Here is a 54,480-nt window from a genome sequence, read left to right on the forward strand (position 1 = left end):
GTGTGAAAAACGTAGAATTCTTTCTTTTTAGATTAACTACAATTTTTGCATAAACACAACTTTTAGGAATGATCCGTATATATATTGAATATTTTAAATAAACGAATTTTAAAAAAGTGTATACAAAAACAGAAGTATATAAAATCAAAAAAGCCTCAATACTTAAGAGTATCAAGGCTTTGTTTTCCTAAAGTTGTGCGGGCGGGGAGACTCGAACTCCCACACCTCGCGGCACTAGATCCTAAGTCTAGCGTATATTGCACCAAACAAACACAAACACCCTTATTTTCAATAGGTTAAGTGTTTTTCATTTTTTTTAAAGTCATATAAAATCATATGATATCAATATTTGTTGTACCTATGTTGTACCTAAACGCAAATTATATTTTGTATATTTACAATATTACATAATTAAATGATATCCTGATTTGACTTTCGCTAAACAAGTCAACGATGTCAGTAAGTGCAAAAATAGTTTTACGCAAAAAGCCCAATTCTAGAGGGCTATATCCGCTTGCAATTCGAATTACTAAAAATCGACGTTCAACTTATAAACTTATCGGTCATTACATCGATTTAGAATATTGGGATTCAAAAAATTCTGAAGTTAAAAAATCTCATCCAAATTCTCAAAGTCTAAATAATCTACTGACCTCCAAACTATCTGAAATAAGAAAAGGTATTATTGCTCTCCAAACGAACAATAAAGATGCTTCTGCAAATCAAATTAAGAACGAGATTTACAAGCCCACTTCCAACCTTACGTTTTTTGATTACGCGGATGAACACCTTGAGGCGTTAAAATCTGAAGGAAAAATGAATCGACTTTCTACGGATTCAGCATGGCTTAGCTACATAAAGAAATACTACAAAGTAAAACATCTAACTTTTCAAGAAATTGACGAGCGGTTTCTTATGAAATTTAAAATATTTTTAAAAGGCAATTGTTCACTTACCGAAACTACAACTATGAATATAATGGTATTTATTCGACTGTTATACAATAAAGCTATTATGGATAATATTGTTAGCAAGGAACTATATCCCTTTGGCCCAGGAAAATTCAAAATAAAATTTCCAGAAACCATCAAAATTGGATTATCAGAAAAGGAAATAAAAGTTATCGAGAGCTTAGACAATTTATCCGATATAGAGAGTCATTCGTTAAATGTTTGGCTCTATAGTTTTTACTTTGCAGGAATGAGAGTTTCCGATGTTCTGAAAACAAGATGGTCACAAATTTACGATGGTAGACTACATTACAGAATGGGTAAAAACTCCAAATTGCTTTCTCTCAAAATACCTTTAAAAATTGACAAAATCTTACAGGAATATATTTGCAATAGAAACAATGATAATGATTTCATATTTCCAGAACTAAAAAAAGCTAACCTCGACGATCCAAAAGACCTGTACAATAAAATAAAAACTGCTAATAAAAAATTCAATAAAAACCTTAAAACTATTGCTCTAAAAGCTGGAATTAAAAAAAAGTTGACCATGCATATTGCTCGACACACATTTGGTCATATTTCAGAAGATAAAATCCCCCTTAGAGCTCTACAAAAACTATACAGACACTCTTCTATCACTACAACAATAAATTACCAATCAAATTTTATACATAAAGCTGCCGATGATGCTTTAGAAGAGGTCATTAACTTTTAAAAGTAACACTAAATGCTTGACAAGATTGATTTTACACTTTTACAGACAAAGACTCCATAGTAAAAACACCTCTTCACACCTATAGAAATTTGAAATACAAAAAAAATAGATTTTTTTTCCTACAAAACGATTTAAGGCACATTTATTGGTATTAAATTCTTACAAGCCTAGGTGTCCGATAAATTTAGTTTTTCTCTCCAATTTAAGCGCACTTAAGCTTGGTCTTAATTATTTTTAATCCATTTAAGTGCATGAAATTAAATTTTCTATCAGATGAACTCATCATAAAATTAAAGGAACTTGAAAACGATTCCTCAGATATTATTAACACCTCTACCCGCGCATTGGTAATGTGTCGTAGCTTACTGAAAACGTTTAGAAAACACATAATCGAAAACGGATTTGAATCTACTCAAGATGAAATTCAGTTTTTTAAACACACCAAGCAGCCATCCTTAACAAATCTTATTTATTACTGTGAACTGCGTTCTTTTGAAATGAAATTTCCAAAAGCTAACGATGATGCCCAAAAGAAATATATCAAAAAGAAAATCAACAAGCTTAACAAGTTTTTTCTCTATAACATGGAATTTGTGCAGTATATAAAATCTAATAGTATACATTTTGATGAACAATACTTCACCAGAGCGTATTTTGATAGCTGTTTACCTATAACATCCTCAAAACTTTATTTCCAAGATCCCGAGTTCAATACCGCTAGAAGTGTACTTCTAGCTAAATATAGAGCTTACAATAGCTTTACGATATATCTAAAAAACAGGCTTAATGATAAAAACAAGCCTACAACTCTTCATTCAAACCCTATAAATAATAATACGAACTTACAGTGGACTTCGAGCAAAACAGCCCTTACAGAACTTATATATGCCCTTCACCAAAGTAGAGCAATAAATAATGGCAATGTTGATATTAAAGAAATTGCTATGCTCTTTCAAAAGACATTGCATTTTGACATTGGTGATTTTTACAAAACATTTTCTGAAATAAAATCACGAAAAATTAGCCGAACAAAGTTTCTGGATGACCTTTCTACTGGGTTAATTTCTCATATGAATAATTCCGACGAATAACACCCCTTCATACCCGTACTCGGTGCTCCTCCTGTTTTTAATAATTCTTTATTGAAAACAGGATTTTTTTTCGTAAAAAGTATATCTGTGGTGACCAAAACACGCTAAAAACCTTCAAATCTTATACTGTTAAATTTTAACCGTATACGGTCTAACTTGTGAATAAACCTCCTCAATACTATTCAAATTTGTAGAACGAAAGTTAAATCAGAATAAGCACTACCATTCTGTTTGAGAATAAAATGATAGTGCTTTTCAAAAAACAATTTAAGCATGGCAGCATCAATTATTACAACAGAAGATCTTAGAGATTTTAAACTTGAATTAATCGAGGATATTAATAAACTTTTACACAAACAATCTCAAGGTAGGCTCAAGAAATATTTAAAATCCTCAGACCTCATGGACTTACTTCAGATAAGCCCTGGTACACTTCAGAACCTTCGTGTAAACGGTACAATTCCCTATACTAAAGTAGGTGGAATTATATTCTATGAGGCGGATGAAATACATAAAGTTATGGACGCCAATCGTATCCATCATAATTCAAAATAGAGATGTATGAATTATATAAGACATCTTAATGGCGCTTTTGACAAATTCTATGCTGACAAAAGATTAAACACATCTCATATCAGCCTATACATGGCCTTGTTTCAGTTTTGGAATTTGAATCGTTTTCCAGAAGAGTTTTACATAGACAGACAAGAAGTGATGAGGCTCGCAAAAATTGGTTCTTTAACCACCTACCACAATTGCATCAAACATTTGAACAAATGGAAGTATATAAAATATATGCCCTCCCATAATCCATATAAGGGCAGTAAAATTAAGATGTTCAATTTCGGCACAAGCTCTAAACAAGTTGTAAACGAGTATGAGACAAGCAGCAAACAAGCGGCAAACAACTTCAAAACAAGTACTGAACAAGCATTAGTATGTAATACAAACATTAATAAACATATAGAAAACATTAATAAAACTAAGCTACCAAAAAATGAATTTGAAGTTATTGATTTTTTTAAAAAGAAAAAATGGCCTGTTCATGAAGCCAAAAAATTCTACAATCATTATCAAGGGATAGGCTGGAAAATTGGTGGCAAAATAAAAATTGAAGAATGGGAAGCTACAGCGAGCAATTGGATTCTTAAAGCGAAGGAGTTTGAAACAAAAGATGCTGCTTCTCAAAAAAAAGACAACCTGAGAACCACAAAAAACAAAGATTATGGTCAACCCTTGTAAAATAGTTGAAGGCAACATAGAATATGCCATTGGCTCGTTTGATGGCAAAGCGATCATGTACGATTTTGAAAAAATCCTAGACTATCTTGATGCTAAAGGAAAAATACTCTTTGGAACGAGTTTTAGAATCTACAAAGAAGACCATCCCATCATTTTAAAACTCTGCCATTATTTTATAAAAGATAAGGAAAACTGCGATAAAAATGACATTGATCCCGACAAAGGCATTTTACTCTCTGGCCCCGTAGGATGCGGAAAAACAAGTTTGATGTTACTTCTAAAATTTATTGTTCCGCTACAAAAACCATACACCCTCATTCCTTCTAGGAATATTGTGTTTGGTTTTAACCACATTGGCTATAAAACCATCGAGGATTTTGGGAGTAAACAGTTTTTTTGTTTCGATGATTTAGGTGTGGAACCCATTGGAAGGCACTACGGGAAGGATTGTAATGTCATGGGAGAAATTCTACTCTCACGCTACGAGCTTTTTATAAACCACCGCATAAAAACACACGCCACTACCAACCTGAATGCTCAAGAATTAGAAGATTTATATGGTAATAGAGTCCGAAGTCGTATGCGGAAACTATTCAACCTCATAGCATTTGACGCAGATACTGGAGATAAACGAAAATAACAGACCTCATCTTACTAAAACATAATAAAAATCAAACATTATGAAAATAGCAACTTTCAACACCCAGAATTTATTCCATAGAGATAAAAGTCTTTTAGAAAAACCTTTCCGAAAGAATCTCACAGACTGGATCAATGAACTTGATACTTTAATGCTTCAGGCTTCAAAATCGCTAAGTCAACAAGATCGGATCAAAGAATTATCCTTTCTCATTGGTTTTGAAAAACCAAGCCCCCGCCCCTATGCTGTTTTACGCCGGAAAGCTGGATTTCTTTACATGAAAGGGTTAAGTCACTCTCTAGAGAATAAGGCAGGTGATATAACCAACTGGAATGGTTGGATTGAACTTCAAACCGTTCCAATTCATCCTAAATCTACCGATCATAAAGCAAAAGTTATTGCAGATGTAAATCCAGATATCCTACTACTACAAGAGATTGAAGATAGAGCTTCTTTCGAAGATTTCAACCAACTCATACTTCCAAAATACGACTGTAAACCGTACACACAATCCTTTGTAGTTCAAGGTAATGACATGAATAGTCTAGAAATGGGAATAGCTTTTCGACAAGGCTATGATCTAGAAGCCATTAGAACGCATAGCATCAATGAAACCATTAATGATGCTGGCAAAAACTTGATTGAATATGAAATTAGAACGCCTTCAAATGAAAAAATTTGGTTGCTTAATGTGTACTTATGTAAAACTAAAAAGGATCACAATAAATCCCATGAAACTAGAAAGTACCAAGTTCAAAAAATAGCTGAAGTGTACCAGGAACTCATCGCTGAAGGCAAAACGAATATCATTATTGCTGGTACATTTAACACGCCATCCTATTGCGATTCATTAGCTCCATTATTACAAAATACAGACCTTAAGGATATCACAAAACATTTGTCTTTTGAAGTCGATACAGACCAAGGAACTGATGCTTCTTACTTTAGACTAGGCGGTTATCGTATGGGCGTAAATATCAAACAAAAAGATTATATGCTCTTCTCTCCTCCACTTTTCAAAAAAATGAAAGACAGTGGTTTAAATCGTAAAGCCATGTGGCCAGAAAAAAAATCACAATGGTCAATTTATAATTCGGTTTCTAAGAAAAATATGGCTGCCAGTCAGCATCCTTTGATTTGGGGAAAGGTTGAAATATAAAACACAAATTATGGAAAACCTCAGTAAAATATATCGGTATTTTACTACCTTGTAAACTACTAAACCAAACATATATTTTTATAAAAGTTAATGGATTTTCATTAGCTTTTTTTATTAAAAATTTCTTTGTAAAATACCTTTTAGCATGTCAGGAAGACTACAATTAATAGAACAAAAATTATTAGCTATTGATGGCGCAGAATTTCAAAATTTATGTGACACCTATTTGTCTTTAAGAGAAGACGAATACTCTAGCTTTAATAGAAGTGGTAGTCAATTAGGAAAGCAAAAAACCATTGTAGGCACTCCAGATACTTTCCTAAGACTTTCTAATAACAAATTAGCTTATGTCGAATTTACAACACAGGCAACTTCATTAGTTTCAAAAGTCACAGATGATATTGATAAATGTTTGGATGAATCTAAGACAGGAGTTAACCCTAAAATGATTCATAAAATTATTATTTGCTACAATGGTAGGCTTTCTGTTGAGGAAGAAACTAAGATTCAAGAATATGTTCAGAATAAAAGACTTTCGTTAGACCTTATAGGTATAGATACTCTCGCTTTAGAAATAATATCTAAATACTTATTGCTTGCTAGAGAATATCTTGGTATTGCTCTCGACACAGGACAGATTTTACCTTTTGGTAAATTTATTTCAGAGTATAATAATAAGGCGAATCAGCTATCTACTCCAATAGACAATATATTTTTTCATAGAAATACAGAGTTGGAACAAATTAATAGCATTCTATCTTCTAAAGATTTAGTTATTTTATCAGGTGTTCCTGGCGTAGGTAAAACCAAAATTGGATTAGAGACTATTCAAAAATTTAAAAAAGAGAATCCTACTTTTGAATCTTATGTCATTGCAAAAAAAGATATAGATATTTTTGAAGATTTAAAGATTCAATTAAGACCAAACAAAAACTACATATTACTTATTGATGACGCAAATAGGCAACTTCCTAACTTGAGACAAATTTTTGGAATCTTCAAAGAAAATAGAACAGGCAAATTAAAACTGGTTATTACAGTCAGAAACTATGCGTTAGTTGATATCAGAAGTTGCAGTATTGAATTTGTTTCAGAAACAATAGAAATACCAAAATTCACGGATGATGAAATTATTGATATTCTAAAAAGTGATTCATTTGGTATTATAAACCATAAGTATCAAAAGAAAATTGTAGAAATTGCTGATGGAAATCCGAGGTTAGCAATTATGGGTGCTCGTGTAGCTTTAGAAAAACAAACTGATTTTTTATTTGGCGATGTTTCCGATTTATTTGAAACTTATTTCTCAAGTTTCTCAATGGATTTTAATTTATTTGAAAAGCCAGAACTACTGAAAGCTCTAGGCCTAGTTTCTTTTTTCTTTACAATCGAAAGGGAGAATAAAGAATCAGTACAAAAGCTACTTTCAATTTTTGAAATAGATTACTATAACTTCAATGAAGCTATAGAAGAACTTCACAAAAGAGAATTAGTAGACGTCCAGTATAATCATATCCGCATATCTGAACAGGTAATGGCTACTTACTTTTTTTATGTAGTGTTCATAAGAGATAATTATTTGTCTTTCGAAAAGCTTTTATTTAACTATTTTGATAGTCATAAATTTTCGTTCAAAGAGGCTCTATATCCGTCTGGTAATTCTTTTGGATATAAAAACGTATTTACTAAAATCAATCCTGTGTTTGATAAATACACGAGCGCAATTAAAGGTGATGAAAATAAGTTTTTAAACTTTCTAGATTTATTTTGGTTTACGAGACAAGATGAAACACTGACCTACTTCTTATCTCGAATCAATGCTATTCCTGAACCGGAAAACCCAACTTATGACACACATTATGAAATGAATGATTTTGTTTATAGTAAAGAGCAAGTTATTGATTACTTATCAAGATTTTTTAGACAACAAACAGAATCATTTATTCCAGCACTCAAACTTGGTTTTGAGTTTATAAGAAAAAGCCCTAAAAACCTTCCTGAATTTATTCGAAGAATAAGAGAAAGTCTAATATTTGATGAGCCAGATGAGAGGTATGAATACCAAAGACAGGCAGATTTTATACAGTTATTAAAAGACAATATTATAGCGCAAGAAGAACATTACTCTATTGCATTCTTTGCCATAGCAGAGACTTTTTTAAAACATTCAAACCAAATGACAAAAGGAAACAAAAACCATTCCTTTTCAATATATCAATATCCACTTCCAGCGACCAAACACATAAAAGAAATAAGAACAAATATTTGGGAAGTTCTATTTTCTATGATTAATGACTATAGAAGTCACGTAATAACTACAATTCAAAAATTTAAACCTGATTTTAGAGAACGTAACCCAGAACTTTTAGACTTCGACTTAACAATATTAATACCTTTTATAAAAGAGAACTTTTCTCCAAACTCGTTCAAGGAAACTTTCGTGGTAAATAGCTTGATTTCATCTTTACAAAGAGAAAAAGAAATTACTAATAAATCCTATCTAGAGTTAAAACCAATATTTAACACAAAAGAATATCAAGATTATAGAAAACTAGACTGGAATAGATTCCGAGATAAAGAAGAATTTGAATATGACTGGCAAGATTATGAGAAAGTGAAGACTGCAGAACTAAAGAAAAACTTTATGTTTAATTCCGAACAAGAGTTTGATTCTTTCTTAACTACAATAGATAATATCCAAAGTGTCGAAAAAAGCAACCATTCGCAAATTGAAAACTCATTAGAAATTATCTTGCCTGAAAATTTTATTCAAAAAAATAAACTTGGTCTTTCTTTGCTAGAGGCTTACTTAAAAAAGAACTATGATATTAGGGCCTTGCATAAAACAATTTCAACTATTGTAAATCATTCTAAAGCTTCTTCTTTAAAATTATGGAAATTATTAGATTCTTGGGATAATAAAAATTGCATCTTTTGGAAACTCAATTTTTTAGCGAGGTTACCAAATGAATATGTAAATGATGGTTATTATAATAGACTCATTGAAACTATAGAGTCTATAAATAGTTTTGCTTACCTATATCTCGATCAATATGTTAAGTATTCGAATAAACCTAGAAATGCCGTCAAAGAGGTGATGTGCATCGTTCATAATAAGAATAAAACAGAATCAAGTAAAATTAGATTATCTGAATATCCTTTTAAAGATGGGTTAGAATTACTTGAAAATGATTATTTGTTGATAAAAGAGTCTTATTTTCAACAATTTGCATTGAAAAAATCTTCAGCCTCGTTTGATTATCAGCTGAAAGGATTTGCTAATATTTATAAAAAGCATCAAGAATTTTTATTTGACTTTTTCTCATACTTCTTTTCATTTAACAAATTACACGGTGATGATAAAAATATAGATATTTCATTCATTTGGGATTATCCAGATAGAACAAACGAAATCGTAAAAGTAATTGATTATCTAATGGATAACGACTTCTACTTAGGTCTTGGAGGTCACTCTGTATCTATCCTTTTTAATGATTTAGATCAAATACAACTGCAAACAGCTTTTGCATTTATAAAAGAATTAATCAAAAAGAATGTGACTAACAGAAATTACATTGAGGTGATTTTTGATGTAATTCGAACAAATTTGCAAGCAAAACATGATGAATTGTTCTTATATTTTTTAAGTCTTAATAATGATGTTGAATTTTTTAAAACTGTAGATTGGGTTGGTAATCCTGGAGTACTAATGGGTGACGTTATTTGGGGAGAATTACACGCTAAAAGATGGGAAAAAGTATTGGATATATTAAACACATCAAATGAGCAATTAAGATATATTCCAATAAAAAGTTTTCTAAAAAAACGAATTCAGTCCGAGTATAATCGTGCCGATGGAGAAAGAATGAGAAATTTCATTAGACCAGATAGAATGTGATTTTATTTCTACTAAGACTGCTTTAACCAAACTAAAACCATTTCACCAACACCTTTTATCAACTCCAGCAAACACTTCATTATCGAGGTACCTAGCTCTATCATTACTCCAAAATTTAAGATAACTCTAAAAATTTAAAAATAGATTGAAGGATTGCCATGGCTATTGCAATTTGGGCATCTTCCTTGGTTAAATAATTAGCTTCATCGGTCTGAGATAAAAACCCAAGTTCTAGGAGAATACTTGCGCTACTCTGATGGTTATCTCGTAGAACTTGAAAATTACCATATTTTATACCTCGGTTTTTAATTCCAAGTACACCCGACAGCTTCTTTTGAATGGTATACCCCAAATAAGCTGATTTTTTACCGTGGACTTCACTTTTTGGTAGAATATACACTTCAGTTCCTGAAGCGTTATGATTTAAAGCTTGATTACAGTGTATAGAAATAAATATATCTGCTTTGAGTTGTTTTGAGAGTTTCGCTCTATCGCCAAGAGCAATTAAAGTATCAGAATATCGCGTTAGAAATAATTCTAAGGAACTATCGAAAAGCATTTTATTAAGGATTACCATATTTTCTGCGACCCCTAAGGCTATATCTTTTTCCTTAATACCAGTTCTAGTTGTTGCTCCTGGATCCTTTCCTCCGTGTCCTGGGTCTATGACCACAATCGGTCTACGTTTTTGGTCATCACCCATCTGTGCATTAGAAAAATTACAAAAAGCCATACAAAACAGTAGTAGTGTCATTTGATTTAATGTGTTCATAATTATCGTTTTAGAATACACAATATTCAAACAATCCATCACTTCCTTAATAATCTTCAAAAGTTTAACAGCCTTTGTAGTTAAAATTTAGAGATTCCCGGGGTACATCTTCATTTCATAATAAATTCCATAAAAGTCTTAACAGTCGGCGTAGTCATGCCTACTGCATGGCAACTAAACCATTTAAATCTATTCATTATGAAAAAATCAATTTTTGCCTTACCCTTATTCTTGCTAACCACAGCAACGAGCTTTGCTCAAATTGGTGGTATTGAAGATTCTGTAAATGATGTTTCAGATACCATTAGAACCATTTTTCCAATCATTTTAGGTGTTATCTTTCTTATTGGATTCCTCTTTAATGCAGGCCATTTCTTTGGTGAAAACGCAGATCTCAAAAAAGGTATTACCCGTGTATTAGTCTTTGTGCTTATCGCAGGTGCGGTAGTTGGGATATTCACTTACTTAATAAGTATCGTAGTCTAACACCTTCAAAGAATAATTTAATGAGAAAATTTGAAGTCTATAAAAACATCAGGAAACGGGCAGTCATTTTCGGATTGCCTATATCCCTATTTGCATTAATGATGGTTTCTGTTTTGGCTTCATTATTAATTATCATTTTCTCATTCAGTTTTGGAATGATCATTAGCCTACTCGTTTTCAATGCCACATTGTATGTTGTCTTAACCCGGATAAACAATAACCCACAGCTTTTTCAAATAGCAAAAGCATTCCCTAGAATTATTAGTAACAAAAGAAATTCAAGTTTCAATTATGAAGAAGATTAACCTTTCAGCGTATCAACCTATTGTAGATATTCAAGACCACATGGTATTTGCTAATAATGGCAATGTCGTTTTGTGCTATGAAGGGCATCTACCAGAAATCTATTCGTTATCCGAAAAAGATTTTGAAGATATGCATGGAGCCTGGTTTCAAGCTTTAAAATCATTGCCAATTGGAACAGTGGTTCATAAACAAGACATCTACCTTAAGAAATCCTATACCTCTGAAAAGCTTCCGAACACTACTTTTTTAGAAAAAGCCACGCACGAGCATTTTAAAGGACGTGCACATATTGAACATAAATGCTATTTATTCTTTATTCTAACAAAAAACAAAGCGCTCAACAATCCGAAATACGTGAATCCATTCCGTAAAATTTCAAAAGGCATTGTTCAAGAATTAGACGATACTATCAAAAGCTTCGCCAACTCGGTGAGCGACTCCATTTCCTTTATAAACAATAGCCGAAAAATGGCATTTCTTCCCCTGCAATCGGATGCCATTCTAAAACTCACTAGTGCTTATTTCAATGGTTTCAATGAAGGCTTTGACACTGATATTCTATTGGATAAGAAAAATATCAATATCGGCGAAAACCATTTTGATGCCTTAGCGATCAACAGTGAATTATGCTTTGGTGAAAATGTACAAAGTAGCAAAACCAATGAAAAGTTTACTTCAGATGATTTTGTGTTTCACCAGGGTTTTATAGACGGACTAGGACTTACTCTTAATGAGAACCATATTGTGAACCAGATTCTTTATTTAGATGACAAACAAAAGTGGCGTAAGCTACTGGATAAAAAGATTGAGGAACTTAATAAAAGTTCCAATTTTGGTTCTCAGAACAAAGTGGTTCTTGGTAAAATTCAGCACATCCTTGACCAAATCAATGCGGATGATAATTCACGTATTATTCGAGGTCATCTCAATATTGTGTATTGGTCAAAGGAAATCAAAGCCTTAGATAAAATTACCTCTAAGATAAAAACAGAATTCAAGGAATTGGATATCATTCCTTACTATCCACGAGGCGAAGAACGTAAAAACTACATTCTGAACAGTTACTGTTGTTTTGCTTCCAATTTTTCTAATAATGATTTGTACGTCACCGACTTAAAACACGCTCTTTGTCTTTTTATCAATAACACAAATTACCAATCAGACACAACCGGTATCATCTTTAATGATAGAGAACATAACATCCCCGTATTAAAGGATGTGTGGGATAAAAAAAAGAAGCGCATCAAGGCTCGAAACTTTGCCATATTTGCGCCTACGGGAGAAGGGAAATCATTTTTAGCGAACAACATTTTACGTCAATATTTTGAAAGCGGTGTTAGACTCGTCATTATTGATTTGGGAGGTTCTTATACCAAATTCGCCAAGCTCTACCCTGAAAAGTATACCGTACTTCGATACGAAAGCGGAAAAAACTTAGGCATCAATCCTTTTTTCATCAGTAATAAAAAAGATTTAACTCCTGAACGCTTAGAAGATTTATCGGTATTCCTTTTTGAATTATTTGCTTCTGACATGAAAGTCACTAAAGCACAATCGGTATCCATAAAGAAGATACTACGTCATTATTACGAGAACACCCCCGATAAGCATTCTTTAGAAGGCTTTTACAACTATATAGAAAGGCAACAGAAAGATATTCTGAAAACCCTAAAAATCCATCCTGACTACTTTAATGTTACAAGCTTTTTGCATGTCATGTCTGAGTATGTTGGCGATGGTCTATATAGTTTTCTGTTTGAAGTCAGTGAAGATCAAACCTATAAAATTGAAGATAAAAGATTAATTGTTTTTGAACTGGATGAAGTCAAAGACAATAAGGAAATCTTATCAGTCATGCTGAAACTTATAAAATCTGCTATCCAAAGAACCATTTGGAGAAACAGAGCTGAGAAAGGCATCATATTATTCGATGAATTTGCCAAGCAACTCAAATTTGAAAATGTATTAGAAAGTGTAGAATTCTACTATCAAGCCATTAGAAAACAAAATGGGGCTATTGGTATTATTCTGCAATCTATTAACCAGTTACCTAACAATTCAACATCAGCAAGCATCTTAGAAAACACCCAGGTCGTCTATAGTCTAAATAACGAAAAAGGCTATGATGAACTGGTTAAAAGACTCCATCTATCTAGCCATGATTTAAACCAATTAAAATCTATTAAAAACAACCTTTCTGGTGCTCGAAAGTACACCGAGATGTTTATCAAAATTGGAAAAGAAAGCAACATTTTCAGGCTTGAAGTTCCAAAAGAAGTATATGCCGCCTATTTAACGGACGGACAAGAAAACGAGGCCATAATGGCCCTTTATGAAAAAAGCCAAAACATGGAATTGGCTATAAAACAATTCACCTCTAAAACATAATATTATGAAACTTTTAAAAACAATTTACGCCCCCAAAAAGGATACAAATAAAGCGAGTAAAATAAAAATATTAGCGCTAGCCATCGCTTTGTTATTTAGTTTAAACACTAAAGCTCAAGGCATACCCACTTATGACAACACCAATTTTATAAGTTTAATCAAGCAATTGTTTGAATCTGCTAAACAAACATCCCAGCTTGTCAAGTCTGTAAAATTCCTAAAAGATGCTAAAGAAGCTATAGAAAAAGTCTCGAGTGTGGTACGACAACTCAAGGCTGTTGAGGAAATCACAAAGAACAACAAACGCCTAGTTAATGTCATGCAAAATGATTTACAGGAAATTTTAAACTCGCCTTATATAAAACCTGAGGAGGTCACGCAGGTTGCAGAATCCTTTGATGCTATCGTGCAAAATTCGCTAGACACGCTAGAGTATATCGATCAAATCCTCTCGAGTAATAATCTTAAAATGACAGATGGAGAACGCGCTGAAGTTCTAAAAATCAAAGAACAAGAATCTAAAGAAATGGTATCTAACATTACCATTAAAACAAAACGTTACAGAGACATCATTTCATTTAGAAAAATGCAAGACAGAGTTAATAACAGAAAAGCAACCTATTAAAAATGACCGCAATGATCCTTTTAGGCATTGGACTGGAATACATAGACACCGTTTTCCAAACCATTCAGAACAGTAGTTTCTCTCAGTACACCATTGCGGGGATGAAAACGCTTGCCGTTTTGTTCTTTCTTGTCAATATCCTAAAAAAATACAATGAAGGTATCGCTGATAAGGATGGTTATTCATGGGGTTTGAGTCCTGGTGAACTCGCAAAGAATTTTGCTGTAGTACTCTTGGTTATATTTTCAACGCAGGTGTTGGGCTTTTTCGATGGTATTTTAGTAGCTATTGAGGGACAATATCGAAATACAGCACCTGCACTCCTCCCCTTGCAATTACAAGATTTACCTCTGGAAGAGGATGTTGGATTACTAGATGCTGCTACTATGGCCATGACACTACTTTATGAAGCATTGGTTACACCGCTTTACGGATTCAAAATCATAGCCTTTATGGTAAGTACTTTTTTATGGATTCTCGATCTTTTTATCTACCCGTTATTTTTAGCTGAACGGTACTTTCTTTTAGGGATTATGCAAGCTTTCTTTCCTCTAGTCATAAGCCTAGCAGTTTTTGAAAAGTTTCGTTCCATGGCCTACACCTTTTTCAAACTGTATGCAGCGGTCTATATGCTCGTGCCTGCTTTCTTTTTGGTTAATGTATTTGTTAACGCCATTTATACTGAAATAAACACGAATTTTTGGACCAACTTATTTGGTTCAGACTATGGCGAAGGGTTCTTTGCTCCTGTTGTCCAATTGGGCTCAGTTGGTTTTATCGTGTTTCTAAAATTCAAACTATATAAACGTGCCACATCTTTTACGCTCAGATTATTCACAAGCTAATTCAACTCACCATGAAAACACCCTATAAAAACATTTATAATATTTTAAAACTGAATCGATTCATCGTTATAGCTGTCATCGTTTTAGCATTTTTATCTAGCATTTTTTCTCTTTGGATGGCATTTAAAACTAACAAAAAGGCCTTGAATAGTGCTTTTGCTATTAATACGGATGGAAGCATCATTCCATTGAAACTTGTTAGCCAAAAAGAAAATTTTACTGTTGAGGCTTTAGCGCATTTAGACCTATTTCACAATTACTTCTATAACATCGATGCTAGCAATTATGAGAAGAATCTGAAAAAGGCGCTATGGTTAGGGAATAGCTCTATAGATAACTTGTACCGCCAGAAAAAAGCAGATGGGGTATATAACAGGCTCTTGCAATTTTCCTTAGTCCAAAAAGTACTTAGCGTGGACACTAAATTAACTGAGATTAACGGTGCTTATAGTTTCACAACCACAACTGTTTTTGAAATAAACAGAGGTACAATCATAGATACTTATGAATTGGTTTCCACAGGAAACCTTATTCTGGTTGACCGGAACTTCCCTAACAATCCGCATGGACTTTTAATTACAAATTATTTCGAAAACACTTTAAAGAAAATCAATGTTGAAAACTAAAGCACCATAATGAGGATATAAACACGGCTCTTGTAAAATGGAGCTAGCTCTAATGGAAAAACCCCTATAAACTGATGAAAATAGAAAAAAACAAAATCGTATTTGGAGCTGTATTGGCCATCGTAGTCATATTCCTGATTTCATATGCCATGATGATCATGAATGATGATGAAAATGCCGATGCCAATCTAGAACAAACTTTGATTCCTGATTTAGAGGAAAACCAAAAAGAGTATGATTCCAAACTAGATGCTATTAACGATTTAAAAGAAGTGCGTGAAACGAATGCCCCTAGCATCTATGATGAAAAATTAATTGATTCTTTGGGATATTACGATCCAGGCTTACCAGAACGCGAAAAAAAGCGCATCGTAGATAGTATTTATGACTCAAGTAAAATTCAATACTCTGATAAAAAATATCAAAACTTAGGTCAAAGAAAAGCTACCAAACAACCTGTAGAAATTGATTCCGCAGAAATACGCAGGGAACTTAAAATCCAAGCCAAAGCACTAGGGATCGAACATCAGTTATTTTTTGCTGCAGCACCAAAACCAAGTGCCATTTCAGTTACTGGAAATACTGATGCCACGATTCATGTGGTTGTTGATGGCAACCAAATTGTGAGAGCAAACTCGAGACTAAGAATGCGCCTAACTGAAGCTGCGACCATCAACGGCAAACGCATTAAAAAGAATACTCCCGTGTTTGGCTTTATCAGTTTCCAAGCCAATCGTGCATTAATTGAAATTGTAAACATCAACCATCATCCCACTAAACTTAAGGCTTTTGATTTGCAGGATGGTAGTGAAGGGATTTATGTTGAAACTAATATCAGATCGGAAGTTACAACCGAAGTTATAGATGATGTGATTAGCGATATCAATATTCCATCAGTGCCACAAGTTGGTGGTGTTACAAAAGTTTTCAGGAGCAGTAATCGGAATGTAAAAGTGACCATTTTAAACAATTATGAACTTATTTTAAAACCTAAATTATGAAATCAATACTTGCTATATTATTGATGTTTAGCTTCTCTTTAATGAAAGCTCAAACAACAGAGATTCTTGATACTATCTATGCCAACGACACCAAAAATGTTTCGCTGTTTTTTCCGGAACCTATCCGTCAAGGTATCACAGGATCCGAAAATTTTGTATTCACCTACAATCGTGAAAAAGAACAATATTTCGGCTTACTGCAAGCCAAACCAGGAAAAGAAAGCAATCTACTTGTAATCAACAGAAATGGTTCAATTTTCTCATATATCGTGAGATATAAAGCGCAGCTTTCAAAATTCAATTATTTCATCCCCTTGTCTCATAGTATTGGAAATGAAAGACCAAAAGGAACCGAACCTATTCAAAAGGAACTAGCTAAAGACAGTATTGACAATAAGACCTTTTACTATGAAAAGTTCTGCGCCTACCTCCTTAATAAAAGGGAATACCTCGGAAGAAATACAAGTCGGTTTGATGGTGTGATATTAAGACTGGAAAATATCGTTTTTGACAAGCAAGAGCTTTACTTCGTAATTCAAATAAGAAATAACTCTACCTTAGATTACGATTTAAACTTTCTAAAATTTTCTATTGAAACCAGACAAAAAGGAAAGAAAAAGTCTGTACAGCGTTTACCTCTAGATCCTAACTTAATATACAACCTACCATCTAAAGTAGAGAAAAACGGATTCGCTAGATTTATTTACGTGATGCCAAAATTTTCAACATCCAACAACCGTAGGATGATTTTAGAATTGAATGAAAAAGATGGCGAACGCAATATTAAAATGAAAGTATCACATAAATACATCAATAATCCTAATTAGGGAAATAGTCTGACTACTTTAATGCAAAAATAGCCTCTTATAAGAACTAGAGAAGGAAAATTAATTTTTGAAAATGGACTTAACCTCCTTATAAACCCTATCAAAATTAGCTTGTAAATCATCCTCTGAATACTCCTGTGGTTTAATTGGCAATCGTCTTTCAATATTTGGCAGTTTAAATTGCACTTTTCTATCTTTTCCATCTGCAAACGTAATAAACTCACCTTCCTTTAATCTAAAAAACACATCAGCTCTAATTTTAGCTACTTCACGTTCGCCTGTAGTGATGCGTGTATCAAAATTAAGATTATGTCCGCGATTAACACTTGTAGTTTCTTGCTTCACGATTTCAAAAAAACGCTCATAGTACTTGGCTGTATCCGGGTCATTCACCTTACCAAAGAATTGATAAGACAAATTACTCAGAATAGCTTTACTGGCTTTATCTCCATACATCATATCATTCTGAATTTTGTCTTGCATCACATAAATCGTAGCGATATTATAACTGCGTAAAGTCGCCGGTATTCGGTGCATATTTAGAAGTCGAATGGTTGGAGCTTCCTCCATCATTAAAAACGAAGGATTGGCATGTCGTGTGCTCATTTGCTTGGTAATCGTGTGTACTATAGTAGCTATTATTGGTGAATATGCGGTTTCATATTTTGGATTATTTACGACTGAAATCACTGTAGGCTGTTCTTGATGATTTATATCTAATGGCACATCATCTGATGACAAAGCCATAAAAATACGCTGCGTACTTATTTTCTTTAAGGCATTAGCTAACGTACTTTTAACACCTGCAGTTTGTCGATCAGAGTCTTTACCACTAATAAAAGCATCTGCCATGGCTCTAGAGGTTACATTGGAACTTAAAAAAGTTATAAGACTGTCGGTGTCCAAAAACTGATAAATAGCGATCAGATGTGGCAATGTGCAATATTCAGGATAATTGGTTTTAAGTTTCCAGATCAGCCCGCCAATAAGCCCTTCTGCGGCATCATTAAAAAATTTAGTTGTTCCTATACTCCCCGACTCTTTTTGCTCCAACAGGTTTTCAATAAGCACTCGAGCCACCTCGTTTACGCTTTCTTCATTGTGCATATATCGCGGTGCTATCGGGTTTACTTTATCATAGATTGTATCGAATGAAATCACCTTAAAATCCATTTGATTTTTTTCAAATAATGGGAACGCCATTTCTGTCAATTCAAAATTCTTATAATCGTGAATAACACCTGGGAATTTATGTGTGCTGAAATGCTGAAGAAAATTAAATACGACACTTTCAGTTTTTCCGCTACCAGCAGAACCAATTATTGATGCGCCTCTTTTGATGTTATCTATTTTAAAACTACCATGCTTTATCTTAAATGGCACTTGGAATTTATCCTTCGCATTAAAAGTGTCATGCTCGTTATGCTGAAAAACATATAAAACTGTGTTTATTAATAAAAACGGACATCCAACAAACAGTAATGAAACATACCAGTCCCAAATAAACAAACCCATTTTATGAGCCAGAAACAAACCTAAAGAAATGACAATTAAGTTTAATAAAAATGCATAGCGCGTTAATTTATATAGAAGTGCAAAGGTCAAAGCGGTTCCATACAAAAAGATAATTGTAACTATAATGTCTTTAGTGTCCATATTAAATACCTATTGAACTCGATTTAATTGCTGCCTTAACCCCTTGTTTCAAATAGCGCATCGTTTTTAATGCTAACTGCACTTTGCTCGTTGCAATGCTCGCCATCGGAACTCCCGATTTTGCGAGTATTTTAAAAGCTAGCGCTTTCTCATTTGCTGGCAATCCTAATAATGTGCTGAAATACAACTTTGGATCTTTAATAAAATCTTTCTTGGATTTATAGGATTCCGCGTAGTTGCGTTTGTATTCAAATGTTTTATCAAATGTTGCTTCTGCTTTTGTAAAAAATGCATCTCTGTCAAAGCCACGTTTTACCATTTTACCATGCATTTCTACTTCAGAGGCTTTGTGCTTAGATCCAGGTGACAAGCTCACTGCGTTTGAAGCATCCTTCCGACTCACGATAATATGAATATGACATTGATTGCCTTCCTTTTTCATACCTTGAACAATGCGCGTCCCATTTTGTTGATGTGGTGCTTCGGCTTCCAATTTTACTATTTGAGCTCTTATTTTTTTTATATCTCCTTCCAATTGTCCCCTTTCTATTTTTCGAATGTCTTGTTTAAGCTGAAGGATTTTTGAAGCAAACGGTTGGTTTTCTCGCACCTGTTTATCTGTGCCTTTAAATTTGCGTTGGTGTTCTATTTTGGCAAAATATTTTATGTCATCAATGCTAATTGGTTTTCCGTTAATTTCTCTATTGAAGGAGTTTGCATAATCATGCATAAGCGCTCTGGTATATTTTTTTAAATCCTCTGAGCTATTTTGTAATCTCCTTAATTCAGATTGGCTTGGGCTTACGGTTATGGAATAAAATTTAGGTTCTTTCTTTTTGAGCTTTGCTGTATTCCCATCAATTTCTCTCACCACTTCTTTGGCATTAATTTCATCACCATATTGATTAAAAAAATGTTCAAAATCTTCTTGCTCGACACTTTGGTTTTCTTTTTCTAAGTAAGCCACAAAATCAGCTGAACTCTGTGAATAGTCTCCCCCTAATTTTTGAGCAGTGATTGTGATATACATAATTTTACATTTGATTGTTAGTGTCTATTTTTTCAACAAACTGAACTTTCTTTTCTTTAGAGTCTTTCTCAAGAATGAGTTTCTTTTCTTTGGGTTCAAATTCCATAAATAAAGATTGCAGCATGGCCGTTGTAGGTTTATCATGATGCTTTTCTATATCTTTTATGATGGCGATTACCGCGTTAATTCGTTTCTTAATTTCAAGCTCCAGGGTTTGCATATTTGGGCCTATCTTTTCGTGAGGTGAAATACCATTCTCTTCAAAGAAGTCTAACATCATAAGTAAAGTCATGGATTGCGATTTGGACATTTTTTTACAAAACTCCCGAAACCGGTTTGCCACCGAAACTTTAATCCCGAGCTTTTCAAAACGCTCCTTTTCATAACCTTTATCCATTTTTTCTGAAAAAATTTATTGTTTTTATTGGGTTGAGCTCTTTTTTTCTGAATAAATGCTATCCCTTTTTCAAAAACTATAGTTTACAATCGCTGTTAAGTACTGATTTCACAAGGGTTTTGTGAAAACTGAATATTGAAACATCGCGCTAGCGTGTTACCCTCTTGCTATTCCTTTTCGTCCCGATTTATCGGGACAAAAAAATACCATCACATCCAAAAATGTAATGGCTTTTTCTGCAATATGAATTGAAATTGGATTTTTTAAGAGTGTTTAAATTGAAGTTTAAAAGTATCTTTAGTAAACCGCTCTTTTTGTTGCAGAATACAAAATGGTAGGACAAAAAAAGACCTTTAAAAACTTAAAGATCCTGGATTAATAATTAGCTTTTAAATATTAAAAACAAAGTCATAAGAATACAAATTTCTTAGAGCTTCTTCTTCCAAAAGTGTATCATATTCAATATGATGTTCTTCGGCGTATCGCTTCAAATCATATCCAAATTTCTGTTCAACATCTTTTTTGGAAACCGAAACCAAACGTTGTTGAGTTTCGTTATCGAGGTTTGTGTAATTAAGATATACCATGACCAAAAAATTTAATATTCACTGGGAAGCATCAGCGTATTATTTACAAAAAACAATCGCAATTCATCCAAAGGAAAATCGGTTACATTATATCTATGTGTTTCAAAAATTTTATCATTTCCATCACTATAACTAATGATGGCTTCGCATTGCTTTTCAAACTGTTCCTTTTCAGAAAGTCGCTTAAAATCGATGGTAATAAAGGAACTTCTATTTGATAAACTTTTTGCAATTACCGATGCATCTGTAATCAACCAAAAGCATTCCGCTTCGTTGGCTAAATATTTCAATCCATCTGTAAAACGAGTTCCAATTAATGGAATCTTAAAGAACATTTCTGTACCACAAAAATGTTGCAAATTGGCTTTTATTTTGTTAACTTTATCATTCATTGTAATTCTATTTAATAAGATTAATAATGAAAAAGAGAGCGCAACTTTTCGACAGGAACGCTCTCTTTTAATTTTCAATTATTCAGTAGCGTTATCTTCACCTTTAATTCCCAAAAGCAGAATTTCATCTACTACCACTTCGGTAACATATCTCTTTTCTCCCTCTTTGGTTCCATAAGAGCGTGAGGTCAATTTTCCCTCTAGTGCTACCTCTTTTCCTTTCCCTACATATTTCTCTACGATTTCGGCAATCTTTCCCCATGCTATAATATTGTGCCATTGGGTGTTTGTCACTTTTTCGCCCTTAGAATCCTTATAAGAATCATTAGTTGCGATTGAAAATTTTGCAACTTTCTTTCCACTTTCAAGGTTTGTGATTTCTGGTTCGTTTCCTACGTTACCAATTAACTGTACTTTGTTTCTTAGAGTACTCATAATTAAAAAATTTAAAGATTAATATTTACCTATCTGAACTATTCAGAAAGGCTTTGTTATTGATTTACTTATTATATCCAGAGCGTTTTCCTTTTTTGTTTTTTTAACTTTTGTTCCGCTTCCTTTTTATTGATTTTGTAAGATTTCATAAGATTCATTTTAGATTTACTTCCCATAGAGCCGACGCTGTTACCTTCTTTTTGTTGCTTAGTGCTTTCGATATTCAGCTTTGTTTAGACATATAAAAAGTGCGAGGAACGAGCCTGGTTATGCTGTCGTTCAAAGCTGAATGTTGTTATTTTGCTGTCAAAAAAAGGTATGACGGTGTTTGATTACGGAAGTGATTCTAAAGTCGTTGTGAAATACAAAATCATAGGAAGTGGAACAAAATGCAAATACATTTTTCCTTATTTGGCGGACTTGATTCACACTTTTTACTAGGAATGAAGTGTTTCTTTCCAGAGAAGCGGAAAGGATTAACGGAATGGAAAGTCAAAAGTGTGGATTATGTCCAAGACTTTAGTTAATGAAGCTCTTTTCTCGTAATATAGCTTTTTGCGGAATGTAGAGGAATGTGCTGAATGGAATGATAAGATAATCTTCTCCTGTAAGCTGAATATTATTTTAAAGCCGAAGTCTTTTGGTGAGTGGATTTTACGAGTTTAACTTGCGTCACATATTGTATGAATAACTTCCTTTTTCAATGAAACTCTTGTTACCAGAGGAACATGAACAAAGTAAAAATCATAAATGAGATAAAAACTAAAAACCCTCACAATTGTGAGGGTTTCAATATTACCCAAATATACTTCAATAACTTTTTAATCAACCCATTTCATGCGCTGTAACCTAACCGCATTCAATATAGCCAATAAAGCCACACCTACATCAGCAAATACTGCTTCCCACATTGTAGCCAAACCACCTGCTCCCAAAATCAGAACTATTACTTTTACTGCAAATGCTAAACCAATGTTTTGCCAAACTATTTTTCGAGTGGAACGACCTATTTTGATTGCTCTGACCACTTTAGATGGTTGGTCGGTTTGAATAATAACATCTGCTGTTTCAATAGCGACATCACTACCCAATCCACCCATTGCGATTCCTACATCGCTTGCTGCTAAAACTGGTGCGTCATTAATCCCATCTCCAATAAAAGCAATCTTATTATTAGGGTTCTGTTTTAAAATTTCAACTTCATTTAATTTATCTTCTGGTAGCATACCTCCTTTGGCTTTTTCAATCCCTAATTCTCTTGCAACTTGTTGAGTAATGGAATCTTTATCTCCAGAGAGCATCATAATGTTTTTAATACCTACTTTGTGCAATGCTGTGATTGTTTCTGTTGCATCCTCTTTCAATTCGTCTGCTATCACTACATAACCTGCAAATACATTGCCTATAGATACTAGTACTATGGATTCTACAATAGATTCAGTTTCAGTTGGAACATCTATATCATTAGCAAGCATTAAGGCTTTATTTCCTACTAAAACTGTTTTACCGTTTACAACCCCTTTTAAGCCTTTACCTGCAATTTCAGCAACGTCTTTAGCTTCAAAATCTTCTCCCTCTTCCTTATACTCCATTATGGCTTTTGCGATAGGATGTGTGGATTGATCTTCCATAGCCATTAAGTACTTCATGAAATCAGATTCTTTCCAACCAATAGCCTTTACTTCTTTGATTTTAAAAACGCCTTTGGTAGCAGTTCCAGTTTTATCCATTACCAACGTGTTAATTTTGGTCATTACATCTAAAAACGAAGCTCCTTTGAACAAAATTCCATTTTTTGAAGCTGCTCCTAATCCACCGAAGTAACCCAACGGAATGGATATAACCAAAGCACAAGGACAGGATATTACCAAAAATATTAAGGCACGATACAACCAATCTCTAAACACATAATCATCTACAAAAAAGTATGGTAGAAATGTAACAGCAATAGCCAAAAACACTACGATAGGTGTATAAACTCGTGCAAATTTTCTAATGAACAATTCGGTTTTAGATTTTCGCGCTGTGGCATTCTGTACCATATCGAGAATTCGAGCAATTGAACTATCCTTAAATTCTTTTGAGGTTTCAATTTCTATAACAGCTTTCATATTAATACTGCCTGCAAATACTTTTTCACCTTTTGCAATCGTATCAGGTTTGCTTTCGCCAGTCAAAGCCGCTGTGTTAAATGAACCTTTTTCGGAAAGTAGAATACCATCCAAGGGAACTTTTTCTCCCACGCGTACTTGAACTTTTTCTCCAATTTCAACCATTTCTGGACTTACAGAAGTATAATCATCATTGCGATATACTAAAGCCTCATTTGGCCTCACGTCGAGCAATGCCTTAATGTTAGATTTCGCTCTGTTGACTGCTGCGTTTTGAAATAATTCGCCAACTGCATAAAACAACATTACTGCAACTCCTTCAGGATATTCGCCAATAGTAAATGCCCCAATTGTGGCTATCGACATCAAGAAAAACTCTGTGAAAACGTCGCCTTTTTTGATACTCTCCCAACCTTCTTTTATAACAGGGAATCCTACTGGCAAATACGCTAAACCATACCATGAAATTCGTAACCAATCTTTAAAAAACCCAACATCAAAATAATCAAAAGCAATGCCAATAATTAGCATTGAGAAACTAATTATGGCAGATATATATGCTTTAAAACTATTGGGTTGACCACTATGATCGTGACCATCATCGTGACTGTGTACTTTTTCAGTATTTGGTTTTATATTTCTTAAATTCAGTTTCTTTTTTTTCATCTATTTTAATATCCAAGTTTTTGCCTGTTCTTTATCCTTTAAATCAAAGTATTTCACTTCTGAACTTGTAAAAAAGTCAGTAATTTTTGCTGCAAACTCCTGCCATTTTTTTTCACCTACAAAAGCCATCTTCCCATAATCGGAAATGTGTGCGCTATCTACCTTTATATCCTCCCAAAATCCTTTTAAGGTATAACCTGTAAAATCTTCCATTTCAAAATAAAAATCAACTTTTTTACCTTTTTCAATAATGTTATGGATAAGTGGATGTATCTTTTCCACATTACTCTTTGATATTTTACCGCTAATTTTAGCTGATATTAAATTGTCTTTTTCTGAATTAATTAATTGTATCATCGTTTGTGTATTTTAATTTATTTAACCTAAAATACTGACAAATAAAGTGCAATGGAAGTGCATTTTTAACTACTACACTTATCACAAATACCTTTTACAACCAAGTTGACGTTTTCAGACACAAAACCATTTGGTACTTTTATTTGAGGTATTTTATGGTCTGTTAAGCAAATTGTTTCTTTACAATTATTACAATGAAAGTGTAAATGCAAATCAGTTTTTATATCGCAATTACAACCTTGTTCACATAACGCATATTTTGTAATCCCAGTACCATCATCTATTTGATGGACAATCGCTTTATCCTCAAAAGTTTTCATAGTTCTGTATAGTGTAGTTCTATCCGATTTTGCAAACGCATTTTCTATGTCACTTAAAGTAACAGCCACATCTTTTTCTGCAAGAAACTTATAAATTAACATACGCATTGCCGTAACACGTATGTTTTTTGACTCTAATACCTGTTCTATTGTTTCCATAATTAATGCTCGTGTTCTGCTTCGCCCTTTTTCATTTCAGCAATTAAATAATATGCATTATTATAAGCAAATTTCGTGGTTTTATCTTGCTCTTCAGTAAATTGAACAGCAAACCACTCGCCATCTTTTGCCTCTAAAAGCACTTCAATAGGTTTAAAACTCCAATCTTCATTTTCTCTTTCCGCGGAAAAAACATAAAACCTATCGCCCTCTTTTATAATAGCACTTTCTGGTAATGCTTTAGTTTCTGTATTCTCAACTTGAATTTTACCTCTTATATACATTCCTGGAATTAGATTCCCTTTTTTGTTTTCAATTTCAGCGTGTACGTGAAGCGCTTTAGGATTATCTTCAAAAGTTTTGCTTACCGAATAGATTTCTGCCGTAAGATCTTCTTCTGTATTGGACTGTAAATTAAAAATCACCTTTTGACCTTTCTTTACTTTATAGACGTCTTTTTCGAACACCATTAAATCTGCGTGAACGTGATGCGTGTTTACAATTTCAAAAAGCTCGGTTTGTGGTTCTACATATTGTCCTGTTTTAACTTCAACTTTTTGCACAAAACCATCTATTGGACTTCGTAATGATATGCTTTGAGCTATTGTTCCATCTTGTACTGATGACGCATTTATGTTTAATAGTTTTAATTGGGCTTCCAATCCATTTACCATTGCTTTAGCGGCCTCATATTCTGCTTCGGCTTTTTGAAAATTTGCACCAGAACCAACTCCTGCATCATTTAATTTTTGTTGACGCTCGTAGTTCTTCTTTAAAAAATTACTGTTGCTAAAAGCATTCAAATAATCAGTCTGTATTTTTATAATATTAGGATGTGATAGATATGCAACCACTTGACCTTTTTTAACTTTATCGCCTTCAATAACTTTTATAGATACCACATTTGCACCAACTACAGAAGTTATTGCAGCTTCGTTTTGTGGAGGCACTTCCAATGTGCCATTCGCTTCTACATAACCGCTCATATTGCGCAATGCCAAGGTGTCTATTTTCATTTTTAAGGCGTCAAACTGTTGCTGTGAAAGCATCACTTCTTCATCACTATGGGCTTCTTCAGCTTCTGGCTTTGCATCATCATAGTGTTCATGCCCACCGTCTTCTTTGTGACTTTCTTTATTCCCACATGCAACAACTAAAAGTGAAACTGCAATTAATGTTAAGATTATATATCGTGTGTTATTCATTTTCTTATTTATTATAATATTGTAGTTGAAATGTACTTTCTAAATAATTTATTAATGCTTCTTGAGCTTGTAATTCAGATTGGATAGCTTCTTTTATAAGTTGTGTAAATCCAGTATAATCTACCTCGCCTTCTTTATAGGCAAATAAAGCACCCACTTTTTGTTCTTTTACAAGTGGTAAAACCTCATTTTTATAGAAAAGCCAAGACGTCTTCCATTTTTGATAATTCTCTTTTGATTGTAGAAATTTGGATTGTACTTCTTGTTTTTTAAACTGAATGTTCGTTTCGGCGATTTCCTTATCTATTTTTGCAGTTTTAACTTTTGCTTTATTTGTACCTGACAAAAAAGGTATAGAAACACCTGCTTGATACGTATAGAAACCCGAATTTCCATTTACGTTTTGTAAACCACCTTGAAGGTTTAACTTGGGTAAGTTATCTGCTTTGGCAGCTTTATATGTTGCTTCTGCTTCTGACACATGTAATTGTGCTAGACCATATAAGGGATGTTCTTCTATGTTAAAAGTATCAACATCAATTTCATTGGTCATTTCAAAATCATTTGGAACCGTATAGAACGTATCAGAAACTAGCCATAGGTTTAACTGTTGTAATGCAATATTATATTCACTTTTTGATTGCATAAATTTATTTTGAATCTGTAAGGCTTGATTTTTAGCTGCTGAATATTCTAACCTTGAAATAGCTTCAACTTCATAATTTAATGCTACTGCTTTTTCAAAATTGGTATATATAGAATCTAATTCTTTGTATAATTTATAATTCCTTTTGCTCTGCAAGGCATTCGCCCACGCTTTCTTCACTTCCAATTCTAAATCCAATTCTGAAAGTTGAAGCGCCTTTTGAGCTAATTGAATGCGTTGTTCTTGCAATCGTTTTTTTGCAGAAATACCGAACACATCAATGTTACTTTGACCAATTCCAATAGTCGTATAAATACCATTTCCGTTATTAATTTCCTCGCCTCCAGTAAAAATTTGAGATGAACCAAAATCGTAAGCTGTACTTTTTAACTGTTCTTGTTTGCTGATTTCTAATTGCTTTAGTTCTAAAAGTGGAAATTTTTCTTTTGATAATTTAACCGCTTCATTCATTGAAATAATTGGTAACGTTTCATTAACTTCTTGAGCGTTCCCTGTTATTGGCAACAAAAACATAAAAGTTCCCATTGCAGTAACTGTAATTACTTTTTTATTTGCTCTAAACTTAAAAGATTTGTTTTCTACCCAATGATATAATATCGGCAACACGAACAATGTTAACAATGTAGACGTTAGTAAACCACCAATTACAACCGTTGCTAAAGGTCTCTGTACTTCTGCACCAGCTGATGCTGAAATTGCCATAGGTAAAAACCCTAAAACATCTGTAAAAGCCGTAAGCATAATTGGCCTAATTCTTCGTTTTGTACCTTCTATAATTCTATCTTTAAGATTGGTAACACCTTCTTCTTTTAACTCATTCAGTCCGCTTATCATTACCAGACCGTTAAGAACAGCAACGCCAAACAAAACAATAAAACCTACACCTGCCGAAATACTAAAAGGCATATCCCTTAACCATAATGCTACTACACCACCAATGGTTGCCATAGGAATTGCGATATAAATCATTAAGGTTTGTGGCAACGATTTCAAAGCAAAATAAATAAGTACAAAAATGAGTAATAACGCAATTGGAACTACAGTTTGCAATCTGTTACTTGCACGTTCTAAATTTTCAAATGCACCGCCATATCTAATAAAATAGCCTGTTGGTAATTCAAGTTTAGCATCTAACTTTGATTTAATTTCGGTTACTAAAGATTTTACATCACGTCCTCTTACATTAATACCAACATAGGTCCTTCTGTTTGTATTATCCCTGCTTATTTGCATTGGGCCTGCTTTGTAGCTTATATCAGCAACTTCACGAAGTGGAATTTGAGTACCAGACGGTAAATTGATATATAAATTTTGAACATCTGAGATATCCTTTCGGTTTTGAGAATTTAATCTTACCACTAAATCGAATCGCTTTTCGCCTTCAAAAATAATTCCTGCTGTACCACCTGCAAAAGCCGATTGAACGATTTGATTTAAAGTTTTTATTTGTAGCCCGTATTGTGCTAATTTATTTCTATTGTAGGTAATAGTCATTTGTGGTAAGCCTGTTGTGGCTTCGGCTTTCATATCTCCAATACCTTCTGTACCTGCAATAATTTGAGATATTTCTTCTGCTTTTTGAGATAGTACATTTATATCTTCTCCATAAAGTTTTATAGCAATGTCCTCTCTAACACCTTCTAGTAATTCGTTGAAGCGCATTTCGATAGGTTGTGTAAATTCATAGTTAACACCTGGAACGATTTCAACCGCTTCTTTCATCTTCTCTATCAATTCATCTTTTGTAGTAGCTGTTGTCCATTCGCTTTTTGGCTTTAGAATTACAAAAACATCAGCCAAATCCATTGGCATTGGATCTGTTGGAATTTCAGCAACACCAATTCGACTTACAATTTTTTCAACTTCCGGAAACTTTGCCTTTACAATTTGTTCAATTTTTGTAGTCGTTTCAATAGTTTCTGTAAGGGAACTACCTGGTTTTAAAATGGCGTGAAACGCAATATCGCCTTCATCAAGTTGTGGTATAAATTCGCCTCCCATTCTCGTAAACATAAAGACTGCAATACCAAATAAAACAACAGAAACACCAATAATTAGTTTACCTTTCGTTAAAGCTTTTTCTAACAGCGGTTGATATTTACGTTCTACCCAATGTACAAATTTATCGCCATATGATTTTTTGTCGTTATTTGGCGCTCTTAAAATCAAGGCAGACATCATTGGCACATAGGTCAAACAAAGCACCATGGCGCCAATCATTGCGAAAATGAAGGTCAATGCCATTGGTTTAAACATTTTCCCTTCAATACCTTGTAAAGCCAGAATTGGAAGAAAAACAATAAGGATAATAAGCTGACCGAAAAATGCAGCATTCATCATTTTTTTTGAAGCATTTGAAGCCACTTTATCCCTTTCTATTGTTGTAAGGCTCTTCTTTTTTAGTACTTGGGATGTAATGAGAAATACAGTACTTTCAACTATTATTACTGCTCCATCTACAATAATTCCAAAATCAATCGCACCCAAGCTCATTAGGTTTGCCCACACGTCAAATACATTCATTAATATAAAGGCAAACAACAACGATAATGGGATAGTGGATGCTACTATTAAACCACCTCGCCAGTTTCCTAATAAAAAAATGAGTACAAATATTACAATTAATGCGCCTTCAATAAGGTTTGTTGCTACAGTTGATGTAGTTTCTGCTATTAATTTACTTCGGTCTAATAAAGGTTCAATAATTACACCTTCTGGTAATGACTTTTCTATTTGAGCCATGCGCTCTTTTACATTCTCGATAACATCGTTTGAATTAGCCCCTTTAAGCATCATTACCAAGCCACCTACAACTTCGCCTTCGCCGTCTTGTGTTAATGCGCCGTAACGAATGGCAGAGCCAAATTGCACTTTGGCAATGTCTCCAATAGTTATAGGGATATTATTTATATTTTTTACTGTAATTTTTTTAATATCATCCAAATTACGCACTAAGCCTTCTCCACGAATAAAATTGGCTTGATGGTTCTTTTCGATATATGCACCACCTGTATTTTGATTGTTGTTTTCCAACGCTTCAAAGACATCAGTAATTGTTAATCCGATTGCTCGCAACTCATTTGGATCGACAGCGACTTCATATTGCTTAATTTTTCCGCCAATAGCATTAACTTCAACAACACCCTCAACCATTGCCATTTGACGTTGTACTATCCAATCTTGCATGGTGCGCAAATCAGTAACCGAATATTTGTCCTTATATTCTGGTTTGACTTTAAGTGTATATTGATAGATTTCCCCAAGACCAGATGAAATAGGACCCATTGAAGGATCTCCGAATCCCTCGGGAATTTGCCCTTTAATGTCATTGAGTTTTTCAGCGACTAATTGACGCGGCAGATACGTTCCCATATCATCGTCAAAAACAATGGTAACAACTGATAAGCCAAAACGAGAAATGGAACGAATTTCTTGAACATTAGGCAGATTGCTCATTGCAACCTCTACTGGATAAGTAATAATTTGCTCAATATCCTCTGTTCCTAAATTTGGTGCTTGTGTAATGACTTGTACTTGGTTGTTGGTAATATCTGGAACAGCATCGATTGGTACTTGGGTCATACTCCAAATACCTGCTCCAACAATGGTAAGGGTAAGCAAACCAATAATGAATTTGTTATTGATTGAAAAATCAATGATTTTATTAATCATAGAAAATATATTAATTCAGTTAAACTTCACGATATAATTCTAAAATGAAAATTAGAATTACTCGAAATGAAAAGAGCCATAATAGGCTTAAAATTGGATATAGTTATCCTTAAAAAAACTGAATTAAGCCCTAGGTGGCTGTAAAATTGAAGTAGTAAAATCTTTTTCTGTACCGTTTAAGTAAAGAAAATCTTGAGTAGATATATAAATAAAATTAAATTTTAAATCTGCAAATTGAAAATATGTTGCATTTATATGGCAACATTGGCAAATACAAAAAGGCGAACATAAATCTGAATCTTGGTGCTGATGGTCATTGTCCATACCTTGTAAAATCTCAGTTTGCACCTCATTATCAAGCGGAGCATTATCTTCGCAAGGTGCTAAATTAAGCGCGAAAATATAAATTGATAATATGAAGGCTAAAAATTTCATCTTAGCAAAGATATACATTATTTAATGCAATGATGTTGCAAATAACGTGGGCATGGAACTTTTATAATAGGAAGAGCCTTAATTAACAAGGCTCTTCTATAATTATCATTAATGGTCATGGTCTGAATGATCCTCTTGCTTTTTATCTCCTGATTGATTCATTACCATATCATGTTCATATTTACAACATCCTGGCAGATTACTATATGCTTCTTCGCTTCCTGATACTTTTTCAGTATCATAACCTGATGCTGCAATTGCGTTATGGATTGCCATTGCATCTGTTTTAGTATCGTCAAAAGACACGTCAATTTTCTTTTTATCGACATCCCAATTTGCACTAGCAACACCTTCAACTTTTTTTACTGCTTTTTCTATGGTTTTTTTACACATTCCGCAATTACCTCTAACACCAAAAGATAGGTCTGTCATAGCCATGTCTTTAGATACTTCCGTTTTTGTTTCTGCTGATTCTTTTTCTTGCTTGGTTTCATTTTTACAACTTGTTAAACCTATAGCCATTACTATAGCTACACTTAAAATTACTTTTTTCATTGTTTTAAAAATTAATTGTTATTATTCTATTACTTGTTTTACTTCTCCACAGGTTAGCATCGCACCACCAAAATATGGGTTGATTACTTTTTCTTCCCTGCTCAACCAGTATGCACCATTGTTATCGTCTACCATCGGACAAAACTCAACAAAGACTTTTTCATTGATACCAAAAGTTTGAATTGCACTAATTAAATGTGATGAGAGGTGCTTAAAATGATTTCGTTGTGATTCAATATTTGATGTATTTGAAATTGATGTTGCTGATGCTTTTATTTCTTTTTCTAATGACATCCAATGACCATGAGCCTCTTTATCTTTTAATAGCTTCATGTCAACCTTAGATAAATTAACCAATAGTCTTTTTGATTCTGTCATTACGTTATTAACATCATTTTTATCCAAAGCGTCTTTTAATTTGAAATAATCATTAAAAACGACTTTCAATTGATTCTGAAAGTCTTTAGAAACTTTTACCCTCTCATTCATGTTAGAATGGTTCTCAACATTTACGGAAGAATTATTTTCCATTCCAAGATGTCCTTCATGACCAGTCATAACTTTACCACCTTTTTTATTCATCATTGATTTTTTACCTTGTAATTGAGCTGCTGCATCTACGGTAAATGTTCCATTTGTTACTATCTCATCGCCATTGTTTAAACCCTGTTTCACCTCATAATTATTACCAATTTGATTACCTAATGAAATAATGCGCATTTCAAAAACAGGTTGAGTAGGATCTGTTTTTATATAGACAACTGAACGTTCTCCAGTCCATAAAACTGCAGTAGATGGAATCATTAATGCTTGCTCTTTACTTGAAGCCATCCCTTTAATTTCACCTTCAACAAACATTCCTGGCTTAAAAACGTTCTGTTTATTATTAAGTACCGCTCTTAATTTCACAGTTCTTGTTCTTGTATCTAAAACAGGATCTATAAAATCTACTTTAGCTTTAAATGCTGCATTAGAATAGGCATTGGTAGTGACTGAAATTTCTTGTCCTTTTTTAAATAAATCGATTTGATTTTCATACACATCAAAATTTGCCCAAACCGTTTTTAGATTAGCTATTTTGAGCAAAGGCTGACCTTGTTTGATATAATCACCTTGTTCGACTAATTTCTCTGAAACCGTACCTGAAACCGTTGCATATACCGGAAAGTTTTCTTTAACCCTACCAGAAGATTCAATTTGATTAATTTGATTTTCAGAGAGCTTCCATAATTTTAATTTGTTACGAACCGCTTTGTATAATGTAGGTTGTGATTCCTTTAATGAAGATGCTGTGATTAGTTCTTGTTGCGCTGCATATAATTCTGGCGAATAGATAGTTGCTAATAACTGTCCTTTTCTAACTTCTTCGCCTGTAAAGCTCACATTTAGACGTTCTATTCTTCCTGAAAAATAACTGACTTGGACTGCATTAGCTTCTTCATTTTCTACAATTTTTCCAGATATTTTAATGGTATTATCTTCTGAGTTACCATTGCCTACAATTGACGTTTGAATGTTTGCCAATGCCATTGCGTTTTCAGTCAGTTTGAATTGGTCTGCTAATAATCCATCACTTCTACTTGCAGCAGGAATTAAATCCATTCCGCAAATTGGGCAATCGCCAGCTTCCGGTTGCATAATCTGTGGATGCATAGAACAAGTCCACATTTGATTAGTTTCTGCAACCGCATCGTGATTATGGTCTGTTTCTTCCTTTGAAGAACCACCAAAAAGTAACCAACCCAACAACACACCTATTACGAGTAAACCAACGTTTATGATTATCTTATTATTTTTCATTTTCTAATCGTTTTATCATTGCTTTCATCTCTTCTATTTCTTTGCGTTGCGCTTCAATAATATCATCTGCCAGCTTTCTAACTTCTGGGTCTTGAATATCTGCACGTTCACTTGTTAGTATGGCAATAGAATGATGAGGAATCATCCCTTTTAACCAAAGCACATCTCCGACAATTGGCGCTTGTACTCTAACCAATCCTAATGCACTAATAAAAAGCACTAAGCTTCCTATAAGTATTGCTATATTCTTCTTTTTGTTTTTATACATTTTCAGCATGAATAGCAGCATTATAACTGCCATTGTTGAAATCCCTAAACATACCATATAGAAGCGAGTCAAACTGAAATATACATGGTCTATGGTGTAGGTGTTTAAGTACATGGTTATATACATTGCTATAAATGATAACCCTAACATTAAAAAAAATGTTTTATAGTTTCCTTTATTTGAGTGTTGATTTGAATTTCCCATAATTATTTAATTTTATAGTTAAACTTTAATTGTTCTTAATCTTAATGCGTTAGCTATAACTGAAACAGAGCTAAAACTCATTGCTAATGCTGCAATCATAGGCGATAGTAAAATTCCGAAGAATGGGAACAAAACACCTGCTGCAATCGGCACACCTAATGTGTTATAGATAAGTGCAAAAAATAGGTTCTGTTTAATGTTTTTCATTACAGCATCGCTTAAATTTCTGGCTTTTACAATACCGTGCAAATCGCCTTTTACCAAGGTTATCATGGCACTTTCTATAGCTACATCTGTTCCTGTACCCATTGCGACGCCTACATCACTTTTAGCAAGTGCTGGTGCGTCATTAATACCATCGCCTGCCATAGCAACAACTTTTCCTTTTTCTTGTAGTTTCTCTACTTCTTTCAGTTTATCCTCAGGCAACATACTTGCTTTAAAATCTGTAAGATTTAATTCTGTTGCTACTGCTTGTGCTGTGTCGTGATTATCGCCTGTTAACATGATGACTTCAATACCTTTGTCTTGAAGTTCCTTAATGGCTTTCGCGCTAGTTCCCTTTATTTTATCGCCTATTACCACATAACCAGTAACCTTTTTATCTATTGATAAATAAGAAACAGTTTTACCTTGCTTTTGATAGGTTTTAGCTTCTTCTTCCATTTGCGAGGTTATCTCCGCATTGGTATAATCCATCATCTTAGGATTTCCTAATGCCACCTTTTTATTGTTAATAGTAGCTTCTACACCTTTACCTGTAACTGCACTAAATGCTTCAGATTTTAAAATTTCAACATGTTGTTCTTTACCATATTTAACGGTAGCTTCAGCTAATGGATGTTCGCTGTTTGTGTTCAACGAAACAATATATTTCAGAATGTCATTTTCGCTAAAATCAGTATCAAACGAACCTACTGTTTCAACGGTTGGTTTTCCTTCGGTAATTGTTCCTGTCTTATCTACAATTAGTGTCGTAACCTTATCCATTTTTTCAAGTGCTTCAGCATTTTTAATTAATACACCATTTTGTGCACCTTTACCAACACCAACCATTACAGACATAGGTGTTGCTAATCCCAATGCACAAGGACAGGCTATTATCAAAACAGCGATAGCATTTACAAACGCATAAACTGGTTCTGGTCCCCAAATTGCCCAAACCGCAAAAGTTAGGAAAGAGATAATGACCACAACAGGCACGAAATAACCTGATACTTTATCGGCTAAATTTTGAATTGGCGCACGACTTCTACTGGCATTGTTAACCATATGGATGATTTGAGAGAGTAGCGTATCACTCCCCACTTTTTCAGCCTTCATTAAAAAAGTTTGATTACCATTTATTGTTCCGCTACTTACTTTATCATTTACTGTTTTATTGACAGGAATTGGCTCTCCAGTAATCATAGATTCGTCAATGGTTGTATCCCCTTCTTTTATCGAACCATCCACAGGTATCTTATCGCCTGGTTTTACTTTTAGAATATCATTTAATTCAATAGCATCGATGGTTACTTCTATATCTTCGCCATCTACTACTTTTATAGCTTTATTGGGTGCTAACTTTAACAATTCTTTTACTGCTGAATTGGTTTTACTATGCGCACGAGCTTCTAAAAGCTGGCCTAAAAGCACCAATGTTAGAATAACGGTTGCTGCTTCAAAATAAACGTGTACTGCTCCAGATTCTGTTTTGAACTGACTTGGAAAGATATCTGGAAAAAACATGCCAAAAACACTAAATAACCAAGCTACACCTGCACCTATTCCTATAAGTGTAAACATATTAAGATTCCAAGTTTTTATACTTTTATAAGCACGTTCAAAAAACATCCAAGTAGCATAAAATACAACTGGAATGGATAACGGGAACTGAATCCAATTCCAATATTTTTGATCCATGATGTCATACAATGGATTATTGGTTAGCATTTCGCTCATTGCGATTAAGAAAATTGGCAATGTGAATATTACTGCAATCTTAAACTTCTTTAATAATTTTTTATAGGTCTTCTCTTCCGCTGAACTATCTGCTTCCATTGGCACTAAATCCATTCCGCATTTAGGACAAGCACCTGCTTCATCTTTTATTATTTCTGGATGCATAGGACACGTCCATTGTTCTATTGAAGTTGTAGATAGATTTTGTTCTTCGACTAAATCCATTCCGCAGACAGGACAATCGCCTGGTTTGTTATAGGTTTTATCGCCTTCGCAATGCATAGGACAATAGAAAGTACCTGTGCCTTGTCCTTTGGGTTGTTTTTCCTTTTCTACTTTGGTATGATGATGTTCTCCTGATTTGTGAATACTATACTTTCCACCACCCTTTTTTAAAGCTTCTTGAAACTTCTCTATTGGAATATGAGATTCCATTTCGATAGTTGCTTCTGCTTTTTCTAAATCAACAGAAGCCTCTGAAACACCTTTCACTTTTGAAAGTGTTTCTTCTACGTGACTGCGACAACCGTTGCAAGTCATTCCGTGTATGTGATATGTGTGTTTCATTATTGCTTTGTTAAATAGTTAATAATTGTAGTTTTCACATAGTAGGTTTTAACCGACTCTATTTGGTTCATTTGAAACTTCAATTGCAATTCTTGTATGTCCAAAACGTCATTAAAATCAACCGTTCCTGTTTCGTAATTTTTAATAAGAATCTCTTCAGCATCATTAGCTTGCTTTAAGTTCTTAGTTTGGGTTACATAACTTATTCTAGCTGAAACCTTATCGTTTACTGCTTTATCTAATAGTGTTTCTAAAGTATTTGTACGCTCTTGTTTTTGTGCCAAAATCTCTTGCTGTTGCAACTCATTTTGTTTGGTTTTGGATTTGTACTTATTATTGAATATGGGAATAGATAGGGATACCATTGGCATAATTATATCTTTTCCATTGTCACTAAAATCCATGTTAGGACGTTTATCAACATTGATATAATCTAAACCGAAACCAATCATTGGACTGCTTTCTTTTTGGTTTAATAATTCAGATTGCTCTACCGACTGATAGAGTTTATCGAATTTCAGTAATTCAGGATGTAGGTCCAAATTTTCAGAAGTTATTTCAAAATCTTCTGAAGGAATTATTAACTCGTTAACAACAGAAACTTCTAAATCTTTATCACGATTTAAAAGCTTATTAAAAGTAGTTTGTTCTGCTAAAAACTGTTGACTCAAAACATCTTTTAATTGTTGCATTTCGTTTTGACGCATTTGCAATCGCAATACATCCACAGCTGAAGCTTTACCAACTTCAACTGATGTTAAGGCTAATGTTTCGTAAGTTTTAAGTAGTTTAATATTCTCGTTTAAAACGTCTTGTTTTGCTTTATTAGCATACAAATTGTAATAGGATTGCGATACCGAAGCCATCAATTTTCTTTTAGCAATAACAATATCTTCGTATTTAGCATCTGCCAAAGCACTCACGTAGTTCTCTCTTGCTGTTATATTACCAAACCAAGGCAACATTTGTTTAGCGGATACTTTAAAGCGTTGTGCTCCTGTGCGTGTTTCTGGTTCGCTAACAAAGTAGCCAACACCAAATTCTGTGTTAGGAAGTGTGTTAACTTCATTCACTTTTTCGGAAGCAATGCTATACTGTAATTCAAACTTTTGAATTTCAGGATTGTTATTTAATGCTTCATTAATAAGTGTTTCCAATTCTTGTGCATTAGAAGCATTAAAAGCTAATAAACCTATGAGTGTATAAATTATTCTTTTCATTTGTTTGCTCTTTTCAATTTAAACTCTTCTCTCCAGCTGTATAAAACTGGTACAATAAAGTAAGAGGTAATGTCTATAACCATTCCGCCAAATATTGGAATTGCCATAGGTATCATAATATCACTTCCTTTTCCTGTGGATGTCAATACTGGTAACAGCGCCAAAATGGTAGTTACAGTAGTCATTAAACACGGACGAATACGTTTTTCTGCTGCTTGTAAAGCGGAAGTTCTAATACTCTTTTTATCGGCAGGTTTTTCACGCTCAAAAGTTTGCGTGAGGTATGTTGCCATAACAACTCCATCATCTGTAGCAATACCAAATAATGCTATGAAACCAACCCAAACTGCTACACTTAAATTGATGGTTTTCATATTGAAAAGGTCTCGCATATTCTCTCCAAACAAACTGAAATTGAAAAACCAATCTTGACCGTACAGCCATAGCATAATAAAACCACCTGCAAATGCAACTGTTATTCCTGTAAACACCATTAGTGATGTAGTAACAGATTTAAACTGGAAATACAGAATCAAGAAAATAATAGCAAGTGCTAATGGAACGACGACTGAAAGCGTTTTTTCTGCTCGTAACTGATTTTCATAAGTGCCTGTAAATTTATAGCTGATGCCTTTAGGAACAGTTAATTCTCCTGAATCTATTTTTTGCTGAAACAAAGCTTGCGCATTTTCAACAACATCCACCTCTGCAAACCCATCTAATTTATCAAACAACACATAGCCGACTAAAAAGGTGTCTTCACTTTTAATGACTTGCGGGCCTTGTTCATATCTAATAGTTGCTAATTCACTTAATGGAATTGGACTTCCTTTTTCAACAGGAATATAAATTCCTTTTATATCTTCTGGATTACCACGCAGCTCTCTTGGATATCGCACTCTAACAGCATAACGTTCTCTTCCTTCTACAGTTTGAGTTATAGCCATACCACCAATTGCTACTTTCAGTACACTTTGTACATCCTCAATAGACACACCATAACGTGCTATTTTTTCTCTATCAATATCAATAAGTAAATAAGGTTTCCCAACGATTCTATCTGCAAAAACAGCTTGCTCTTTTACACCTTCGGCTTGTTTTAAAAGATTTTCTAATTGTAACCCAAACGCTTCAATTTGTTTTAAATCTTGTCCTTTTACTTTTATTCCCATTGGCGCACGCATTCCTGTTTGAAGCATGACCAATCTGGTTTCTATGGGTTGTAATTTTGGTGCAGAAGTAACCCCTGGTAATTTGGTAACTCTAACTATTTCATTCCAAATATCATCAGGACTATTAATTTCTGGTCGCCAATTGCGATAGAATTCTCCATCATTATCTTCAATTAGTTGAGCATGTCTAACTTTTGTAAAAACAACATTTTCTGAATTATTAGGGTTGGCGATAAATGTTCCATCTTTCAACTCAAAAGCACCATCGTCGTTTACTTTGTAGCGTTGTCTTTTTCCTTTTGAGTTACGCATGTATTCAGACTTATACTGAATCATGTTTTCGTACATAGATAAAGGCGCAGGATCTAATGCAGATTCTGTTCTGCCAGACTTTCCTACTACGGTTTCAATTTCTGGAATGGTGGCTACAGCCATATCCAATTGCTGAAGAACACGTTTATTTTCGGCAACACCTGAATGTGGTAATGAGGTTGGCATTAATAGAAAAGAGCCTTCGTTTAAAGATGGCATAAATTCTTTTCCTGTATTATTCATAATCCATCCTCCAGAAACTAGAACAGTTGCTGGAATAATTAAAAACAATAACTTGTTTGCTAAAGCCCAATTTAAAATTTGACCATAATACCTTCTGAAAATTGAAAATATTCCTAAAATTCCGAAGCAAATAATCGCTACAAAAATTAAGTTTACTAGAATACTTCTGTCAAAGCCTAATGGTCGCCAATATTCGGCAAGTAAAAATATAATGGCAGTACATGAAATAATAATATTTACAAGATTGCTATTTTTCTTATTTAGTTTACCCAAAACCCCAAGTAAACCTGTAATACCAAAAGCAATTAAAATAATCCCTAACCAATATCCAGTAACCATAATTGCGATTCCAGCAAATATTAAAGCACCATTTATGATATGTTTGAATGAGCTTTTAAGTGATGTTTTTCTGAATAAATAAGCTGCGAATGGTGGAATTAAAAACAAAGCAATAACCAAAGATGCTGATAACGCCATCGTTTTGGTAAATGCTAAAGGTCTAAACAATTTCCCTTCTGCACCAATCATTGTAAATACAGGCACAAAGCTGATGATTGTAGTTAACACCGCAGTTAAAATTGCTCCAGAAACTTCGGCTGTCGCATTATAAACTACTTCATTTGTAGTTAACGCTGTACCATCTTCTCGTAGTCGTAATTTTTCATCATCGAGATGGCGAATCATATTTTCTGCGAGAATGACGCCTACATCTACCATAGTTCCAATAGCAATAGCAATACCAGAAAGTGCCACAATATTGGCATCTACGTTAAACAATTTCATAGTAACAAATACCATTAATACTGCGACAGGCAACAATCCCGAAATTAAAATAGAAGCTCTTAAATTAAAAACCATAACAATAATAACCAAAATGGTAATTAATATTTCTAGTGTTAATGCTTCGTTTAGTGTTTCTAACGTTTCTTGAATAAGTTCGGTACGATCATAGAAAGGAACGACTGTTAATTGAGATGTTCTACCGTCTGCCAATACTTTTGAAGGTAATCCACCTTTCAGTTCCTCAATTTGAGCTTTTACATTGTTAATGACTTCCATTGGATTAGCACCATATCGCGCCACTACAACGCCACCAACGACTTCAGCACCTTCTTTGTCTAATAAACCTCTTCGTGTTGCTGGACCTAATGATACTTTACCAATGTCTTTAATCTTAATTGAAGTAAAATCTTCTGAAGTAACTACAGCGTTTTCAATGTCTTCGACAGATTTTACATAACCTAAACCACGTACTAAATATTCGGCTTGATTGATTTCTAAAGTCTGCGCACCAATATCTTGATTACTACTTTTAACCGCTTTTACAATCTGGTTTAAGCCAATGTTATATTGCCGCATTAGCTCTGGATTGACATCAACTTGATACTCCTGAACATAACCACCAATGGAAGCGACTTCAGAAACACCACTTGCAGTAGATAAAGCATATTTTACATAATAATCCTGAATGCTACGTAGTTCGTGTAAATCCCAACCACCAGTAGCATTTCCGTTTTCATCTCGACCCTCAAGAGTGTACCAAAATATTTGTCCTAAACCTGTGGCATCAGGACCCAATACAGGATTAACACCTTCCGGTAATAATCCACTTGGTAGTGAATTGAGTTTTTCGAGGATTCGACTACGACTCCAATAGAATTCTATATCTTCTTCAAAAATGATATAGATACTTGAAAACCCAAACATAGAGGAACTACGAATAGTTTTCACTCCTGGAATGCCAAGTAAAGAAGTAGTTAAAGGATAAGTGATTTGGTCTTCTATATCTTGTGGCGAACGACCTTCCCACTTTGTGAATACAATTTGTTGATTTTCTCCAATATCTGGGATGGCATCTACTGCCACAGGATTACTTGGTAAAAAACCTGTATCCCAATTAAAAGGTGCATTTACAGTTCCCCATCCAACAAAAAGGACGAGTAACAGAACTGCTACGAGTTTGTTATCTATTAAAAATTTGATGCTTTTATTTAGCATTAGCTTTGATTATTAAACAATTAGACATTAGCGTTAAGAAAACACCGAATACAGCAAATTATCCATATGACATTATACAGTCATAGGATAAAACAGTCTATTGTTTAATAATCAAATTAAATAAGTCTCGTCAATCTTGAAGATATCCTTTATGACGAGTGGTGGTTCGTATTCTTCAAAAGAAGATACATTGTTGTCTAAACCTTCAAAAAGGTTAATATAAGTGTAAACAAATGAAGCAATGAATACTTGTTGTTCAAAAGAAATTTTGTCAACTTGTAATTGTAGTTCGTCTTGCCCATCAACTACCAATTGTTCATCATTACAACAATTCATTTTTGCAATAGAACAACCTTCAGCTGAAGGTTTTTCCATTTCCATTCCGCATCCTTCTACTTTACGGAACATAGCAGTTTCAACCAAAGTATCTCCACAATAATGCATATTAAGAGTAAACGACATTGTAGAGAATAACACTACAAAAGCCATTGCCAAAGACATTATTTTATGGGATACTTGCTTCATACTGATTGCAAAGTTACGAAATTTTAACAACTATTGTTTTCATAAAACAAACATTTGTATTGAAGGAATAATCATTTTTTTGATACCAAATATATTTAAAACATACCATTTTAAATTCATCCAACAAAAACATCCAAATGTTGTACCTATGTTGTACCCGAGTAAAAAAGAGAATTTTCTTTTGCATAAAAAAGCCGAAGAAAAACTTCGGCTTTTGTACAGGCGGGGAGACTCGAACTCCCACACATTGCTGCATTAGATCCTAAGTCTAACGTGTCTACCAATTCCACCACGCCTGCATTTTATATATTTTAACACTAATAATTAGGTTAAATCCTAAGTCTAGCGTGTCTACCAATTCCACCACGCCCGCTAAAGGACTGCAAATATAAACAAGATTTTTAAATTGCAAACTTTCTAAGGCTAAAAAATTTCTTTTTTATACTTTTGAATACATCTGAAAAGAAAATAGCATGAAAAATTTACAATCTTATATTACCGAAAACAAAGAACGCTTCTTGAACGAGCTCATCGAACTCCTTAAAATTCCGTCTATTAGTGCCGATTCAGCATATAAAGGAGACACTTTAAAAACAGCCGAAGCCGTTAAAACCAGCCTAGAAAAAGCAGGTTGCGATTTTGTTGAAATTTGTGAAACCCCAGGCAACCCCATTGTTTACGGTGAAAAAATTATAGATAAAAACCTCCCAACCATTTTGGTTTACGGGCATTACGACGTACAACCACCAGACCCTATCAATTTATGGGACTCACCGCCTTTTGAACCGGTAATTAAAACCACCGAAAAACATCCCGACGGCGCAATTTTTGCTCGTGGCGCTTGCGACGATAAAGGGCAAATGTACATGCACGTTAAAGCCATGGAATTTATGACCAACACCAACCAATTGCCATGCAACGTCAAATTTATGATTGAAGGCGAAGAAGAAGTAGGTAGCGTCAACCTTGCGCCTTTCGTAAAAAACAATCATGAAAAACTAAAAAACGATGTCATTTTAATCTCCGACACCGGTATGATTGCTAACGACGTACCTTCTATCACCACAGGTTTACGTGGTTTAAGCTACGTAGAAGTTGAAGTGACGGGACCAAATCGAGATCTTCATTCGGGGTTATATGGTGGTGCGGTGGCCAATCCCATTAATATTTTGGCTAAAATGATTGCCTCACTGCACGACGAAAGCAATCACATTACCATTCCTGGGTTTTATGATAAGGTAGAAGAACTTTCAAAAGACGAACGTTCCGAAATGGCCAAAGCACCCTTCAACCTAGAAAATTATAAAAAAGCCTTAGATATCGATGCCGTTTACGGCGAAAAAGGATTCTCAACCAACGAAAGAAATTCCATAAGACCAACTCTAGATGTGAATGGTATTTGGGGTGGTTACACCGGTGAAGGTGCTAAAACCGTAATTGCCAGTAAAGCTTATGCTAAAATATCCATGCGCTTAGTGCCTCATCAAGAATGGGAAGAGATTACCAATTTATTCAAAACACATTTTGAAAACATCGCTCCACAGGGCGTAAAAGTTAAGGTCACCCCTCATCATGGCGGACAAGGTTACGTAACCCCTATAGACAGTATAGGCTACCAAGCCGCATCAAAAGCCTATGAAGACGCCTTTGGTAAAACCCCAATTCCACAACGCAGCGGCGGAAGCATTCCTATTGTATCACTTTTTGAACAAGAATTAAAAAGTAAAACCATTTTAATGGGCTTTGGTTTAGACAGCGACGCCATCCACTCCCCTAACGAGCATTTTGGCGTTTGGAACTATCTTAAAGGCATTGAAACCATACCAGGATTCTACAAACATTTTACAGCATTATCTAAATAATTAGGGTGTTACCCGCTTTTGCTTTTAAGGGAGCAAAAGCGGGTCGCGCTATCCGTTACAAGTTTTGGCTCGAAGCAGTCGCTCGCCAAAAGCTTTCCTCTACTATCCCTAACACGATAAACTACTAATACCAAACTATTTCAGGTTAAATCAGGAAATCGTATCATCCAAAATTAATACGCTTAATACCACTCCAAAAACTTCACTAAAGTTGTTTTTCAAAACCTTTGAGCGTCATAAAAAAGGGGGAGATATCAAAGATTACATCTCAACACCGTCGTCTACATACGCTATTAAAATTCAATGTGATATTAAGCAAATATTTTTATTGTATTATTCTTACATGTTGTATATTTACGCATTAATATTCTTACGGAAAAAGTAATACATCACCCAACAATACGTAATACATATCATCTCAAATAGCGAATATGGCCCTACAAACAACTACTGAAATTTATATTTCTAACACCCCTATTAACAGCTATAAAAGTTTGCGATTAGTTCAGGAAATCGATGCGCATCACGACCTCGAATTGGTATGCAGAACAGATGTAGTCGAAAAACTAACAGAAGAACTCATTGGAAGTAGCAAAGAGTTTCTTGGAGGAATTATTACAGTAAGAGTAAGCTCAATCTCTCAATTAGGAAGATATAAAGAACTGGAATTTAAAGGCATCGTTACTAAAGTAAAATCTACTAAAAGCTATCAGCATGCTACTGGTCATCTCGTTACTTTATGCGCTAAAAGTACTTCAATTCTATCTGACGATGGTGCACACTATGCTTCATTTAATGACGCCAGTCTTTCAGACATTTTAAACGAGACTTTTAGCGAATATGACCAACAAAAACTAGCGACCGCGTTCGCCCCAAAAGGTTCGGGCTCCATACATTATTCTGTACAACACAACCAAAGTGCCTTTAGTTACGCCAGCAGGCTAGCGTCTTATTATAATGAATGGTTTTATTATGATGGAAAAAAATTAGTTTTTGGAAGCCCTAGTAACGAAGAAACAGAACTATCTTACGGTATAGATTTACAAGATTTTACAGTAGAATTAAGCGCCATTCCCAATTCATTTGATTATATCACCAACGATTATGTCACCGATGAAATCCATAATAAAAGTAGTTCAGAAGTAACCATATCTTCAGATGGTTATCATGGCTTTACCCATAAAAAATCGAATGAAATATTTAGCAAGCAAACACAGGTATATCATAACCTATCTCATGATGCTTCTATAAAATCGAGATTAGATACCCAAGTAGAACACTATACAAAATCACGAGCCATGCAAGCCGTACTTGCAAAAGGGTCGTCAGATAATCCGGGAGTAAACCTGGGCGAGGTAATAAAAATAAAAGGACATGGTAGTTTTAGGGTTATAAAAATTACCCATACTAACATTGAGGGTGGCGCTTACAAAAACAACTTTGAAGCTGTAGATGCTAACTTCTCGGCATACCCTAAAATGGATATTAACAACTACCCAAAAAGTGATATTCAAATAGCTACGGTAATAGAAAACAACGACCCCGAAGGCCTTAGCCGAGTCAAAGTACAATTTCCTTGGCAAAAAACACTAGGTGCAACGACACCCTGGCTACGTATGATGACGCCTCACGCAGGATCGGACAAAGGCTTTCATTTCATCCCCGAAATTGAAGAAGAGGTTGTAGTAAATTTTGAAGGTGCAAATGCAGAACGCCCATTTGTATTAGGAGCCTTATATCATGGAAATGCAAAACCCGATAGTTGGCAAACAGATGCTAATGATATAAAAGCGATTAAAACCCGTTCGGGCCACCTCATAGAATTACACGACACCAAAGGCAGTGAAAAGATTCTAATAAGTGATAAAAATAGCAACCTAATAAGCATAGATACCGCTAATAACAATATAGAGATCTCTGCAATGGAAAACATGACCCTCAATGCTAAAAATATGAAAATCAACGTTCAAGAAAATTTTGATATTTCTGTAGGAGAGAATAAAAACGAAAGCATAGGCGATAAGCAAACCTTAACCGCAAAACAAAGCACTATTTTAATTGATGAAAAAGCGCAATTCCAATCCAAGGAACTAGAGAAAAATGCTCAAAAAATCTCTATCAATAGCACTAAAGAGAATTTAGAACTATCAAGTGCAAAACAGGTTGTGAGTAATAGTTCCGAAAAAAACATATTAATCTAGCGTGAGGGATTTCGGGGTTAACATATTGGACGAGGATAATCAAGGTGTTTTTTTATCCAGAAAGAATAAACTTAACATTTCGCCTACTCCAGAAATAAGATTTTATAATGTTTCCCTTAACTATTATTCAGGAATAGCTTTAAAACAGTGCAAAAGACTGGATTATACAGTTAGTGTTGCGTATTTAAATCAAGACAGGCAAGAATACCCGCATAAATGGCAAGTGGATAAGGGCAATATCTTTTTTAACCAAAAACAACCATCGTTGGTTTTAGAAGAAATATCAGTATTTCTTCTAAAAGCAATTTATCCAATAAACATTACCACAGATCATTGGGGAGGACTAATTGAGATAACAAATCACAATGAAATTCTCGATAGATGGTCATCAATCAAGAAAAAAATAATCAAAGAACATAGAGGAGACTTTGTTTTTAAATTGATTAAAAAGTTTGAAAGATTATTAAAGAACCCTACAAAACTACAACTCTCCTTGTCAAACGAAATATTCTGGAGCGTGTTTTTTGCTAAAAGGTATCAGGAATATGGTAACTCCTATCAAAAAAAGGTAGCTATCACCTTTCCATTAGAAGCTTACAAAACTCCTTTGATTTACAAAGGACTTATGAAACTAAATTCTAGTTTAAGCACTCATAATTCCATTGAATTAGATTACGAGGGTAAAACCGTCATCCCATCTTTAAGTAATTTGCACGTAGGAAAAGAATCACATACACTAACATCAGCCCTTGATATTCATTTTAATTTGGATATAGAAACAAAGATTCCAAATTCGGTACGAGCATTCTGTGATGTGTATGATGAAACTAAAAATGAAGACATATCACAAATGGAAATACTGATCACTTTAGATAAATATAAGCCAATTATTAATGATCGTTCACCTGAAAATGGTAAAGAAAAAATACCCAATGAAGAGTTAACCCCGAAGAAAAAGAAGAAATGGTTTTCATTTGGATTTTAAGTAAAGATAAATTATGAGTCAAAAAAAAATAGTTTGTCATGGAGCAATTTGTAAGTGTCAGTTTGGGGATGTGCCAGACACTATAACAGTTCTTAGTCAGCAGAAAAATTATATAAATGATAGCGCAGGAAGCCAAAAACTAATTGCAACTGATAAAGAATTAGGCATGCCATTTCAGGCAAAAACCTTTGGACAATGTAAAATGCAACCAACAGGTAGCAGTTTTAAACCCTGCATGCCAAATATCACTAAATGGGATGGTGCTTTTCAGAAAACTCAGCTAAAAGCAAATCAGGGCTATCCTTTACTCGAAGATTCTAAGGCAACCTGTTCATTTGGAGGCTCCCCTTGTGTAGAGATTACATTCCATGGCCAAACCGCAGCAGCATCGGCACAAAATGCAGAAAATGCAGATCAGGAATTGCTTAGTCAGGTGCTACCCATTAATGCAAAGGAGATAGACCAACCTTCTCCGTACGATGCTGTTTATGTAGACGATGATAGTGATCAAAAGAAACAAAAAGAAGAAACTATCGCAGTTGAAATAACCCTAAACAAAGATACATTTGTACCATTAGGCATTAAAGATTATCAAGGTACTGTAGAGAATGATAAATTAAATTTTACAATAAGTATTAAAGAAAACCTAGCAGATAAAATGGTCGTTCAAATCCTTGATAACGGGAAATCATATTTTAAAGAAGAAATATCTGATCCAAATATGATGACTATTGGAGATCACAAATGGCAATGGGATGGTTTTGACAATTGGGATAACTTAAACACAGAATTTTTAAAAAATGCTAGTCTAGAAGCCCAGGTAACTGTTTGGTATAAAGGAATAGAAGAGTTTGATATTATTTCCATTAAAGAAGTAAAATCTGATGAAGTAGATTGGGTTGACCTAAACATCCAACGTAACATAAAAGAGATACAAGTAACCCTTAGAGTACACCTGAAAGACGGAGGAGCTAAAGGTCTTAATAAGAGTGAAAAAGTTCCACAAAGCAGAATAAAACACTTTAATAAGCAACCACTAAATAGTCAAATTGTGAGTTATAATGATCTGAAAAAATTAACCTTGCATGGTTTACAATATCACTGGAGTAGAAATAGTAAGCATCCAGAAGGGAAATTTGTTACTATAAACGGTGAAAAATATCAGGTGACACTTAAAGCTATCAACCAACCCCAGAACTCCATTAAAACACCGAAGATAATATTTATAACAAACAAGCCTCCTGGAAGATCAAGAAATTGGGAGCTTTCCAGAATACTATTTTATAATATTGGATATTTAGAATATTCGAATGGCTGGTTATATGAAAGTAAAAATTATGCTAATGAAGAATTTAAAGAAACTGGAGCTCACGAAATAGGACATGAAGTTTTACTCGCATGCGGTGGTCATGACCACTCGAAAAGTCATAAAGGATCATCAACAATTCTTACTCAAAGACCGTTGCGTTTTCAAAAAAGCCATCCTACATCAGGAGAAATTGATTTGATGAAATACTATCAAAACTCTGTTGGACATAATTATAAAAAAAATGTAATTGCATCCGATAAAGATGTGCTCGGATTATTATGGTTAAATAAGCTTAAAATTGGATAGATGAATAAATTTTTGATTTTATTATTAGCTACAAGTTTCTTTATAAGCTGTTCGACACACATTAGTCGCCCGAATATTAAAGGCTATATTAAAGATAATGATGGCATTTCTCTAGAAAACGTTGAAGTTCTAACGTGGGATGGCAAAAAAGATGTTATTGAAACATATAGTGATGATTCAGGATATTTTATATTGAAGCAAACAAAAAAAAATGGTACTCCAGATCAAAAACATTTACTTCAATTTTTACTAAGGAAAGAAAATTATTCGGATACTTTAGTTAGTAAATTCTATAATGGAAGAGTAATAAAAACGGATACAACAGTGGTTTTCAAATCACTAGTCATGAAAAAAAACAGCAATTAAAGGGTGTATATTGAAATAAAAAAGTACATATGGTAGATAATAAAAACCTTCCAATTATTGTCGATACCGATGGAGTGAATGAAATAGAGATCGGATCTAATTCTAGGGTATCGGTAATTAAAGTAGGTGAAAATAAAAAATTGGGTGTATCAAAAACTACTGTTGATAATCACCCCGTAAAATGGATATGGATTGCAACGGAATTTTTGGATAAAGCTAAGGAAATGGTATCTGGTCAGGTATATGACAAATGGGGTGAATGGAAATCTAAGAATGCTACAGAATCCATTGATAAGTTTGGAATAGGAAAACAATATGTTTTTGCTAATGCTATTAAAACTAAAACTTCCCAAAAAGACTTAACAGAAGGAACCATTTATTATTTTGAGCCTTTTATTGATTTTCCCACTTTAGACAGAGGAAATTATATAGCAACGGTCGATACACCTAAGATTTTATCAGCTTATTTTGCCAGGTATAAGGATGAGTTTAAATACCCCGGAGAATCTGGAACTAGCAATGTTTACACCTATAAAAACACCATTAAGCTTTATGTTTTAGGACATATGCTTCCTGATTATACAGTAGGATATCACAATTTTGCATTATTTGAAGTTGATATTTGGGATACAGATGGTAATAAAGCAACAAAAGAACCATTAAAATATTTTCAGAAATATCATCCAGATAAATTTTCTATAAATACGATGACAGAACTTGATTTTGTAATCGCAGAAGATTGGCGAGATAATACTAGTCATGAAAAAGATACTTTAAAAACGTACTACGCTAAAATAAAAACCACAATCTTTTTTAATGAAGATACATTTACAGGAGAAGAGGTTGATGATATTAATGATGACTATTTAATAACAGCTAATGAAAATCCTAGAAATAACCACAAGTATCTCAAATTCACAAATAAATTTAAAAGTGTAGCCCCCAATTTAGATACCATAGGTATAATATATACTTCAGAAGATGAAGCGGTGAGTAATTCTGGGTGGGCCAAATATTTAGGAAGAGACACCAGCAAAGGAAAAGCGCACGCTAAAAAGTATAAGAAAACCATTGTAGAAGAGTTTGACACAACTAAAGGAAAGGTTCTTAAAGAACAGCAAGTTTCTTTTAATGTCAAATACGATACGATGGATGTTATTCTTGACAAATACGAAGCCCATAAAAATAATATGCTTGTCGTAGTCGGTGATGTAGAATATAGTTCAAAAAACACTGAACCGTGTAAATTTTCCAAAATCGAGATCAGTCACAAAAGTAGAAAACAACCTTTTGTACTTTTTGACGAAAACAAAACAACTCCTACTGTGGTCGATCATACCAATCTCGCGTTTGGAATTGTAGCAGGAGAGAAAAAAGAGAAAGTTACCATCACCGCAGTTGGTTTAGCCATACAGGACTATCAGGACGAAGGTTTGAAGCAACCAGAGTGCTATGGTATCACTACTGCACACAAAGCAAGAAAAGGTAGGTTAGAACGCAAAAAAGTAAAACACAAAAAAGAAGACGATTTTAAGCATAATTCTATAGAAGATGTTTTTTCTATGGAAAAAGCATATGTACTGTATCCTAAAGGATCACTGGAAACTTCGGGTTCAGAAACCTTAGATATAATAGGGCAGCAATTACAATATACTCATAAGGATAATAGTGTAGAGCTAGAGGTTGGATATTTGTATAATAAAACTTTTGATACGACTGCACAACAATGGTTAGGTAATACTGTGGGAGAATGGACTAATGACCTTATCGATATCGCTTGGATAGTAAGATACTTTAAGCTATCAGACCAATTGGCACAACAATACTTTGTACCTATAAGTACCTGTAGATATCCGAACCAGAGAGCAATAGTAAATGTTTTTCCTGATATAGAATGGTGGATTAATTTTAATTATAAAGCTGAAAACCCATATCACGTATATCAAACTCCCAATTATAAATACAGGGTAATTACTACAGAAAAAAATCAAAACCAAAAAAAAGTAGGTAAGTATCGGTCTACTAAAAAAAAGACAAGAGATAACTCCTATAAATTGGAGTTCGAAGCAGGATTTAAGTATAATGGAAAAAAAATTGATTTTAACTCAGGTAATGGATTTCCTCTTATCAATGCAATTAATTTTTTTCTAAAAGCCTATGAGATATTTAGAAAAATAACATTTGCAGATGAAACAGAAGAAAAAGAAAATTCTGTAGCGAATGGAATAGCAGCAAGTTCTAAAGGGGTTTTAGGTAAAAATATGTCTAAGCGTTACAAACAACGTAAAAACAAAGGGTTTCCTTTTAGAATAGATGTTAGTCGACCGTCATTTAGTGGTGGGATATACGGCTCTTATAAACAAAGTGGATGTGATGTAAATACTATAGCAGCTATGTACGAAGCTAAGTTTGCTGCCAATCCTTTGTTTAGCATCGAAGGTAAACTGGATCTACTATTTTTCGCACAGTTTATTGGTCCAATTGGACAGGCATTAGATAAGATTAGTAAGGTAGTCAAACGGGTAGATTATTTAACTTTAGGAGCTATTAAAATAGATTATTACTTAGATTTGGCAGCGAAAGTGGATCTGAAAGTGGATGTAAGTGGTGTTAATTATCATTCTGTAGATGGTTGGGGAGGTGGAGAAGTAAATGCCAACCTGCCGATAAAAGTATGGTTAGAAGCAGGTGTGAACGTGGATGTCAATTTACAAGGTATCGCAAGTGCAGATACCGATGCTGCAATAAGAGGAGAAGCCAATATGGATTTACAAATTACACTTGACAAACGAAATAACAAACTACCTATGGAGTTTACTTTTAAAGGATTAGATGTAAAAATATGGATAAGTTTGAATGCTAAATCATCATCTGATAATTTAGGTACTAAAGAAAAAAAACCAACGGATACTCCAAGAAGAGTTCCAGACGCTGTCAAAAATCTAATTGCCCCAGGAAAACCTGTAAAATTTACTATTTTATGAAATTATTACAATTAATATTTATTTTCTCAATATTTACAAGCTGTGCACAAACCACAAAAAAAAAATCCACAAGTATCAATACCATGAAAGATATTAAACATATCCCTAAGGAAAAGCAAATTACTTATGCTATTCATATCAACGCAAAAACACCCTATGAAATATATATAGATGATATTCCATTACCAGGATTCGGTAGATTTTACGAAAGTGGTATGAATGCTACTCTAGAACTCAATCCTTATTTATTAAGGAATGGTACACATAAACTAAAAATACGCTATTTACCATTAGAATCAGCAAAAGACAGCTTATTACATCCTGGCGATGTATATCATAATAAAGATGCTAAATGGAATATTTTTTTTGTGCGCTTTATTAAAAATTCTGATGATCCTTTGGGTTATGAAGGAGAAATTGATTACGGAAATAGCGAATTAGAAGTTGTGCCACCTCCCAGATCATTACCGTTTTGGGAACAGGAATTCGATTTGGATATAAAAGACTTGCCTTACACATTAGACGGATGGGGTAAAAGTCAAGATTTATCAGAATTGGATAGAGAAGAATTAAAAAAAGATGTATTTAGTTTTTATAAAGATTTAAGAACTACACTCAATAAAGGAGATGCCGATAAGTTCATTAAGCTTACTGAAAAACGAAACCAAGAATTATCAATATCCACCTATGACTATGATCAATCATATTTTTATTCAGAAGAACATAAAGAAGATATCAAAAGTAAATGCACTGGTAATATTTGGGAAATAAATGAACAAGATTATTCTGTAAAGGTATATGCTTACGGAAAAATTGTATCCCTAGAACGTATCGGTGAATTTAAAAACAACGGAGTAATAGCTGAGACAGAAACAAATTACTATAGTTACAACCTAAAACTCCACAAGCCAATCGGTAGTGATACTTTTGAGATTATTAGGAAATAAACATTATCCAGAACAATAATAATTACATCTAATATTCTGGATTACCTCATAGGTATTAGAGTTTTAATAACCCTCGGTTCTTGTTTCTTAATATTTGGTATTCAAATTTTGAAAAAAAGTTATGATTTTAGAAAGAAAGAAATATCAGAAAAAGCACTAATTATAGGATTTAATGAGGAATTTATTGTAGAAGAAAAAAATTCTGATTCATATTTTAATTATATGCCAATAGTAGCTTTTATAGATAAATCAGGTAAAGAAATTATTCAAGAATTGGATTCATCTAGAAATAATGAAAGATTAAATGAGCATATTAATATAATTTACTTAAAAACGGTTGATGGTTATGATATATTAGTAGATCACAAATGGGAAAGAACATATTTCCCTCTTGCTATTGTTAGTTTTGGAATATTACTAATGATATTGGCTTTTTTTATTCAATAACATAGTTTCTTAAGAATTCATAATGAACCAACTCTATTCGATATATGTTGGAACTTGTTGTTATCCTAATCAGACTGATTATTTAAAAACTCATCAGTTTATGGAAGCTTTAAAGAATATTTGAGTAGTTCGATATTTATACAAAATTGCAGTAGGTGAACCGATACACCAATCTTATTTTGCACCAATCTGTTCTTGTAGATACCCCAATCAGATGGCAAAAGTTGCTGTATACCCAAAGATGAAATGGACAGTTGATTTCAACTACAACATCAAAGAACTTTTATATTACAAACAGACTCCAACTGAGATGGAGTATCATCAATTATCTGGAGCTAATGATATGTCGGGTAATATAAAGCGAAAAAGAGACACGGCAACTTCAAAACATATCAGTACCGCATATCAAAATCAAAAGAGTGAATTTGGATTATATGTAGAATGTGAGATTGATGGGAGTAGTAAAATAAAACTAGGTAAAGACTTTGCGGAGAAGTTTCGTACAATGATTGCGCCGATTACCTGGATAGTGTAAGCTTCCCCTAAAATCGAACTGTTTAAAAGTAGAATAATAATTTTTAAATTTGAACAGTATTATGAGA

The 54,480-nt window shown here is 33.8% G+C and carries 44 protein-coding genes and 2 tRNA genes; 24 read left to right on the forward strand and 22 right to left on the reverse strand.

The features are described 5' to 3' along the window. Positions 1-199: 199 nt before the first annotated feature. Positions 200-284, reverse strand: a tRNA-Leu gene (locus tag Q4566_RS15545). A gap of 169 nt (positions 285-453) precedes the next feature. Here Q4566_RS15545 and Q4566_RS15550 point away from each other — a divergent pair. The 7 genes from Q4566_RS15550 to Q4566_RS15580 all read left to right on the forward strand — a co-directional run bounded on the left by Q4566_RS15550 (position 454) and on the right by Q4566_RS15580 (position 9,698). After that, positions 454-1,668: a site-specific integrase gene (locus tag Q4566_RS15550; protein WP_303423211.1), complete on the forward strand. Its 1,215-nt coding sequence runs from the start codon at positions 454-456 to the stop codon at positions 1,666-1,668. A gap of 251 nt (positions 1,669-1,919) precedes the next feature. Continuing rightward, on the forward strand, positions 1,920-2,759 hold the full coding sequence (locus Q4566_RS15555) for an RteC domain-containing protein (protein WP_303423212.1): 840 nt from the start codon (positions 1,920-1,922) through the stop codon (positions 2,757-2,759). A 273-nt stretch (positions 2,760-3,032) separates the two neighbouring features. Then, complete coding sequence (locus Q4566_RS15560; RefSeq protein WP_303423213.1) at positions 3,033-3,314, forward strand: helix-turn-helix domain-containing protein; 282 nt, start codon at positions 3,033-3,035, stop codon at positions 3,312-3,314. A gap of 6 nt (positions 3,315-3,320) precedes the next feature. Then, positions 3,321-4,001, forward strand: coding sequence for a hypothetical protein (locus tag Q4566_RS15565; RefSeq protein WP_303423214.1), 681 nt, complete (start codon positions 3,321-3,323; stop codon positions 3,999-4,001). Continuing rightward, positions 3,985-4,641, forward strand: a complete 657-nt coding sequence (locus Q4566_RS15570; protein WP_303423216.1) for an ATPase — start codon at positions 3,985-3,987, stop codon at positions 4,639-4,641. Before Q4566_RS15565 ends, Q4566_RS15570 begins: the two co-directional genes overlap by 17 nt. Positions 4,642-4,681: 40 nt before the next feature. Beyond that, positions 4,682-5,800 (forward strand): hypothetical protein, encoded by a 1,119-nt coding sequence (locus tag Q4566_RS15575; RefSeq protein ID WP_303423218.1) that lies wholly within the window; start codon positions 4,682-4,684, stop codon positions 5,798-5,800. A gap of 145 nt (positions 5,801-5,945) precedes the next feature. Continuing rightward, on the forward strand, positions 5,946-9,698 hold the full coding sequence (locus Q4566_RS15580) for a hypothetical protein (protein ID WP_303423219.1): 3,753 nt from the start codon (positions 5,946-5,948) through the stop codon (positions 9,696-9,698). Between the two features lie 115 nt (positions 9,699-9,813). Here Q4566_RS15580 and Q4566_RS15585 read toward each other — a convergent pair whose 3' ends face one another. Beyond that, positions 9,814-10,470 (reverse strand): N-acetylmuramoyl-L-alanine amidase, encoded by a 657-nt coding sequence (locus Q4566_RS15585; protein ID WP_303423221.1) that lies wholly within the window; start codon positions 10,468-10,470, stop codon positions 9,814-9,816. Between the two features lie 198 nt (positions 10,471-10,668). Here Q4566_RS15585 and Q4566_RS15590 point away from each other — a divergent pair, with 198 nt between their 5' ends. From Q4566_RS15590 to Q4566_RS15625, 8 genes are all read left to right on the forward strand, one after another. Then, positions 10,669-10,956, forward strand: coding sequence for a hypothetical protein (locus tag Q4566_RS15590; RefSeq protein WP_303423223.1), 288 nt, complete (start codon positions 10,669-10,671; stop codon positions 10,954-10,956). Positions 10,957-10,976: 20 nt separating this feature from the next. Continuing rightward, on the forward strand, positions 10,977-11,261 hold the full coding sequence (locus Q4566_RS15595; protein ID WP_303423225.1) for a hypothetical protein: 285 nt from the start codon (positions 10,977-10,979) through the stop codon (positions 11,259-11,261). Further along, the gene (locus tag Q4566_RS15600) at positions 11,248-13,650 is read left to right on the forward strand and encodes a TraG family conjugative transposon ATPase (RefSeq protein WP_303423227.1); all 2,403 of its coding nucleotides are present in this window, start codon (positions 11,248-11,250) and stop codon (positions 13,648-13,650) included. The genes Q4566_RS15595 and Q4566_RS15600 overlap by 14 nt, the downstream gene beginning before the upstream one ends. Positions 13,651-13,654: 4 nt before the next feature. Continuing rightward, positions 13,655-14,275 carry a conjugal transfer protein gene (locus tag Q4566_RS15605; RefSeq protein WP_303423229.1) on the forward strand — a complete coding sequence of 207 codons (621 nt, stop codon included), beginning with the start codon at positions 13,655-13,657 and terminating at the stop codon, positions 14,273-14,275. A 2-nt stretch (positions 14,276-14,277) separates the two neighbouring features. Continuing rightward, positions 14,278-15,120 (forward strand): hypothetical protein, encoded by an 843-nt coding sequence (locus Q4566_RS15610; protein ID WP_303423231.1) that lies wholly within the window; start codon positions 14,278-14,280, stop codon positions 15,118-15,120. Positions 15,121-15,131: 11 nt separating this feature from the next. Further along, positions 15,132-15,746: a conjugal transfer protein TraK gene (locus tag Q4566_RS15615; RefSeq protein ID WP_303423233.1), complete on the forward strand. Its 615-nt coding sequence runs from the start codon at positions 15,132-15,134 to the stop codon at positions 15,744-15,746. A 74-nt stretch (positions 15,747-15,820) separates the two neighbouring features. Then, positions 15,821-16,747 carry a conjugative transposon protein TraM gene (gene traM / locus Q4566_RS15620; protein ID WP_303423235.1) on the forward strand — a complete coding sequence of 309 codons (927 nt, stop codon included), beginning with the start codon at positions 15,821-15,823 and terminating at the stop codon, positions 16,745-16,747. Then, positions 16,744-17,574: a DUF4138 domain-containing protein gene (locus tag Q4566_RS15625; RefSeq protein ID WP_303423237.1), complete on the forward strand. Its 831-nt coding sequence runs from the start codon at positions 16,744-16,746 to the stop codon at positions 17,572-17,574. Before traM ends, Q4566_RS15625 begins: the two co-directional genes overlap by 4 nt. A 60-nt stretch (positions 17,575-17,634) precedes the next feature. On the opposite strand, the gene Q4566_RS15630 is transcribed toward Q4566_RS15625, so the two are convergent. From Q4566_RS15630 to Q4566_RS15725, 20 genes are all read right to left on the reverse strand, one after another. Continuing rightward, on the reverse strand, positions 17,635-19,230 hold the full coding sequence (locus Q4566_RS15630; protein ID WP_303423239.1) for a type IV secretory system conjugative DNA transfer family protein: 1,596 nt from the start codon (positions 19,228-19,230) through the stop codon (positions 17,635-17,637). Position 19,231: 1 nt separating this feature from the next. Further along, on the reverse strand, positions 19,232-20,260 hold the full coding sequence (gene mobB, locus Q4566_RS15635; protein WP_303423241.1) for a MobB family relaxase: 1,029 nt from the start codon (positions 20,258-20,260) through the stop codon (positions 19,232-19,234). A 4-nt stretch (positions 20,261-20,264) separates the two neighbouring features. Continuing rightward, positions 20,265-20,657, reverse strand: coding sequence for a BfmA/BtgA family mobilization protein (locus Q4566_RS15640; RefSeq protein ID WP_303423244.1), 393 nt, complete (start codon positions 20,655-20,657; stop codon positions 20,265-20,267). Between the two features lie 389 nt (positions 20,658-21,046). Continuing rightward, positions 21,047-21,244 carry a hypothetical protein gene (locus Q4566_RS15645; RefSeq protein ID WP_303423245.1) on the reverse strand — a complete coding sequence of 66 codons (198 nt, stop codon included), beginning with the start codon at positions 21,242-21,244 and terminating at the stop codon, positions 21,047-21,049. Between the two features lie 11 nt (positions 21,245-21,255). Next, positions 21,256-21,636 (reverse strand): DUF6876 family protein, encoded by a 381-nt coding sequence (locus Q4566_RS15650; RefSeq protein WP_303423247.1) that lies wholly within the window; start codon positions 21,634-21,636, stop codon positions 21,256-21,258. A gap of 78 nt (positions 21,637-21,714) precedes the next feature. Further along, positions 21,715-22,071, reverse strand: coding sequence for a single-stranded DNA-binding protein (locus Q4566_RS15655; protein WP_303423249.1), 357 nt, complete (start codon positions 22,069-22,071; stop codon positions 21,715-21,717). Positions 22,072-22,892: 821 nt separating this feature from the next. Continuing rightward, complete coding sequence (locus tag Q4566_RS15660) at positions 22,893-24,848, reverse strand: heavy metal translocating P-type ATPase (RefSeq protein WP_303423251.1); 1,956 nt, start codon at positions 24,846-24,848, stop codon at positions 22,893-22,895. Then, positions 24,849-25,205 carry an STAS/SEC14 domain-containing protein gene (locus Q4566_RS15665; RefSeq protein ID WP_303423253.1) on the reverse strand — a complete coding sequence of 119 codons (357 nt, stop codon included), beginning with the start codon at positions 25,203-25,205 and terminating at the stop codon, positions 24,849-24,851. Positions 25,206-25,270: 65 nt separating this feature from the next. Continuing rightward, a complete protein-coding gene (locus Q4566_RS15670) occupies positions 25,271-25,684 on the reverse strand; it encodes a Fur family transcriptional regulator (protein ID WP_303423255.1) in 414 nt (137 codons plus the stop codon). Positions 25,685-25,686: 2 nt separating this feature from the next. Beyond that, a complete protein-coding gene (locus Q4566_RS15675; RefSeq protein ID WP_303423257.1) occupies positions 25,687-26,889 on the reverse strand; it encodes an efflux RND transporter periplasmic adaptor subunit in 1,203 nt (400 codons plus the stop codon). A gap of 4 nt (positions 26,890-26,893) precedes the next feature. Beyond that, positions 26,894-31,228, reverse strand: a complete 4,335-nt coding sequence (locus Q4566_RS15680; RefSeq protein ID WP_303423260.1) for a CusA/CzcA family heavy metal efflux RND transporter — start codon at positions 31,226-31,228, stop codon at positions 26,894-26,896. A gap of 123 nt (positions 31,229-31,351) precedes the next feature. Beyond that, positions 31,352-31,663, reverse strand: coding sequence for a DUF6660 family protein (locus tag Q4566_RS15685; RefSeq protein ID WP_303423262.1), 312 nt, complete (start codon positions 31,661-31,663; stop codon positions 31,352-31,354). 108 nt (positions 31,664-31,771) lie between these two features. Continuing rightward, the gene (locus tag Q4566_RS15690) at positions 31,772-32,218 is read right to left on the reverse strand and encodes a heavy-metal-associated domain-containing protein (protein WP_303423264.1); all 447 of its coding nucleotides are present in this window, start codon (positions 32,216-32,218) and stop codon (positions 31,772-31,774) included. A 21-nt stretch (positions 32,219-32,239) separates the two neighbouring features. Further along, the gene (locus Q4566_RS15695) at positions 32,240-34,018 is read right to left on the reverse strand and encodes an efflux RND transporter periplasmic adaptor subunit (RefSeq protein ID WP_303423266.1); all 1,779 of its coding nucleotides are present in this window, start codon (positions 34,016-34,018) and stop codon (positions 32,240-32,242) included. Further along, a complete protein-coding gene (locus tag Q4566_RS15700; RefSeq protein ID WP_303423268.1) occupies positions 34,008-34,490 on the reverse strand; it encodes a DUF305 domain-containing protein in 483 nt (160 codons plus the stop codon). Before Q4566_RS15700 ends, Q4566_RS15695 begins: the two co-directional genes overlap by 11 nt. An 18-nt stretch (positions 34,491-34,508) precedes the next feature. Beyond that, positions 34,509-37,001 carry a heavy metal translocating P-type ATPase gene (locus Q4566_RS15705; protein WP_303423270.1) on the reverse strand — a complete coding sequence of 831 codons (2,493 nt, stop codon included), beginning with the start codon at positions 36,999-37,001 and terminating at the stop codon, positions 34,509-34,511. Continuing rightward, positions 37,001-38,221 carry a TolC family protein gene (locus tag Q4566_RS15710; RefSeq protein ID WP_303423272.1) on the reverse strand — a complete coding sequence of 407 codons (1,221 nt, stop codon included), beginning with the start codon at positions 38,219-38,221 and terminating at the stop codon, positions 37,001-37,003. Before Q4566_RS15710 ends, Q4566_RS15705 begins: the two co-directional genes overlap by 1 nt. Beyond that, positions 38,218-41,946 carry an efflux RND transporter permease subunit gene (locus Q4566_RS15715; protein WP_303423274.1) on the reverse strand — a complete coding sequence of 1,243 codons (3,729 nt, stop codon included), beginning with the start codon at positions 41,944-41,946 and terminating at the stop codon, positions 38,218-38,220. Before Q4566_RS15715 ends, Q4566_RS15710 begins: the two co-directional genes overlap by 4 nt. Positions 41,947-42,057: 111 nt before the next feature. Beyond that, entirely contained in the window at positions 42,058-42,471 is a 414-nt protein-coding gene (locus Q4566_RS15720) for an HYC_CC_PP family protein (protein ID WP_303423276.1), read from the reverse strand. 217 nt (positions 42,472-42,688) lie between these two features. Beyond that, positions 42,689-42,770: transfer RNA gene (locus Q4566_RS15725), tRNA-Leu, on the reverse strand. A gap of 174 nt (positions 42,771-42,944) precedes the next feature. Here Q4566_RS15725 and Q4566_RS15730 point away from each other — a divergent pair. The 9 genes from Q4566_RS15730 to Q4566_RS15770 all read left to right on the forward strand — a co-directional run bounded on the left by Q4566_RS15730 (position 42,945) and on the right by Q4566_RS15770 (position 54,413). Beyond that, on the forward strand, positions 42,945-44,333 hold the full coding sequence (locus Q4566_RS15730; RefSeq protein WP_303423278.1) for a dipeptidase: 1,389 nt from the start codon (positions 42,945-42,947) through the stop codon (positions 44,331-44,333). 431 nt (positions 44,334-44,764) lie between these two features. Further along, complete coding sequence (locus tag Q4566_RS15735; RefSeq protein WP_303423280.1) at positions 44,765-46,534, forward strand: type VI secretion system Vgr family protein; 1,770 nt, start codon at positions 44,765-44,767, stop codon at positions 46,532-46,534. Positions 46,535-46,559: 25 nt separating this feature from the next. Further along, positions 46,560-47,519 (forward strand): hypothetical protein, encoded by a 960-nt coding sequence (locus tag Q4566_RS15740; RefSeq protein ID WP_303423282.1) that lies wholly within the window; start codon positions 46,560-46,562, stop codon positions 47,517-47,519. 13 nt (positions 47,520-47,532) lie between these two features. Next, positions 47,533-49,134, forward strand: a complete 1,602-nt coding sequence (locus Q4566_RS15745; protein WP_303423284.1) for a DUF4280 domain-containing protein — start codon at positions 47,533-47,535, stop codon at positions 49,132-49,134. Beyond that, positions 49,135-49,500, forward strand: a complete 366-nt coding sequence (locus Q4566_RS15750) for a hypothetical protein (RefSeq protein WP_303423286.1) — start codon at positions 49,135-49,137, stop codon at positions 49,498-49,500. It abuts the gene before it with no gap. A 29-nt stretch (positions 49,501-49,529) separates the two neighbouring features. Beyond that, a complete protein-coding gene (locus Q4566_RS15755) occupies positions 49,530-52,484 on the forward strand; it encodes a hypothetical protein (protein ID WP_303423287.1) in 2,955 nt (984 codons plus the stop codon). Continuing rightward, positions 52,481-53,431, forward strand: coding sequence for a hypothetical protein (locus tag Q4566_RS15760; RefSeq protein WP_303423288.1), 951 nt, complete (start codon positions 52,481-52,483; stop codon positions 53,429-53,431). Before Q4566_RS15755 ends, Q4566_RS15760 begins: the two co-directional genes overlap by 4 nt. 108 nt (positions 53,432-53,539) lie before the next feature. Beyond that, positions 53,540-53,878 (forward strand): hypothetical protein, encoded by a 339-nt coding sequence (locus Q4566_RS15765; protein WP_303423290.1) that lies wholly within the window; start codon positions 53,540-53,542, stop codon positions 53,876-53,878. Between the two features lie 214 nt (positions 53,879-54,092). Then, positions 54,093-54,413, forward strand: coding sequence for a hypothetical protein (locus Q4566_RS15770; protein ID WP_303423292.1), 321 nt, complete (start codon positions 54,093-54,095; stop codon positions 54,411-54,413). Positions 54,414-54,480: the final 67 nt, after the last annotated feature.

The organism is Tamlana sp. 2_MG-2023 (assembly GCF_030548465.1).
Classification (GTDB): domain Bacteria; phylum Bacteroidota; class Bacteroidia; order Flavobacteriales; family Flavobacteriaceae; genus Pseudotamlana.

Bases quoted from the DNA above. Each gene is read 5' to 3' on its own strand.
- Q4566_RS15550 (WP_303423211.1), top strand. From the start codon at position 454: ATGTCAGTAAGTGCAAAAATAGTTTTACGCAAAAAGCCCAATTCTAGA.
- Q4566_RS15555 (WP_303423212.1), top strand. From the start codon at position 1,920: ATGAAATTAAATTTTCTATCAGATGAACTCATCATAAAATTAAAGGAA.
- Q4566_RS15560 (WP_303423213.1), top strand. From the start codon at position 3,033: ATGGCAGCATCAATTATTACAACAGAAGATCTTAGAGATTTTAAACTT.
- Q4566_RS15565 (WP_303423214.1), top strand. From the start codon at position 3,321: ATGAATTATATAAGACATCTTAATGGCGCTTTTGACAAATTCTATGCT.
- Q4566_RS15570 (WP_303423216.1), top strand. From the start codon at position 3,985: ATGGTCAACCCTTGTAAAATAGTTGAAGGCAACATAGAATATGCCATT.
- Q4566_RS15575 (WP_303423218.1), top strand. From the start codon at position 4,682: ATGAAAATAGCAACTTTCAACACCCAGAATTTATTCCATAGAGATAAA.
- Q4566_RS15580 (WP_303423219.1), top strand. From the start codon at position 5,946: ATGTCAGGAAGACTACAATTAATAGAACAAAAATTATTAGCTATTGAT.
- Q4566_RS15585 (WP_303423221.1), bottom strand. From the start codon at position 10,470: ATGAACACATTAAATCAAATGACACTACTACTGTTTTGTATGGCTTTT.
- Q4566_RS15590 (WP_303423223.1), top strand. From the start codon at position 10,669: ATGAAAAAATCAATTTTTGCCTTACCCTTATTCTTGCTAACCACAGCA.
- Q4566_RS15595 (WP_303423225.1), top strand. From the start codon at position 10,977: ATGAGAAAATTTGAAGTCTATAAAAACATCAGGAAACGGGCAGTCATT.
- Q4566_RS15600 (WP_303423227.1), top strand. From the start codon at position 11,248: ATGAAGAAGATTAACCTTTCAGCGTATCAACCTATTGTAGATATTCAA.
- Q4566_RS15605 (WP_303423229.1), top strand. From the start codon at position 13,655: ATGAAACTTTTAAAAACAATTTACGCCCCCAAAAAGGATACAAATAAA.
- Q4566_RS15610 (WP_303423231.1), top strand. From the start codon at position 14,278: ATGACCGCAATGATCCTTTTAGGCATTGGACTGGAATACATAGACACC.
- Q4566_RS15615 (WP_303423233.1), top strand. From the start codon at position 15,132: ATGAAAACACCCTATAAAAACATTTATAATATTTTAAAACTGAATCGA.
- traM (WP_303423235.1), top strand. From the start codon at position 15,821: ATGAAAATAGAAAAAAACAAAATCGTATTTGGAGCTGTATTGGCCATC.
- Q4566_RS15625 (WP_303423237.1), top strand. From the start codon at position 16,744: ATGAAATCAATACTTGCTATATTATTGATGTTTAGCTTCTCTTTAATG.
- Q4566_RS15630 (WP_303423239.1), bottom strand. From the start codon at position 19,230: ATGGACACTAAAGACATTATAGTTACAATTATCTTTTTGTATGGAACC.
- mobB (WP_303423241.1), bottom strand. From the start codon at position 20,260: ATGTATATCACAATCACTGCTCAAAAATTAGGGGGAGACTATTCACAG.
- Q4566_RS15640 (WP_303423244.1), bottom strand. From the start codon at position 20,657: ATGGATAAAGGTTATGAAAAGGAGCGTTTTGAAAAGCTCGGGATTAAA.
- Q4566_RS15645 (WP_303423245.1), bottom strand. From the start codon at position 21,244: ATGGTATATCTTAATTACACAAACCTCGATAACGAAACTCAACAACGT.
- Q4566_RS15650 (WP_303423247.1), bottom strand. From the start codon at position 21,636: ATGAATGATAAAGTTAACAAAATAAAAGCCAATTTGCAACATTTTTGT.
- Q4566_RS15655 (WP_303423249.1), bottom strand. From the start codon at position 22,071: ATGAGTACTCTAAGAAACAAAGTACAGTTAATTGGTAACGTAGGAAAC.
- Q4566_RS15660 (WP_303423251.1), bottom strand. From the start codon at position 24,848: ATGAAAAAAAAGAAACTGAATTTAAGAAATATAAAACCAAATACTGAA.
- Q4566_RS15665 (WP_303423253.1), bottom strand. From the start codon at position 25,205: ATGATACAATTAATTAATTCAGAAAAAGACAATTTAATATCAGCTAAA.
- Q4566_RS15670 (WP_303423255.1), bottom strand. From the start codon at position 25,684: ATGGAAACAATAGAACAGGTATTAGAGTCAAAAAACATACGTGTTACG.
- Q4566_RS15675 (WP_303423257.1), bottom strand. From the start codon at position 26,889: ATGAATAACACACGATATATAATCTTAACATTAATTGCAGTTTCACTT.
- Q4566_RS15680 (WP_303423260.1), bottom strand. From the start codon at position 31,228: ATGATTAATAAAATCATTGATTTTTCAATCAATAACAAATTCATTATT.
- Q4566_RS15685 (WP_303423262.1), bottom strand. From the start codon at position 31,663: ATGAAATTTTTAGCCTTCATATTATCAATTTATATTTTCGCGCTTAAT.
- Q4566_RS15690 (WP_303423264.1), bottom strand. From the start codon at position 32,218: ATGAAAAAAGTAATTTTAAGTGTAGCTATAGTAATGGCTATAGGTTTA.
- Q4566_RS15695 (WP_303423266.1), bottom strand. From the start codon at position 34,018: ATGAAAAATAATAAGATAATCATAAACGTTGGTTTACTCGTAATAGGT.
- Q4566_RS15700 (WP_303423268.1), bottom strand. From the start codon at position 34,490: ATGGGAAATTCAAATCAACACTCAAATAAAGGAAACTATAAAACATTT.
- Q4566_RS15705 (WP_303423270.1), bottom strand. From the start codon at position 37,001: ATGAAACACACATATCACATACACGGAATGACTTGCAACGGTTGTCGC.
- Q4566_RS15710 (WP_303423272.1), bottom strand. From the start codon at position 38,221: ATGAAAAGAATAATTTATACACTCATAGGTTTATTAGCTTTTAATGCT.
- Q4566_RS15715 (WP_303423274.1), bottom strand. From the start codon at position 41,946: ATGCTAAATAAAAGCATCAAATTTTTAATAGATAACAAACTCGTAGCA.
- Q4566_RS15720 (WP_303423276.1), bottom strand. From the start codon at position 42,471: ATGAAGCAAGTATCCCATAAAATAATGTCTTTGGCAATGGCTTTTGTA.
- Q4566_RS15730 (WP_303423278.1), top strand. From the start codon at position 42,945: ATGAAAAATTTACAATCTTATATTACCGAAAACAAAGAACGCTTCTTG.
- Q4566_RS15735 (WP_303423280.1), top strand. From the start codon at position 44,765: ATGGCCCTACAAACAACTACTGAAATTTATATTTCTAACACCCCTATT.
- Q4566_RS15745 (WP_303423284.1), top strand. From the start codon at position 47,533: ATGAGTCAAAAAAAAATAGTTTGTCATGGAGCAATTTGTAAGTGTCAG.
- Q4566_RS15750 (WP_303423286.1), top strand. From the start codon at position 49,135: ATGAATAAATTTTTGATTTTATTATTAGCTACAAGTTTCTTTATAAGC.
- Q4566_RS15755 (WP_303423287.1), top strand. From the start codon at position 49,530: ATGGTAGATAATAAAAACCTTCCAATTATTGTCGATACCGATGGAGTG.
- Q4566_RS15760 (WP_303423288.1), top strand. From the start codon at position 52,481: ATGAAATTATTACAATTAATATTTATTTTCTCAATATTTACAAGCTGT.
- Q4566_RS15770 (WP_303423292.1), top strand. From the start codon at position 54,093: ATGGCAAAAGTTGCTGTATACCCAAAGATGAAATGGACAGTTGATTTC.